Here is a 57671-nt window from a genome sequence, read left to right as displayed (position 1 = left end):
GCCAGCACCACGCCGACGATCACCATCACGCTGATCAAGCCCAGGCTCAAGCGGCGCTGGATTGACCTCACGAAGCTTGCCCGCCGAACAGGTAACCCTGGCCGCGACGGGTTTCGATCACGCTTTTGCCGAGCTTGCGGCGCAGGTGATTGACATGCACTTCGAGAACGTTGGAGTCACGTTCGGTTTCACCGTCATAGAGGTGTTCGGCGAGATGGCTTTTGGAAAGGATCTGCTCAGGGTGCAGCATGAAATAGCGCAGCAGGCGGAATTCGGCAGCGGTCAGCTGGATGTCGGCACCATCGCGAATGACGCACTGGCGGCCCTCGTCCAGATGCAACCCGGCAGACTTCAGCGTCGGTTGATTGGCCTGGCCCTTGGAACGGCGCAACAGCGACTGAATGCGCAAGTACAACTCTTCAGGATGGAACGGTTTGGTCAGGTAATCATCGGCACCGGCCTTCAGCCCTTCGATGCGCTCGGCCCAGGAGTCGCGTGCGGTGAGGATCAGCACCGGGATCGCCAAACCGTTGGCACGCCATTGGGCCAGCACTTCAAGCCCCGGCACGCCGGGCAGGCCGAGGTCGAGAATGATCAGGTCATACGGCTCGCTGCTGCCCTGATACAACGCATCACGACCGTCCGCCAGCCAATCCACCGCATAGCCTTGGCGTTGCAGGCCGGCGAGCAGTTCGTCAGCCAGCGGTACGTGGTCTTCCACCAATAGCAAACGCATCGATCAATCTTCCTTGTCTTTCACAAGTTCGCCGGTAGCGGCCTTCAGGTGCAGCTCGCGGGCCACGCCTTCGGCAGTCAGCAATTCAACTTCATAAATATAGATATCGTGTTTTTCTTCCAGCTCGACTTCCAGCAGCTTCGCGCCGGGATAGCGATCCATCGCCTGCTGCAGCACCTGCTCCAGCGGCAGGATCACGCCCTGCTTGCGCAGATTGAGGGCTTCGTCCGGACCGAGGTCGCGGGCCATCGCCGTCGAGCAAAACAACACCAGCACCCACGCCGTGCGGCGGGTGGCGCGAACATTAACCTTCATTACGTATCCTGATGATCCTTGAGAACCTGCCCGGTCACCGCGTCTAATTCCAGATCCCATTCCAGCCCCTGCGGGTCACGTACCTCGATCTGGTAGATGTACTTGCCGTACTGTTCTTCCAGCTCGGTATCGGTGATCGTCGAGCCCGGATGTTTGCTCAGCGCGGTGGCATTGAGCTTCTCGAAGGAGACGATAGTACCAGCGTCGCGCAGACGCAGGGCCTCATCAGGGCCGAGATCGCGGGCGTGAACGGTGCTGGCAGTGAAGCCGATGATCGCGGCAATGGACAGGGCAGTCAGGGTTTTCATGGTGTCTCCGTATTTTTTATGTGCAGCTTTACGGTGGGCACCTTAGCGATTTGAACTTAACTGAAACTGAATTGCCATCATTGCTCCAGCTCAACATATATCCCCATGTAGGAGTGAGCCTGCTCGCGATAGCGGTGTGTCAGTTAGCACTTATTTGACTGATAAACCGCTATCGCGAGCAGGCTCACTCCTACAAGGTTTTGTAACATGTGCTTATAATTGTTCGCTTGCTAACGATTGAGACCGGTATGACCGCCATCCACATCAAATTCCCCGCCCTCACCCTCAAGGCCGGCCCGCGTGCCATGGCGCGGATTCGGGCGCAGGGCCTGAACGCTGCCGATGTCGGCACCCTGCCCGGCGCCGCTGGTGGGCCGAAGGCTTTGGGCATTCAGGGACTGGATCTGGCATTGTTCGGTGAATGGCTGCCGGGCGCGCCGCGCGAGCGTTCGCTGATCGGTGCCTCGGTCGGCTCCTGGCGTTTTGCGAGTGCCTGCCTGCCGAATGCCGCAGAGGGTATCCGCCGTCTCGGCCAGCTGTACGCCGAGCAGAATTTCAATAAAGGCGTGACCATGGCCGAGATCAGCCAGAGCTCACAGCGCATGCTCAATGACCTGCTCGATGGCCGCGACGAGAGCATCCTCAGCAACGCCGATTACCGTCTGAACATCATGGTGGTGAAAAGTCAGGGTCGCTTGGCCGATGACCATCGCGGTCGCCTCGGGTTGGCGCTAGGCTCGGTGATTGCCGACAACCTGCGCGGTCGCGCACGGCTGTCGCGGCACTTCGAACGGCTGATCATCCACGACCCGCGCTTGGCGCCGCCGGTCAACGCACTCAACGATTTCCCGTCGCGTTTCGTCACGCTCAATGCCGGTAACTTGCGCCAGGCCCTGCTGGCCTCGGGTTCGATTCCGATGGTCATGGAAGGCGTGCGTGATCTGCCGGGCGCCGGTGTGGGAACCTTCCGCGACGGTGGCTTGCTCGACTACCACCTCGACTTGCCCTACAGCGGCGACGGCATCGTGCTCTATCCGCACTTCACCGACCGGGTGATTCCCGGCTGGTTCGACAAGACCCTGCCGTGGCGCAAGGCCTCGGTGGAGCGCCTGCAGGACGTGCTGTTGCTCGCGCCATCAAAGGAATATCTGGCGCGCCTGCCCTACGGCAAACTGCCTGACCGCAACGACTTCAAACGCTTTATGGGGGATGCGCCGAGCCGGCAGAAATACTGGCACGCGGCGATGGACGAGAGCCGGCGCCTGGGCGATGAGTTCCTCGAACTGACTGCCAATGGTCGCCTCGCCGAGCGCTTGCTGACCCTTTAGTCAGCACGGCCAAAGACAAGCTGGTAAACTCGCCGCCTGCCCGAATCGCTGCGGCGAACGCCATCTGAACAGAGCCGAAATTACCGTGGAAATCTTCAAAGAGTTTACCTTCGAATCCGCCCACCGCCTGCCGCACGTCCCGGACGGCCACAAGTGCGGACGTCTGCACGGTCACTCGTTCAAAGTGGCGATTCACCTCAGCGGCGACCTCGATCCGCACACTGGCTGGATCCGTGACTTCTCGGAAATCAAGGCGATCTTCAAGCCGCTGTACGAGCGTCTGGATCACAACTACCTGAACGACATTCCTGGTCTGGAAAACCCGACCAGTGAAGTGCTGGCCAAATTCATCTGGAATGAAATGAAGCCATTACTGCCGGAACTAAGCGCGATCCGTATTCACGAAACGTGCACCAGCGGTTGCATCTATCGCGGTGAATAACCTGACGTAGATCTCCCTCGTAGGAGCTGCCGAAGGCTGCGATCTTTTGATCCTGTTTCTTAAAAGCAAAATCAAAAGATCGCAGCCTTCGGAAGCTCCTACAGGGGGATTGGTGTTTTGTCTGGGAAATAGAGAACAGCCTTCACGGCTGTTTTTTTACGCCTATGCTTTTTGGCTCCCACCCGCCAAGAGGACAGGCCCATGACAGACTGGCTGCTGGATCAGGTCTTTGACTTCAACGGCCAACAGATACGCTACGCCATACGCGGCGACGGCCCGCCGCTGGTGTTCGTGCATGGCACGCCGTTTTCGTCATACGTGTGGCATCGGATCGCGCCGCACTTTTTCGCCACGCATCGCGTGCATTACTTCGACCTGCTGGGCTATGGACGCTCCGAGCAACCCGACGCCGATGTCTCCCTCGGCGTGCAAAACCAACTGTTGGCGCAGTTGCTCGACCACTGGAATATTCAAAACCCCGACGTCGTCGCCCACGACTTCGGCGGTGCCACCGTGCTGCGTGCGCATCTGCTCAACAACAAGGATTACCGCAGCCTGACGCTGATCGATCCGGTGGCATTGTCGCCGTGGGGTTCACCGTTCGTGCAGCATGTGCGTCAGCATGAAGCGGCGTTCAGCGGCCTGCCCGATTACATCCAGCGCGCCATCGTGCCGACTTATATTCGCGGGGCGATCCACCGGGATATTCCTGATGACGAACTCGCGCCCTACGTGCGGCCGTGGCTCGGTGATCCGGGGCAAGCGGCGTTCTATCGGCAGATTGCGCAAATGGACGAGCGCTATACCCGTGAGGCCGAAAGTTTGTACCCGACGATTCGCTGCCCGGTGCAGATTCTCTGGGGCGAAGAAGACCAGTGGATTCCCATCGAGCGTGGCCGCGCATTGCACCAAATGATCCCCGGCTCGCAATTCCACGCCATCGCCAACGCCGGCCATCTCGTTCAGGAAGATGCCCCCGAAGCCATCGTTGCCGCCCTGATGCGCTTCCTCTGACAGGCCCCAAATGCCCCTGACACCGATCGTTCCCACGCTCTGCGTGGGAATGCCTCAACGGACGCTCCGCGTTCGGCTTTGGAGTGGGACGCGGAGCGTCCCGGGCTGCATTCCCACGCAGAGCGTGGGAACGATCTAAAAGATCGCAGCCTTCGGCAGCTCCTACATTGGGCTTTAGTGTGTTCAGGTGCACTGTTTTCGCGCCGACTGGCGTGTCTCGTCTATACATAACCCGCGCCATCCGGCATTTGGCACGACCACTGCAACCCTCCCCCGCGTCTCCTCTATTCCAGCAAGGACCGCCCCATGACGCAGCACGCTCCCGGCAACGATTACCCCCTCAGCGAAGTCCCCATGCATGCGCGCAAAGGCCTGGCCTCCACGGCGATGGTGTTACTGGGCTTCACGTTTTTCACCGCGACCATGTTTGCCGGCGGCAAGCTCGGCGTGGCGTTTGGTTTCGCCGAGATGATGGCGGTGATCATCGTCGGCAACCTGCTGCTGGGTCTTTACGCGGCAGGCCTCGGCTACATCGCCTTCAAGAGCGGCCTCAACTCGGTACTGATGGGGCGCTTCTGCTTCGGCGAAGTCGGCAGCAAACTCAGCGACCTGATTCTCGGATTCACCCAGATCGGTTGGTACGCCTGGGGCACCGCGACCGCCGCAGTGGTGCTTGGCAAATATTTCGATCTTAACGAAGGCACGGTACTCGGCTTGATGGTGCTGTTCGGTCTGGTGTTCTGTGCCACCGCGTACGTCGGTTATCGCGGGCTGGAGATTCTTTCGTACATCGCGGTGCCGGCGATGATGTTGCTGCTGATGCTGTCGATGTGGGTGGCGACGGTGAAAGTCGGTGGTTTCGAGGGTTTGCTCAGCGTCGTGCCAAGCGGTTCGCTGGACTGGTCAACCGCGATCACCCTGGTGTTCGGCACCTTCGTCAGCGGCGCCACGCAAGCAACCAACTGGACACGTTTTTCGCGCTCGGCAAAAGTCGCGGTGCTGGCCAGCCTGATCGGTTTTTTCATCGGCAATGGCCTGATGGTGCTGATCGGCGCCTACGGCGCCATCGTCTATCAACAACCGGACGTGGTTGAAGTGCTGCTGTTGCAAGGTTTCGCCATGGCCGCGATGGCCATGTTGCTGCTGAACATCTGGAGCACCCAGGACAACACCATCTACAACTTCGCCGTCGCCGGTTGCAACCTGCTGCGCACTGGCCGGCGCAAGACCGTGACCCTCGCCGGCGCAGTGATCGGCACCCTGCTCGCCTTGCTGGGCATGTACGACATGCTGGTGCCGTATCTGATTCTGCTCGGCACGGTGATTCCGCCGATTGGCGGGGTGATCATGGCGGACTTTTTCTACCGCTGGCGCGGGCGCTATCCGCGCTTGGCCGACGCACGGTTGCCGGCGTTCAACTGGCCGGGGCTCGGGGCCTACGGGGTCGGTACCGTTGCCGCATTCAACTCGCCGTGGGTCGCGCCGCTGGTAGGGATCGCTGCTGCCGCGCTAACGTATGTCATCGTCACCGGCGTGCTCGGCGCTCGTAGCGCGGCCGCGCCACTACAAGACTTATAAAAAAGGATTCGCCTGATGCATATCATCAACGCCCGACTGCGCAACCAGGAAGGTTTGCACCAATTGCACCTTGAAGACGGCCTGATCCGCAGCATCGCCCGGCAGACCGAAGCGCCGACGCTGGGCCCGGAAGACCTCGACGCCGGCGGCAATCTGGTGGTGCCGCCCTTCGTCGAGCCGCACATTCACCTCGACGCCACCCTCACCGCTGGCGAGCCGCGCTGGAACATGAGCGGCACGCTGTTCGAAGGCATCGAATGCTGGGGCGAGCGCAAGGTCACCATCACCGAAGAAGACACCAAGACCCGCGCCAAGAAAACCATTCAGACCTTGGCAGCGCACGGCATTCAGCACGTGCGCACCCACGTCGACGTCACTGATCCGCAACTCACCGCACTGAAAGCCATGCTCGAAGTACGCGAGGAAAGCCGTCACCTGATCGACCTGCAAATCGTCGCGTTCCCGCAGGAAGGCATCGAGTCGTTCCGCAATGGCCGCGAGCTGATGGAAGAATCGATTCGTATGGGCGCGGACGTGGTTGGCGGCATTCCGCATTTTGAGTACACCCGCGATCAGGGCGTCAGTTCGGTGAAGTTTTTGATGGATCTGGCCGAGCGCACCGGTTGCCTGGTCGACGTGCATTGCGACGAGACCGACGATCCGCATTCACGCTTTCTCGAAGTGCTCGCCGAAGAAGCGCGCAGCCGCGACATGGGCGCGCTGGTCACCGCCAGCCACACCACGGCGATGGGTTCTTACGACAACGCCTATTGCGCCAAACTGTTCCGCTTGCTCGGGCATTCCGGGATCAGTTTTGTCTCCTGCCCGACCGAAAGCATTCACCTGCAAGGGCGCTTCGACAACTTCCCGAAACGCCGTGGCGTCACCCGTGTGAACGAGTTGCTCGAAGCCGGGATGAACGTGTGTTTCGGCCAGGATTCCATCGTCGATCCGTGGTATCCGCTGGGCAACGGCAACATCCTGCGCGTGCTCGAGGCCGGGCTGCACATCTGTCACATGCTCGGCTATCGCAATCTGCAAAGTGCGCTGGATCTGGTCACCGACAACAGCGCCAAAGCCATGCATCTGGGCGAACGTTACGGGCTGGAACAGGGGCGCCCGGCGAACTTGCTGATTCTGTCGGCGGACAGCGATTACGAGGTGATCCGTAGTCAGGGCTTGCCGCTGTATTCGATTCGCGCAGGCAAAGTGCTGATGAAACGGCAGATGCCGGTGGTGGAGTTCGTCTAAGGTGAAGAAACCGGCGTCGCAATGACGCCGGCACCCCCCTGCGATGGATGCTCCTTCATGCTGAAGTTCGTGCGTAGTTGATCAGCCGCCATCCTCATTTTCTTGAGGATTACCCCATGAACAACCAACCCTCGCCCATGGCCTCGCTGTACCACGAAGGCCGACAGACCTTTACCGAACTTGTACCCGATGGCGGCGCTCGCCTCGATGCACTGTTTCACACCGTGCCCGCGCTGGGTGAATTGGCGGTTGGCGTGGTCTACGGGCATTTGCACGCCCGTCCGGGCCTCGACCCGCGCTTGAGGGAAGCGGTTTCGTTTGCCGCAATCGTTGCGTCAGGCATGGTCGGCCCGCCATTGAGTGTGCACCTCAAGACAGGACTGGCTTCGGGGTTGGCGCCCGGTGAAATGACCGAAGTGCTGTTGCAAGCCTCGGCATTCGCGGGGTTTCCTCGGGCGGTGAGTGCGGCGGAACAACTCAATCGGCTGTTCGACGAGGCCGGGCTGGCATCACCGCCTGCACCGACGCCACGAGCTTTGCTGCGGTTGACGGTGCAGGGTGATCAGGTGGGGTCGGTGACGTTGTTCAAGGCTCACTGACGAGGTGAATTTGCGGGCCCCATCGCTGGCAAGCCAGGCTTCCACAGGGTTTTGGGGTGAACACATGATTCGTGTCCACCTATGAACCCTTGCAGGAGTGAGCCTGCTCGCGATTGCGGTGAGTCAGGCAGCATATGATTTGAAGGGTAGCCCGCTTTCGCGAGCAGGCTCACTCCTACAGTGGATTATTGGCATACCGAGTTTTTGTGTTCAGCACAAAACCCTGTGGGAGCCTGGCTTGCCAGCGATGGCGGTTTCGAATTCAGCCGATCAACCGCGCCGTACCAAACAACCTGACACGCACCCGCTCGCCATCAATTTCTTCCAGCAGAATCGGTGCCGTGCCACCGGGCATGACCACCTGCACTTCTCCTGCTTCGACCCAACCCAGCCGCCATGCCGCAGACGCTCCCGCACTGGCGCTGGGGCCTGATGATGCGGTCGGCCCCTCGCCACGTTCGAAGACGCGCGCGATGATTCGCTGCGCAGACTCACGAACAGCCCATTGCAGATTGACGCCCGCCGGACATGGTTCGCCAGCGCCGGTCGGCATGGCGTAGGCGATTTGCGTCAGACCTTCGTTCAGCGGTGATTCACGCATCTGATCATTGCTCGGCAACGCCGCACCGTCACCAAGCAGTGTCACGCAATGCGGATTGCCGATGCGCACAAACTGGCTGTGTTCCCAGCCGGGATCAAGTGCCGCCAACGGCTGAACCCTGCTGACTTCTCGTCCACTGAAATCGACACTTTCAACGTTCTGCGCACCCACCGCACGCGGCCCGAAATCCGCTTGCCCGAGATCGAGCCAGAAACCTTGCACACCTTCAACTTCGGCAGGTTTCACCGAGGTTGCCACCGCCTCACCTTTGTCGTGATGAACGCGCAACAACGCGCCCGCCTCCGGCAGCAATCCTTGTTCGCTCAGTGCCTGAGAGAAAATCGTCAGACCGTTGCCACTGCGCTCGGCAAGGGTGCCGTCGGTGTTGACGATCAGTACATCGAACGGCGGTGAGGTCTGGAACGGGCCGATCAGCAGGCCGTCGCTGCGGTGGGATTTGCTGTTGGCTGGGCGCTGGCCCTCGGGCCAGTCGCAGCAGAGCTTGATGGCCGCTGCGCTCCAGGACCGACCGGAAGACGCACATTCGGCAACTTTTGCAGGCAGATCAATGCCCGCCTGACGCAGTGCTGCGGCCGAAACCACGCCGTAGATATTGCCCCGTGCATCGTAGAACTGTGTCATCACCCTTTATCCCTGTTGCAGAAGAAACTCACTGTAAACCGCCATCTAATGTAGGAGTGAGCCTGCTCGCGATAGCGGTGTGTCAGACAAAAAATATCGACTGACACTACGCTATCGCGAGCAGGCTCACTCCTACAGGGTACGATGTTGTCTGTGCTTCCTCGAATGACGAGCGATCGAACCTCGTCGCCGAATCACTGTCCTTCGGGGACGCGAAGTTTTTTGCCAAGGATCGATATGACCAGCCTCAACGCCCAAGCCACCTTCGTCCCCGGACGCCTGCAACAGATGTCCACGCGCATCGCCTTTTTCATCGCCGGGCTCGGCATTGCCGCGTGGGCGCCGCTGGTGCCGTATGCCAAGGCCCGCGCCGGGCTTGATGAGGGCACGTTGGGCTTGTTGCTGTTATGCCTCGGTGTCGGTTCGATTCTGGCCATGCCCTTGGCGGGGATTCTGGCTACGCGCTTCGGCTGTCGACGCGTTGCAACTGGCGGCACCCTGCTCATCTGCGCAGCGCTGCCGTTACTGGCCACGGTGTCGTCGATACCGGCATTGATCGCCACGCTGTTCATGTTCGGCGCAGGCCTGGGCACGGTGGACTCGACGGTGAACCTGCAAGCGGTGATCGTCGAGCGCGCCAGCGGCAAGAACATGATGTCGGGCTTTCACGGCTTGTTCAGCCTCGGCGGGATCGTCGGCGCGGCGGGCGTCAGCGCCCTGCTCGGCCTGGGTTTGACGCCGCTTGCGGCGATGCTGGTGGTGGTCGTGGTGCTGATCGCCGCGCTGTTCAAGTGCGTGCCGCACATGCTGCCTTACGGCAGTGAAAGCTCCGGACCGGCATTCGCCATTCCCCACGGCATCGTGCTGTTTATCGGCGGGATGTGCTTTATCGTCTTTCTGACCGAAGGCGCGGCGCTGGACTGGAGCGCGGTGTTTCTGGCGCAGGAACGCGGGATCGACACGGCGTACGCGGGATTGGGTTATGCGGCGTTTGCATTGACCATGACGGCCGGACGTTTGATGGGTGACCGGATTGTGCGGATTGTCGGGGCAACGCGGATCATCTTGTTTGGTGGTCTGTTGGCGGCGGCCGGTTTGTTTCTGGCGACGTTTGCACCGAGCTGGGAAGCGGCGTTGGTCGGTTACGCGCTGGTCGGCGCTGGCTGCTCGAACATCGTGCCGGTGCTGTACACGGCGGTGGGCAAGCAGACGGTAATGCCAGAGAGCATCGCGGTGCCGGCCATTACTACGCTGGGCTATGCGGGGATTCTGGCGGGGCCGGCGGTGATCGGCTTTGTCGCCCATGCCAGCAGTTTGAGTTTTGCCTTTGGTTTGATGGCGGTGCTGCTAGTTGCAGTAGCCATCGGCGGTAAAGTCCTTAAAGTCTAAAAGCTTCGCGAGCAGGCTCGCTCCCACAGGTTTCAGTGATCCATGTGGGAGCGAGCCTGCTCGCGAAGAAGACGCCGCGCTTTATCAAAACCCAACGCTGGCCTGCACAAAAAACGTCCTTGGCGCGCCGACATACATCCCCGAGTTGTTATCGCTGGAGCGGGTGAAGTACTGCTTGTCGAAGATATTCTTCACCCCGGCGCCGAGCTTCAGATTCGACACCTGCGGCCCGAAGTCATAACCCCCGCGTACGTTCCAGGTCACGTAACCCGGAATGTCGCCGTACTGCCCATCCGCCGTACCCTCGGTGATGTAGTTGCCATTGAAGCTGCCATCGGCATTCACTCCCGTGCCGGGCGAACGCTGTTTCGACTGGGCGAAACCGTCGAGGTTGTAGGTCCAGCGGTCAATGTCGTAACGCAAACCGACGGTTGCCACCTGGCGCGAATAGAACGGCAGATCACGGCCCTTGAAGCCCGCAATCTCGCCTTCATAAGTCGCACGGGTGTAAGTCAGACCGGCATTGGCGGTCAGACCGTCAAGACGCGGATCGAGCGCAGCCATGTCGTAATGCACCGAGGCTTCGATGCCCTGGTGTTTGGTCGCGCCGAGGTTGGTCCAGCCGACGTCGTTGCTGATGTATTGCAGTTCGTCATCGAAGTCGATGTAGAACAGCGTCACTTCACCGCCCCACACGTCATCGTTGTAGCGCGTGCCGATTTCGTAGGTCTTGGCCTTTTCCGGCTCCAGGCCGTTGGCAGTGTTGTCCCCCGATCCGCCCTGACCCAGCTGGAAATACTGCAGGCTGCCAAACGAGGTTTCATAGTTGGCAAACAGTTTCCATGCGTCCGACAGGTGATACATCACGCTCAGCGCCGGCAGCGGTTCGTTGCTTTCGATACTGCGATTTTTCTCCGGCACGCGTTTGCCGGCGGTATCGAGCACGGCGCGATCGTGCCAGTCGGTGCTGATGTGTTCGAAGCGAATGCCCGGCGTGATCGTCCAGTTGCCGACATCGATTTTGTTGTCGACGTAGACCGAGTTGGCCTCGGTGCCGCCGGTGCGATCCTGGAATACGTGACCGTCGGACGTCGGCGTCACCACCGGCTGGTTGTTGACCAGCGCCAGACGACTCGACTGCTCGTGCATCGCCTCTTTCAGGTAGCGATAACCGACGCTGACTTCCTGCGTGGTCGGGCCGACATCGAAGACGCGCGATACCCGTGGCTCGATGCCCAGCGTGTAGTACGAACGCGGATAGGAACTGAGGGTTTTCTGATCGCGTGCAGCGATGGTGCTGCCGCGAAAACTGTCGGTGTAGTACGTCAGAATCTCCGCCTGAGTGCGCTCATCGATCTGCCGGATCCATTTGAACGACACGTCCTTGCGTCGACCGCTGAACTGGTCGTAGTCACGCACCGAATCGTAGGGTTTATCGTCGTACTGCTTTTGCGTCAGGCCGCCGGGCATGTCGGCGCTGGCGTCGTAGTAGTGGAAGTTGAGGCTGAAATCGTCCTGATCGGTTGGCGCCCAGTGGGTCTTGAGCAGCACGTCGTCGATGTCGTTGCCGTTGTTGCGCTCGCGGTAACCGTTGCCGTTGACGCCCGAGTACAACAACGCCACGCCCATGCCGTTGTCCGCAGTGCCGCCGAGGAACGCGCTGTCGATGTGTTTCCAGCCACCGTACTGCGTGGTCTCCAGGGTGGTGCCGATTTCACCGGTGGCTTTTTCCGGAATCGCACGGGTCACGAAGTTGATCACGCCACCGACGTTTTGCGGCCCATAACGCACGGAACCGGCGCCGCGCACGACGTCGATGCTGTCGAGGTTGCCCGAGGAGATCGGCGCCATCGACAATTGCGGTTGGCCATACGGTGCGAACGCGGCAGGTACACCGTCGATCAGCACGGTGGAGCGTGGCGACAGACGCGACGTCAGACCGCGCACGCCGACGTTGAGGGAAATATCACTGCCGCCAGTGCCGTTGGAGTCCTGCACCTGCACGCCCGGCACACGCTTGAGCACGTCGCTGACGTTCATTGCGCCTTGCTCGACCATCGCTTCGCGGCGAATCACCGTACGCGCGCCAGGGTGATTCTGCACCACAGCGGCGTTGGCATCACCGAGCCAGTCACCAACCACCTTGATGTCGGTCACACCCAGCTCCAGCGGGCCATTGCTGGCGGCGGAAGTTGCCGCGGGCGACAAGGTCACCGAACCTTCGTTGATCTGATAATCCAGCCCACTGCCTTGCAGCAACTGGCGCAGCGCCTGCTCCGGCGAGATGTCGCCCTCGACCGCCGGGGCCTGTTTGCCGGCAACCAGATCAGGACTGAAAAACACTTGCAGCGAGGTTTGCTGGCCCAGCTCACTCAAGGCCTGGCCCAGCGGCTGGGCGCGGATATGAATCGCTTCACCGGCAAACGCCAGCGGCATCGCAGCATTGACCGCCAGCGCGAGGGCCAGCGGTAACCAAGGGGATTTTTTGTTGTTGGCAGTGGTGTTTTTCACGTCGAACGTAGTCCTGTGGATCGCAAGAGTGTGCGGCTGTTAATGCAAACCAGTTGCAGTTGAACAGGAAGACGATGAACTCGAAAAAAACCTGAATTTTATTTTGAAATTATTTCCTGACTGCCATCGGCATGCGTGCGAACAGCCACTGGCAAGATGTTCGGCAGGGCTTTGAGCAAGGCGTCGGTGTTGTCGGATTTGAACACGCTGGTCAGGCGCAGGCTGGCGACCGCAGGGTTGCTGACGGTCAACGGTTGCTCGCGATAACGCGACACTTCTGCCGCGACTTCGCTGAGGCTGGCGTCGTTGAACACCAGTTTGCCGCTGCGCCACGCGGTCAGTTCGGCCGGGTTGACCGCATAGGCTGCCGCGACGTTGCCTTGCGCATCGATAAAGCTGCCGAGGCCGGCGGTCAGGCTGATGAATTGGTTGTCCGGAGCATTGCGCCCCTGCACTTTCACCGTGCCCTGCTCCACCGTCACGCGGGTTTGCGTGACGTCGCGACGAACATCGAAACGTGTGCCGGTAACGGTGACTTTGCCGCTGCCAGCCTCAACCACAAACGGTCGCGACGTGTCATGCTCGACGCTGAACATCGCCTCGCCTTCGCTCAGTTCGATCACCCGGCGATCCTTTTCATAGCGCACCTGCAAGCGGCTGCGACTGTTCATATCGATCAGCGAACCGTCCGGCAGCGCCACATGCTTGCGCTCGCCCAACGCCGTGGTGAACTCGGCGCTGTACCCCTGCGGGTGATTCAATCCGCTGAACAAGCCGAGCCCGAGCGCTACCGCCAGCACACTGGCGGCCACGGCATAACGCATCAATGGGTGGCGTTCGCGGCGACTCGGCGGCGCCTCGACCAGCGCTTTCAGGCGTGGCGCCGGCAGCAAATCAGCGGCCGTCCACAGCCCCTGCAACAACTGAAACTCGTCACGGTGTTGCGGATGTTCATTGAGCCAGGCGTCAAAGCGCTGCTGCTCGTCGACATCAACGGTCGGCTCCTGCAAACGCACAAACCAGCGCGCCGCGTCATCACGCACCGTTGTTTGCCCGCACGCGCAATCACCAGTCTCCATCATGGAATGTCCTGTCCGGCCGAGAATATAAAGACACACAGCCCCCTGCAGGAGCTGCCGAAGGCTGCGATCTTTTCAACGGCACACCCCATCACGACTGCAACCCGTCCAGTCGATCACGCAGATGCCGCAGGGTGCGGATCATATACTTTTCGACCATGTTCTTGGACAGGCCCAGGCGTTCGGCAATTTCCGCCTGGGTCAGGCCTTCGATCTTCTGCCAGACAAAAATCTTCCGGCAATTGACCGGCAACTCGCAAAGCGCGCGCTCGATGGAATCGGCCAGCTGGATCGCATGCATGTAATGCTCCGGGTCGCCGGACGACGACGCACTGTGATCGAGCGCCTCCGACTCCATGGCGCCGCGCCGATCCTCACGCCGATAACCATCGACGGCGATATTGCGCGCGGTCTGATGCAAATACGCCCGTGGTTGCTGCACCGCCGCCGAATCCGACTCAAGCACCCGCACAAAGGTGTCGTGCGCCAGATCCTCGGCCTGCGCGCGATTGCGCAGGCGACGAGTCCAGGTGCCGATCAACTCTTCGTAATGCTCGAAAAAGCCGGGTCTGCGGGGACGCATGGGGGTATGGGTGGTGTGCTGAGGAAAGGGGCGTGAATAGTAATGCTTCCTATTAAGGCGAAGCAATGGATTCCTCTGCCCACTGATCTAGCAATGGCCGCCGGTTACCCTTCAGCTGAAAATAACGATTACGTTACCGCGTCAACTGCCTCCCGGATTACGGTCCGCAGATGCCACCTGCATCTGTTCATCAAGAGCGATCATCACTAATCCGTTATGGGTCGCTACAACCATGCAGGCCATTGCGGTGAAGCGGATTCCCCGAATCGGTGAGTTGATACTGATTTGAAACAGGGCATTCAATTCGCCATCCCAGAATCGGACTACACCGTCCTCCCCCCCTGATGCTAAAAGTGGCGATGGGCTGGCATCGCAGAATGCCAAGGCCTGAATGCGCCCATTGAGGTGAGTGCCTGATTGGCACGCCAGACGTTCGCCGCTTGGGTAATGCCACAAGGCAATTCGACCTGAATCAGTACCGGCAGCGATCAACTCACCATCCATGCTTTGCGCCAGAGAAAGCACTGCGGCTATGCCGCTACCTGGTATGCGCCAAGTATCAAACAGTGAAAGCCTGGGCATTTCAGCGGGTGGAACCGGATGCTGCGCGACCATGATCTGCGAATACTTGCTGGCGAAAACAATTCGCGCGGCATCATCGCCAGCAAGACAAACCAGTCCCATGATGGGCTTGTCTTCTTCGCCGTAACTGAGCTGATAGTTCCACTTGGCTCCAAACTCATTGCGAAGAGTATTGATCTCCAGTTTTGAACGCAGACTCCAGATGCGAACGGCGTTCACGTTGGCTTCACATACCGAAGCCACAACCATCGGTTCGTCGTCGATCCAGACGACTTGCACCTGAGTTACATCATCGCCTGCCTGAATGACCGCCGAGAATTCTAGTTGACCTCCTGCCGGAACCAGACAGATAGCCCCCCGAATGGCGACGACCAGCAGCAGTTTTCCTTCATCCACATAACCGGTAATTGCGTGGATTCGTTGATTCGGAATGATTCCACACGTCCAGGTCAGGTTGCCGCTCGTCTCATCGATCGCCACGACCTCTCCGGCGTCGGTACCGCAGTAAATCGAGTTGGACACGATAGGGTCCATGAACATGCATTTGACGTGGCCTGGAAAAAATTGTCCTTCCTGCAGAGCGCGCGCCGGCGATTGCACGTCCCCAAAGCTCCACATATTGACTGAGCCCGCGTTACTACTCAGATAAAAATGACTTGTGCCCAAGTTGAAGCTGTCGGTACGGAACTGCTCCGTCCAGTAGCCATCGATGCGCGTGACCGATGTCAACGTTGAGGAGATTTCGACAGGATTGGCTACTTCAATGATCTGGCTTTCAATTGTTCCGTCCTCAGCCAGCAGATAAAGAATTTTTGAAGCTTGTGACTCACACAGCCAAGCCCCTCGTTTATCATCCGGAGCGCAATAGACAAGAATGATTTCTTCAGACCGGACTTGCCAAATTCGAGGTGGTCGGAAAAAATCGTTGGTTATCGCATACGTAGCACCATCCACCATGCGCAGGCGGATAGATGAAATACATTCGCTTTCGATCGTGGCAGGTATTTGCCACAGAAACTCCAGATCAAGCTTCCACATTTTCAGGGTTCTGGCACATCGCACGCCATCGAAGAAACTATCGCCTGCTGACAGAATTCGAAGACCGTCGGACGTAAAAACAATCGCCACAGCCAGAATCCGGGCGCGTGAAGCAGCGACTCTGTGATGAATCAGGCCGAGGTCAGTCAAATCCCAGACTCGTAGATCACCTTCTAGCTCAACTCTGTCATCTAAGCTGGTACGTGCAAGCTTTCGCTCATGAGCACTTACACACAGAAAGCGATCGCCTTGCTGGCATACCGTCAACGCAGTGATGCGACCGTTCTGCTCAGAGAAAGGGACATAAATATCGCGCTTGGTTCGAAGATTCGTTGTCGCCAGCCAACCCTCCCCCCCACTCGCAACCAATACTTCACCGCTTGGCGTTGCGATGATTGCCAAGTGTGAAATCCAGCTGCCCACAATGGGCTGCCAAGCCGCCAACTGCCTGCCATTGTCGAGCTGAAAGACTTCAATCAATCCATCCTCGCGCCCGACCAGTGCCACCTGAGTACGGCCATCCCACTGACCAAGACTCAATGCGGTCACTCGTGAATCTCGCGAAACCAGCACGCTGTTGCCTTCAGGCGAATTCCAGGTCGCCCAGAGTGGCATCCACCGAGAACGCTCCTCGCCCGGCAAGGGGACTGACTCTTCAATCCCGTTCTGCAGGGATGTCAGTGCGAGGTAGGATCGACGCTCTGCTTCGGGCAACTCCCGCAAAGCTCCAAAGGCTCGCAAATAGGCCTGAACCATTGGCTGAGCGAGAGACGACTGAGGGTTGAGATAACGGCGCAAGATAGCCGGATCGCTGGCCACCAGAAATGCCGGTTCGTCGAGGAGCGCCTGTAACATGCCCGCCTTGACTGCAAAGCTTGCGGCATGACGTTTCAGATAAGGGTGAGCACGCAGCCAGTCATGACGCCCCTCGGAATTTGCAGGTACACAGGCCAGCAATGCTTGCCACAAGTGGCGTGACAGGGCCGGGGCCTGGCCATCACTTTCGAGCAGATGCTCTGCCAACTGCTCATGGTAAAGCCGATAAACCGACCGATCGCTCTCCATGGACTCCACAATAAAGGGCGCCGCAAATTTGCGCACGGCAATGATATCCGCATCGGTGATCGCCTGACCGCTCAAGGCACTGGCCGCTGAACGCCATAAATCAGCCCACGGTAAGCCTTCACCTTCGGCAAACGCCAAAGCCAGCAAAACCGCGCGGGCGGTGGCGATATTCAGCCCGTCCTTACCCTCTTCCAAGGGGGCCAGGTACTGATTGAATGCGTCAGCCAACTCGGTTGATAGATGATCCATCCAGTCAGGGCGACTCGTGTCGACCATTTTGCCCATCTTGAACAGCCTGAGTGCGACGGTATGTGCCACCAGAAATACGTTCTTCGCTCGCTGGGCCACAGCCTCGGCAACCTTTCGAGCGATTTCGGGATGCTTGCGATAGGGCGTAAAGCGCCGTGGTTCTTCGCTGGCTAACAGCCGTCGCTCGACGTACAACACCACCTCGCCGGGCTCCGTATGCAGCGAATGTTCGAGATTGACTTCCACAGTATCTGGCCCAAACCCCTCAAAACGCTGTTGCAATGAAGTAGCGTCGGGACGAGTTCCCACTAACAGAAAGACATGCTTGAATGCCGCCAATGGCAACAACAGCTGCTGCAAAATAGTCTGGCTGTCGGCTGCTTCATCCAGAGCATCAATGACAATCACCGTTTTTCTGCCGCATTTTTCCAGTGATTCAAGCACCGATGGCAAGTCACGATCCGACAGATCCAGCTTGTCCGCGATCTCGCTCAATACCTCGCTCAACAGTTTGTGCCGGGCATGTATGGCGATATCGACGATGCCTTCAGGTATTACGTCAGCAGCGTCCAATGAAGATCCATCAACTGCAATCACCTGATCGCGAAAACGCGGCTCGGACTGCGAAACGATGCGCCCCAACAATGCTGATTTGCCTGTTCCCGGGCCACCGGTCACTACCAGAGCGCGCCCATGAGTATCGACCTGTGCGAGCCATTCTCCTATTTGTCGCAGCGCGCGATGACGACCGGTGAAATAGCTCCCGACCCACCCACCTTCGACCCCTCCGGCTTTGGGTAACCAATGTTCATCAAACACTCGCTGGCTGGCCAGATCCAGGCCTGGGCCGATATGAGGGCGGTACTGGGGATTAGGGAACAACAGGCAACGACCTTTCAGGCTTGCACCCGCCAATTGAGCTTCCTGCTTGGGAAAGCGTTCGGCGAGATATTCTCTGATCGCCTCCATCACTTCATCCATGGCCAGGTAGCGCTGCGTAGCACCGCCGAACTGACCATCGGGATTAGCCAACGCTTTAGCCAACGCCTCGCTCAAGGCACCCTCATCCGCCTCATCTCGCGATCGCGTGGCCGCGATTACATAGGCCGGACTCAAGGAGGGCTGCTGCCTGATCAGATCGGCCGCTATTCTGAGAAAATCACCAGCTCCCGTGCCGGCATAACAGACATCAAGGATCAAGAGAACCTGCGCTGCTCTGGTCTTGATCAGAATCTGTGCCAGATCGACAACTTTTACCGCCAGCCCTGGGTGATCCTCTGCCGCCTGCTGTGACTCACGGGACAATAAATAGAGTTGGTTGTCACTTTCACCGTGGCCCGTGTAGTAGAGCACCAGCAAATCGTTTTCAGTGCAGTCTGCACAAGCTTGGAAAATAAGATCCTGCAGTTCTCGGGGATCCATATCAAGTTCTGCCGGAACGACCTCATAGTGCAATGCACCGAAGGCCGACTTGATTGTTTCAACCTCGTCCGGAACCCGAGACAGCGTTGCATGGTTATCGAATTGACTAGTGCCAGTGGCAAGCAAACGACGTCGATAACTGTCAGATAGCGGCTGCGATGGCATCTCCCACCTCCCGGGTCGTGAGGTAGCGGCTCGCATCGTGGACTTTCATACCATTGGCGACGCTTACATCGACAATTCGCGGCATGAACAAGGGCTCAAGTTTTTTCGTCAAGGCCACTACATCACCGCTGTCTGAAATATTGGTCCAGTGCTGTACGTTGCCTGGCCATGCACCAAGCTCACGTTGCGGTGCGGGTTGCAGGGCATCGAAAATCAGATTACGGATGCCCAGTGGCGAACCCAATGTAATCAAGTGCTGGACGGGCCACTGAGGGTTTGCGCATAAAGCCTCGTAGGCAACCACTGAGCCCAAAGAATGGGCAACAATCACCCGCGTATCGTCATTCATCCACTTTTCAATGCTGTCACGAGCGGCCTGACGGATTGAATCTTCATGGAAGTATCGATAGACCTGCTTCAAATCACTGATCATCATTTTCTCCAACTGACCGGAAAAAAATTTTGATCGTGTCAACGCATTGAGACCGCGCTGGACGAACGTCACCAGACCCGCTTTGGTAGTCTCGTCAGGTGCGCGAACAGCGGGATCAATTCTAGCCGCCTCCTCCCACCATGCCTTGAGCAGTTGCGCCTCCCAGGCATCGACATCCTTGGCGCCGTAGGGCGGTATCGCACCTTTACCCTTTGGCCGAAACAAGTCCCCGTAGAAGGCACATTTGAAGGTCACCTCGTCAGGCAACTCTCGTCCGGCACGCGCGAGACCATCCTTGATCGCCGGAAGCCACTGCTCACCCAATGAATGTTCACCACTGAACTGATGCCCGATGCCGTGCACACCAATGATCGTTGCCATTGTTCACCCATTACCTTTTGACACTTGGCACTCAGAGTCCTGAAGCCATCCATGGAAACCCGAAGCGCGACTAGTGGCCATTGGGCATTAACAACATCTTACCGACTTTACTCGCGCCCGGTCATTTACGCAGGCCTTCGCGGCTTTGATATTTTCCTCGTCCTACCGGCCGCAGTTCATCAACCCCATCACTGCCCCCTCGCCCTGGTTTAGATCCCACACGTGAAGAACGTACCGGCTTTGGCAGTTTGTGGTCACTGATCTGTTCGACCAATGCATGGTCGTTGCGCACAACCGCTAGTGCCAGATCCACGGTTTCACAACGTCTGCCGGCATCGCGGCAATCGGTTGATTGAAGAGCGGTAAGGTACCAGCGGTGGCGTGGAGCTGTCCGCCTATCACTCGTGCATTTACGAGGAGCCAGACGCGAAACGACGGCCCCCGCCGTTGTACTTCGAGCAAAAAAACAGGAACGAGCCTGCTCGCAAAAGCGCCATATCAGTCAGGCATTTCGCTGACTGAACTGACGCCTTCGCGAGCAGGCTCGCTCCTACAGGGTTTTGCGCTGGGGATCAGCCTTTTTCGTCGATGCCCGCTTGCAGGGTCTGGCTGTCCAGATGACCGCTGAGGGTAACCGGCCCGATTTTCAGATTGCCGTTTTCAAGGGAGACCTTCGGTGCGTTTTCCTCGGTTTTATGCGGCAGGTCGAGACCGGCTTTGACGCCGTAGTCACGGTTGCTCAAGTCGCTGCTGCTGACCTTCGAAGCGCCGAGATCGACTTTGGCTTCTGACGAGGTGATCCGCGCGCCGGTCAATTGCGTGGCGCCGCCGACGGCAAGGTTGACCCCTTGGCTGGCGCTGATGCCGGAAGCCTGCGCAACACTGTCCTTGTGCGCATATTCGCCCTGCGCTTTCAGCGTTGGCTTGTAGTCGGTGCCGGCAAGTTTCCCTTTGTCATCGGCTGGGGTTTTCTTCGCGGTCAGGCCCAGATCGACATCGACCTTGGCCTGGGTTTGCGAGTCCTGACGGCTCTCGACGGTCAGATCACCGGCGACCTTGCCGCTGACATGGTTCGCGTCGATGCGCGCGCCCGCCAGTTGTGCGTCACCCGCACTGTTCAACAGCACTGTGTCAGCCTTGATCTGGCTGTTCTGCTGCGTGGTGCCTTGCTGATAATCGACAGCGACCTTGGCCCCGGCATTAAAACCGTGATCGCTGCTGGCCTTTTCGTCGGCAGCGGTGGGCGTGCTTTTGCTCAGATTGCCGCCGGCGTTCAGCGCGACGTTCCAGTTGTTGCGGTTATCGGTGGACTGCGCCGACTCCTGCACGTAACCGCCCTTCTGCGCGTCGATGCTGACGTTTGGCGCGCTGACTTGCGTGCCTTGCAGGTGCACCGAATCGCCGCTCAAGGCGATTGCGCGCTGACTGTTGAGCTGACCACCGGTCAGGGTCTGCGCGTTCTCATTGACTCGACCGATGTTGAAGTTGGCGCTCAGATTTGCGCCCTGATCACTGCTCTTCTCGCTGCTGCTCTTGCTGCCGCCGCCCTTCAGTCCACCGCCGAGATTGCTGCCGGAAGCGATGTGGGTATCGCTGGCTGCTTGCAGATCGAGTTTGCCTTCGGCGTGCAAATCGATGGCGCCGCTGCTGTCGATTTTCGTGCCTTGCTGGACCTGATTGCCAGCGCTGCTCAACTGCACGCCGTTGCCGCTGATGCTTGCCACGTGCGCCTGAGTGTCAGTAGTTTGCTTGCCGCTGTGATCGAGTTGGAAGCCGGCGCCGAGATCGACGTTGGTACCGTCAGTGCCCGGCAAGGTGCCGACCGTCAACGAGCCATTGCCGCGCAGGTTGCTGTCGCTGCTGTGCTGGCGATCATTGGCCAGGTTCAGCGCCAGATCACCACCGCTGTGGATGTTCACGCCCCCCTCTCCGCCATCGAAACGGCTGCCGGCGAATTGTGCATCGCCAGCGGTTTTGATGTTCACGCCCTGACTGCCGGCATAACCGCCGACCACCGCAGTGGAACTGTCTTTGCTCGAAGTGCGACTGCCACCCGCGCCACTGCCGGCGACGTTCACGTCTTCACCGGTCTTGGTGTAGACGCGTACATCGACCTTGGCATCCACGGCGTTATCAGTGCTGCTGTGGGTGTTGCTGACAGCATCGGCGACCAGTGTGTCGGCGCTGATGTTCACTGTGCCGGCACTGGCGTTGTACTGGCTGCCTTGGTCATGCAATGTGCCGGCGACTTTCACTTCGACGTTGCCGCCATCAAAACGGCTGACCACGGCGTTGTTGGTCTGCTCGGTTTTAGTCGCGCTGCCATGACCGATCGCGACGTCGATACCGACATTCGGCTGACCGAGATTGGCCAAAGCATCCTTGTCCGGCACCTTGCCGTTCAAGACCTCTTTGACCACACCGGCAATCGGTCGGGCGATGTCTTTGTACTCGACATTGGCGCCGATGTCCGCCGACCAGTTGCTCTCGGCGTGGGTGCTGCTGTCGCTGTTGCTGGCCGCGCGGTTGTCGACTGCATTGGCGACAACCTGCAGACCGTTGCCTGCCTGCAGTTGTGCACCTTCGGTGGCGAGTTTTTCGGCATTGATGCTCAGGCCACCGCTGCTCTGCAGGTCAGTGGTTTGCGCCGTGCTTTTGCCGGTCGAGTCTTGCACGCTGCTGTGGGCGAAATCGACGCCACTGCCCGCGCGATCAAGACCGCCGGTGTAGTAGAAACCGCCGCCGGTGCTGGATGTGTCAGAGCTGGTTTTGTGGCTGTCCTGTTCGGCCAGCAACGAGACGTTCTTGCCACTCAGCGTGGTATCACCCGCCGTGGATTTCACCTGTGCGCCTTTGAGCGTGACGTCACCGCCCGCCTTCACCTGCACGCTGCCACCGCTGAGGCTGGAGGCTTGCTGAGTGACGTCGGTGCTGGTCACTGTCTGCTGTTTGGCTTCGTAGTGAACGCCGGCACGATATTGCTCTGGCGTCTGCTCTTTGGCGTAGGCATCAAAGCCACGCGTTTCAGTGATCGCACTGCTGTCGTGAGTGTTTTGTGCGGAATGCACATTGACATTCCCCGCCGCGTCGGCCGTTAACGCACCGCCTGCCTTGACCGTCGAGCCTGCCACTGCAAGGTCTTTGGCGCTCTTGAGTTTGAGGTTGCTGTCGGACACCAGTTCGCTGCGCACCGTGGTGCTGTCATTGCTGTTCTGCCGCGACTCGTCTTTGCTGATACCGAAGAACTTGCTGTCTTTGTCGTGATTGTTGCTGTGGCGGGTGTCCTGTACGCCATCGATCACCAGCGAACCCTTGTCGCTGATCACACTGGCGTCGCTGCCGCCGCGCACTTGACTGCCGCTGATGCGCACGTCGTCAGCCTTGACGATCAGCTTGCCGGCGGCGTTGATTTTGCTGCCCTGATGCTGGTTCTGTCCCTTGTCGGCATCGCCGGTCTTGCCGAAGAAACCGCCACCGACCAGGTCACCGGAATAGCCAGTGTCGCTGCTGCGATCAGTCCGCGTGGCAGTGGTGATTTCGACTTGTTTGCCGGCCAGTTGCAGGTCGCCGCTACTGGTCAGTTCAGCGCCTTCGGAGCGCAACAATGCGGCAGTTTGCAGGGCGATATTGCCGGCCTTCAACTGGCTGGTGATATTGCGCTGTTCTTCGCTGCTGTTGTTCCAGTCGGCTTTCCACAGATGCTTGCGATGGTTGCCCTGATCGGTCTGGGTATGGCTTTCGGTGGCGGCGCTCAGGCGCAGATCGCCGCCACTTTGCACACTGAGATTTTTCGCCGCTTCGACCTTGGCGGCTTTCAGTTCGGTGTCTTTGCCGGACGACAGTCTGGCGTCGCGGCTGGCAGCGATCTGACTGCCATGCTGGCGGGTTTCGCTATCGGTCTGGGTGCGGTCGTAGGTTTCCCAGGTGATGCCGATGGTGCTGTTGTTCCAGCTTTCACGCTTTTCCTGAAGCTTGCGGCTTTCGACCGTGGTCAGGGTGAGGTTGCGTCTGGCCTCGGCAATCACGTCACGGCCGCTGACGTCGGTGGCGGCCAGGGTCAGGTCTTTGCCGCTGTGCAGGCCGACATCGCCGTGACTGCTACGGATACCGGCGCGGGTGACATCGAGGCTGTTGGCCAGCGCTTCACCGCTGACCGTGAGGTCGCCGGCAGAACGAATCTGCACGCCATCGCGTCCGGCGACCTGCACCGCACCTACGCGCACGCCGGCACCTTCGGCGGTGCTGACGATATTGATCCGTCCGGCCTGCATGGCGCCGAACAGGCTGGCGTCGATGCGTCCGTCGGCAGTGTTGCCCGCCGGGTCTACGGTTTTCACTTGGCCACTGGCGTAATCGACCTGATTGCGTCCGACCGTGAGGTTGAGGCTATCGCGAGCACTAATCGCGCCCTGGCTGTCGATACGCGGGGCAATCAGGTTGATCGAGCCCTCAGCGTTACGCAGGCCGCCGCCCTGAATCTGCAACTGACCGCTGGCGTCGCGGGTGTTCAGGCTTTGCAGTTTGCCGTCGATCAGCTCCGGACGACCGACCACCAGGTTGGCGTTCGGCGTGTTGATGAAACTGCCGCCATTGACCGAGATGCCGTTAGGGTTGGCCAGCACGTAATCGGCGGCACGGCCGAAGATCTCCTGCGCGCCGTTGATCGCGGACGGATTACGGCTGATCACTTCGTTGAGGATCACGCTCGCCGCTTGCCCCTGCAGTTGCGGGTTGGCCGCCAGTTGCCCGGCCAGCTGCGATTGCCCGGCCTGCAAGGCGTTGTTCAGCACAAGGCCCTGACGGTCGACGTTGTAGTCGAGGAACTGGTTATGCGACAGGCCCGAACCGTTGGGCGCGACGATGTTGACGATGGGCACACCGCCCTGGGTTTGCAATTGCGCGGTGCCGCCCGGTCCCGGCGCGACCACGACGCCGCCGGCGATCGCGTTCGGCAGGTGCACGGCGAAGAACAGGCTGGCGATTGCCCAGCGCAATTTGCCCCGAGGCGAAAGATGAAATGCAAAGGTGTGTGCTGGCATAAAAACGTCTCCATGTGAGTACGGCATCACGTCGCGCGTTTTAATCTTGGCCGTGGCTGACGCGCTCAGTTCCGACGGCTGTTGGTTCACTGCGTTATCGATTCAGGTCGCGGTCATATCTGCACCCCGACACGCATCAGCCAGGTTTGCGGCTCGTGCTGCAGACCGTCGGGGGTGTTGAGGGCACGTTGGTAATCGACGTCCACTTGCAGGTTTTTCCAGCCCAGATTCAGACCGAGGCTGGCGCCACTGAGGCGTTGCCCGTGGGCGCCGTGATCGGCTTTGATCCAGCCGTTGTCGAGGCCCATTCGCGGGGTGATCTGTATTGGCCATTCGCTGCGCAGCGGCAGGCGCAGGGTGTTGCGCCAGATCGTACCGCTGGCACCCGAGGCACTGCTGACGCGATAACCGCGCACTGCCGAATCGTCGGTGCCGAGCAACTGTTCGATGGCCGGTAGCGGGTCCGGGCTGTACTGCACGTTAAGCTGGCTCTGCCACTGCCACGCCTGCGCGCCGCACTGACCATTGCGCCATTGACTGAGGCTGGCGCGGTACTTGCGAAACTGTGCCTTGGGCAGGTTATTGACCGATTGCCGGGAGTCGTCATCGGCACCGAACCAGCGCAAACCCTGGGCGTAGTTGATGTCGAGGTTCCACACCGCGCGGTCGAGCCAGAACAGATTGAGTCCGGCTTCGGCCACGGTCAGGGTCGGACTCTGAATGCCCAACCGGATGTTTTCCAGATAGCTGTCGACATCCTTGTGTGCCAATTGCAGGTTGGCGCTGAGCTGGCGACTCTGGTCGCGCCACAACACGCGGTCCGCACGCAGGCTGACCTGATCGGTGATGCCGCGGCTGTGAAAGGTCACGCTGGGCAACTTGAACGGCGCGCGATATTCGGCGTGGCTGGCGAACGCGCTGTAGGTCCAGTAACCGTAAGGAATCGCGTAATACAGGCTGGCATTGCGACTGTAGCGGTCGCCCCGATTGAGTGTGTCGCTGGCGCTGAGGCTCAATAAATCGTTGAGCTCCAGCGGGCTGTCGAGGCTCAGGCTGACGGCGTCGCGGTCACGTCCGGTGCTGGCGCTGCCGAGGTTGTCGATACCGGCATTCAAGGCCCAGCGTGACGGCGCAGCGCTGCGCGAGCGCAGGATGATCCGCGAGGCGCCGGGCTCACTGCCAGGGGCGATGTCGGCGGTGAGGTCTACCGAGCGCAGCCGATTCAATTGATCGAGGCCCTGCTCCAGATCGCGAAGGTTCAGCGGTTCGCCGAGCATGTTCGGGAACGCACCGCCAAGGGACACAGGCAAACTCTGATCGGCCAGCTCGATGGACTCGATGTAGCCTTCGTCAACACGAATATCCAGTGATTGCCCCGCCACCGGTGCGCTGAGCAGATACGGGCGGCTGGCGATGTAGCCCTTTTCCACGTAGATCGCAGTGATCGTCGCGAGCAGATGATTGATCTGCCTGACGCCCATGCACGGCGCCAGCAACGGTTGGATGCGTGCATTGAGTTTGTCGCTGTCGATCAGCGTGACGCCACCGATGCGCGTGCCGCTCAACGGCCAGCAACGTTCATCAGGGGTAACGGTTGGTGCGAGCGCAGGGGTCGCTGGCGCCGACCCGAAAGCTCCGCGCTCCAGTTGACGTTTGCGTTGTTCCAGTTGCAGTTGTTGCAGATCGCGCTGTTGCTGTTGTTGCTGGCGCAACACTTCCTGGCCCGGCGCGACAGGTTCGGCAGCTTCAAGCGAGGAGGCACAGACACTCAACACAAAGGCCGACAACAGCGGGCAACGCGTGGAACAACGACGAAAAACAGCGCGAAACGAAAACGGCACGCAACTTCCTTGCGATCATCAAATGGCGTAATGCCACCCTATCAATAATCGTGATAGTCGGAGCCCTCCTACACAAATGCAAGACGCTTCCTACAGCGCTTACACTTCTTAAACAATTGCTTTGCCTGGCTTTATCGTCAGCAGCAACACCACGGCGCTACCCGCTATCAGGGTTTCCCCGAGGGTTTGAGCGACGCCTGCGAGCAGCAATCCGACGCCGATCAGCAGGTAATTGTGTCTGCTGCCGCCGTCGCGGGCGGCGTGGATTGCGCCGGGTGTCAGCCATCGCGCGGTGATGCAGCAGTGTGTCGATTACCGCTCCATCTACTGATCCCCGAACTGAGCGCCACGCTGCCGCAACAAATCTGCGTTCAAAGCCATGACTGGCAGTACACCGGGCCACTGGCTCAAGTGAGCAACTGACGATCGGCGTCAGAAATCATTTGCGACTAAATATTACCTGCGTCATATTACAACCGTAATAACGACCCGATGATCAGGTAATCCGCCATGACCAGCATGCCCACCCTCGAACCTGTTGTGGTTAAGACCAGACCGCCCCTGCTTAAACGCTTGCTGCTGCCGGGCGGCGGATTGCTCGCGCTGATCTTCGCCGGGGTCTACGTCGTGCATTGGTGGGGCGCCGGGCGTTTTCTCGAAGAAACCGACGATGCCTACATTGGTGGCGATGTCACGGTGATCGGGCCGAAAGTCGCCGGTTACATCGACGAAGTGCTGGTCAGCGACAACCAGCACGTCAAGGCTGGCGACGTGCTGATTCGTCTCGACGCCCGCGACTATCGCGCCAACCTCGCCAAAGCCGAAGGTGCCGTCGCCGCCGAAGAAGCGCTGCTGGCCAACCTCGACGCCACCGAACAACTGCAACAAGCGGTGATCGGCCAGGCCCGCGCCGGCATCGACGCCGCCGGCGCGGAAACCGCGCGCTCGCGGGATGACAACGCGCGCTACAAGCGCTTGGTGACCACCAATGCTGTGTCCGTGGAAAGCGCACAACGTGCCGACGCCACCTTCAAAACCGCGCAAGCCCTGAGCGCCCGCGCCCAGGCCGAACTGCTCGCCGCGCAACGCCAACTCGCGGTGATCGACACCCAGAAACAACAGGCCCGCGCCGCCCTTCAACAAGCCCGCGCCGAACGTGATCTGGCGCAACTGAATCTCGGCTACACCGAACTGCGCGCGCCGGTCGATGGGGTGATCGGCAACCGCCGCGCGCGGGTTGGCGCCTACGCGCAGGCCGGTTCGCAGCAACTGTCGGTGGTCCCGTCCAGCGGGTTGTGGGTCGATGCCAATTTCAAGGAAGACCAACTGGCGCGGATGAGGCCAGGGCAACGCGTGAGCATCCGCGCCGACGTGCTGTCGGGTCAGGAATTCCACGGTCGTCTCGACAGCCTCGCCCCTGCCACCGGTTCGCAATTCAGTGTGCTGCCGCCGGAAAACGCTACCGGTAACTTCACCAAAATCGTCCAGCGTGTACCGGTGCGAATCCTCCTTGATCCGGCTGATGGCGTCCTCGGGCACTTGCGTCCAGGCCTGTCCGTCACCGCTGAAGTCGACACCCGCGCGCAACCGGAAACCAGCGCCGTGGCCGTTGCGCGATGAGCACCGCCCTCACCGCCTCTGCGCAACCGTTCAACGCGGCGGACATGGCGACCGCGACCAAAGTGTTCGCCTTCGCGACCATGTGCATCGGCATGTTTATCGCGCTGCTGGATATCCAGATCGTCTCGGCGTCGCTGCGCGATATCGGCGGTGGGCTGTCCGCCGGCACCGACGAAACTGCGTGGGTGCAGACCAGCTACCTGATTGCCGAAATCATCGTGATTCCCTTATCGGGCTGGCTGTCGCGGGTGTTCTCGACGCGCTGGCTGTTCTGCGCTTCGGCGGTCGGTTTCACTCTTGCCAGCCTGCTCTGCGGCATCGCCTGGAACATCCAGAGCATGATCGCCTTCCGTGCCCTGCAAGGTTTTCTCGGCGGTTCGATGATTCCGCTGGTGTTCACCACGGCGTTCTTTTTCTTCACCGGCAAACAACGGGTGATTGCTGCGGCGACCATTGGCGCAGTCGCTTCGCTGGCGCCAACCTTGGGACCGGTGATCGGCGGCTGGATCACTGATATTTCCTCGTGGCACTGGCTGTTCTATATCAACCTGGTACCGGGGATTTTCGTTGCTGTGGCAGTGCCGATGCTGGTGAAAATCGACCAGCCGGAACTGTCGCTGCTCAAGGGCGCGGATTATTTGAGCATGGTGTTTCTCGCGCTGTTTCTCGGCTGTCTGGAATACACCCTCGAAGAAGGCCCGCGCTGGAACTGGTTCAGCGACCAGACCATTCTCACCACGGCGTGGATCAGCGGCCTCGCGGGATTGGCCTTCATCGGCCGCACCTTGCACGTGGCCAATCCGATCGTCGATCTGCGCGCCTTGAAGGATCGCAATTTCGCCCTCGGCTGCTTCTTTTCATTCGTTACCGGCATCGGCCTGTTCGCGACGATTTACCTGACGCCGCTGTTTCTCGGCCGGGTGCGCGGCTACAGCGCACTGGACATTGGTCTGGCGGTTTTCTCCACTGGCGTGTTCCAGATCATGGCGATTCCGCTGTATGCCTTTCTGGCCAATCGCATGGACCTGCGCTGGATCATGATGATCGGTCTGGGTTTGTTCGCAGTGTCGATGTGGGAGTTCAGCCCGATCACCCACGACTGGGGTGCCGGCGAGTTGATGCTGCCGCAAGCGTTGCGCGGGATTGCCCAGCAACTGGCAGTGCCGCCGGCGGTGGCGCTGACCTTGGGGGGATTGGCACCGGCACGGTTGAAGCATGCGTCGGGGTTGTTCAACCTGATGCGCAATCTGGGCGGGGCGATTGGTATTGCGGCGTGCGCGACCATTCTCAATGACCGCACCAACCTGCACTTCACCCGCTTGGCCGAACATTTGAACAGCAGCAATGAGGCGCTGAATCAATGGCTGGCGCAGGTCGGTGGCAACCTCGCGACACTGGGCCAGAGCGGTGACGTCGGCGTCACCGCCAGCCTGCACCAGTTATGGCTGTTGACCTACCGCGAGGCGCAAACGCAGACCTACGGTGACACTTTCCTGATGATCATGGTGTGCTTCGTCATCGCCACGGCGATGGTGCCCTTGATGCGCAAGGTGCAGCCACCGACCGCGCCAAGTGCGGATGCCCACTGACCCACCTTCCCCCTGTAGGAGCTGCCGCAGGCTGCGATCTTTTGATCTGTTTTTTCAGAAGCAAGATCAAAAGATCGCAGCCTTCGGCAGCTCTTACGGGGTTATGCGTTGAGGCTTAAGCCTGTGGGGTTTTGCGAAAGCCTACGGCCAGGCGGTTCCAGCTGTTGATGGTGCTGATCGCGACGGTCAGGTCGACCATTTCTTTCGGCGAGAATTGCGCGGCGACCACTTCGTAATCTTCATCCGGGGCGTGGGTCAGGCTCAGTTGCGTCAGCGACTCGGTCCACAGCAGCGCGGCACGTTCGCGCTCGCTGAAAAACGGCGCTTCACGCCATGCGGTGACCGCAAACAGACGACGCGGCGTTTCACCGCCCTTGATCGCATCGGCCGTGTGCATGTCGATGCAGAACGCGCAGCCATTGATCTGCGAAGCGCGCAACTTGACCAGTTCGACCAGGGTCTTTTCCAGCGGCAGCTTCGCGACCGCGGTTTCCAGGGCAATCATCGCTTTCAGGGCGTCTGGGGAGGCGGTGTAGAAATCGGTACGAGCTTTCATGGCGGTATTCCGGGGAATGTGAATGTGTGGCCTAAAGTAGTCCCGCAACGCCGCCGGACAAATAGCCAATCTCCCGGAAGACGAGTAGACCACCCACTTGCCCGGTTCCCGCAAGGCGCTCAGACCTTATTGCGCAGCCATTGCAAAAAACCCTTCCTGGCGACCACCGCCGGTGCGTCCGCCGTCAAGGCCTGGGCCTTGTGCAAACGGTAATCGAGCAAGGCTTTCATCGCATCGTTGATGTCGTGACGAGCATCCAGACACGGTTTCAGGTAAGTCTTTTCGATACGGTACAACGCACAGAAGGTTTTTGCGGCAAACGTCGCCGGCACGGAAGTGTCGGAGAGAATGCCCGCCTCCCCGATGACCTCGCCGGGCCCCATGCGCCCGGACTCGAACGGCGCACCGTGACGAATCAAGGTCACCGTGACCACGCCGGATTCGATGATGAACAAATGATCGCTGACCTCGCCCGCCTCAAGAATCGTCTCGCCGGCGCGAAAGGTTTTCAGCGTCATGTTCTGGCTGAAGGTGTCTTTCTCTTCCTGACGCAACGTCGAGAAAATCGGCGAACTGTCGAGCAGCGCGCGCGGCCGCGACAGGTTGCTGGGCGCATTGCTTTCATCGCTCGACAGCAGATTGAACCCGGACGCCTGCAAGTGCCGGTAAGCCAGGTCGAACAGCTGATTGCGCACCACGCGTTTCTCGCCCATCGAGGCGACAAACCCGCTGATCTCGTATTCCGCACCGCTATTGCTGGAGTTTTTCAGCGCCACGCTCGGCGCAGGTGTGTCGAGCAATTGCCGACAACCCTGCATCGCCCGCTCCAGCGCATCGATCACCGAATTGGGCCGGGCATGCGGACTGACCTGCACACTGACCGAGACGCCAAACATATTGCTCGGCCGACTGAAGTTGATGATCTTGGCCTTGGCCGCAAGCGAGTTGGGAATCACCGCCATGCTGCCCTGGCTGGTTTGCAGACGCGTAGCGCGCCAGTCGATGTCGGTGACCCGACCTTCGGTACCGTCGATGGAAATCCAGTCATCGAGTTGATAAGGCTTGGTGGTGTTGAGGACGATGCCGGAGAACACATCGCTCAACGTACTCTGCAAAGCCAGACCGACAATGATCGCCAACGCGCCAGACGTCGCCAGCACGCCTTTGACCGGCAGATCCAGCACATAGGCCAGCGCGGCAATGATCGCGATGAGGAAAATCACCGCGCCGAGCAAGTCCTGCAACAGCCGCCCGGTATGACCGACTCGCTGCATCATCACCGCGCCGATCAACACCGTCAGGGTGCGCGCGCCGAACAGCCACCAGCCAATCTGCAACCCCGTCGCCGCCAAGTGCAACGGCACGTTGTCGGCCCACGGCGCCGGCTCCATCGGGTTGAGGCCTTCGTTGAACAACAGCACGCTGAACAGCGTGAAAATCAGCACCCGCACCAGCAGTTTCCACTCGCTGCCATGGGAGGAGATCAGGCGCCACAGGCCCAGATCGAGGAGGATCAGGATCAACGCGCAGAACAACGGATGTTCGGTCAGCAGAGACAGCATCAAACAACTCCGACGGGGGCCAATCGCGAGAAGATCGCACAGATTGAGCAAGTGTAGGAGCAATTGATTTCAGAGCATGAATGCCCGCGCCAAAACACCACAAAACGAAATGTGGGAGCGAGCCTGCTCGCGAATGCGGTCGATCAGTCAAAGGTGCATCGACTGACATGACGCCTTCGCGAGCAGGCTCGCTCCCACAGGGGACTGCGGTGTGGCCCGGGGTTATTTACCGTTAGTCAGGGTGCTGTAACTGGTCATCAGGTTGCGGTAGTCGGGGATGTGGTTGGAGAACAGCGTGCCCAGCCCTTCGATGTCGTTGCGCCAGTCGCGGTGCAGCTCGCAGGCCAGACCGAACCAGGTCATCAATTGCGCACCGGCCGTGGACATGCGGCTCCACGCCGATTCACGGGTCAGTTCGTTGAACGTACCGGATGCGTCAGTCACCACGAATACATCGAAGCCTTCTTCCAGCGCCGACAACGCAGGGAATGCCACGCAGACTTCGGTGACCACGCCGGCAATGATCAGCTGCTTCTTGCCGGTCGCCTTGATCGCCTTGACGAAATCTTCGTTATCCCAAGCGTTGATCTGCCCTGGGCGAGCGATATACGGCGCATCCGGGAACAGCGCTTTCAGCTCAGGCACCAGCGGGCCATTGGGGCCGGTTTCAAAACTGGTGGTGAGGATCGTCGGCAGCTTGAAGTACTTGGCCAGATCGGCCAGCGCCAGCACGTTGTTCTTGAACTTGTCCGGGTCGATATCGCGCACCAGCGACAGTAGCCCGGCCTGATGGTCGACCAGCAGCACCGCAGCGTTGTTCTTGTCCAGACGTTTGTATTGAGTGGTCATTGCAGTAATCCTCGCGGGTTGAAGAGGCCGGCCGGTGGTCGGCCTCAGGAGACTCGATCAGCGCTGGGAATCCAGCACTTCGTGTTCGTTCGCGACTTGCTGAGCCTTGAGGTAGCTCTCGATCAGCAATTGATAATGCGGCATGGCCTGGGCGTAGACGGCCGCCCACTGCTCGGCATCGGGACGGTTCCACGAGCCTTGCAGCTCGGAAAGCGTAGCCATGATGTCGATCGGCACCACCCCGGCCTGGGCCAAACGGGCGACGGTCAGATCAGTGGCCAGTTTCGAGTGATTACCGGACGCATCGACAACGGCGAACACCTTGTAGCCTTCATGCACGGCAGCGATGGACGGGAATGCCAGGCAAACGCTGGTCAACGTGCCGGCGATCACCAGGGTTTTCTTGCCGGTAGCTTTGACCGCCGCATGAAACTCAGGATTGTCCCAGGCATTGATTTCGCCTTTGCGCGCCACGTATTGCGCATGCGGCGCCGCTTCGTGAATCTCCGGAATCAGCGGCCCGTTCGGCCCTTGCGGCACGGAGGCCGTGGTGATGACCGGCATTTTCAGCAGGGTCGCGGCCTTGGCCAGCGCGATGGCATTGGCGCGCAGTTGCGGCACGTCCATGTCCTTGACGATCTGGAACAGACCGCTCTGGTGATCGATCAGCAGCATCGCTGCGTCGCTGGCATCAATGGTCGGTTTCTGGCCGTCGAAGTTCGCGGCATTGACTGTATTCATGTGCGTGTCCTCTTTTCTTTAGGCAACAGCCATCCCTGGCCTTCGAGCCGGCCTACGCGTCCTGTGTAGAGCGGAGTGGTTGTGCGTTAAGCGTGCATCTGGCCGAAGCGGCCGGACTGGAAGTCGGCGAAGGCCTGGTGAATTTCCTGCTCGGTGTTCATCACGAACGGGCCGTGGCCGACGATCGGTTCGTCGATCGGCTCGCCGCTGAGCAGCAACACCACCGCGTCCTGGCTGGCCTCGAGGGTCAGTTGATGACCGTCACGCTCGAACAGCGCCAACTGCCCTTCGCGCACCGCTTCCACACCGTTGACCTGCACCGAGCCTTTCAATACCACCAGCGCGGTGTTGCGGCCTTCGTGCAACTCCAGCGTCAGCAACTTGCCGGCGTTCAGGCGCAGATCCCATACGTCGATTGGCGTAAAGGTGCGCGACGGGCCGGTGTGGCCGTCGAACTCACCGGCGATCAGACGCAGGCGGCCGGCGTTGTCCTTGAGCGCGATGCTCGGGATGTCGCTGTCGAGAATTGTCTGGTAGCCCGGCGCAGCCATTTTGTCCTTGGCCGGCAGGTTGACCCACAACTGCACCATTTCCAGTTTGCCGCCGGTTTTGGCGAAATTTTCCGAATGAAACTCCTCGTGGAGGATCCCGGAAGCGGCGGTCATCCATTGCACATCGCCCGGGCCGATGACGCCGCCACTGCCGGTCGAATCGCGGTGCTGCACTTCGCCTTCATACACGATAGTCACGGTTTCGAAACCACGGTGCGGATGCTGACCAACGCCACGCCGTTCGGTGGTCGCGGTGAAATCGGCGGGACCTGCGTGATCGAGCAGCAGGAACGGGCTGATGTGTTTGCCCAGGTTGTCGTAGGAAAACAGCGTGCGAACCGGGAAACCATCGCCGACCCAATGGCCGCGCGGGCTGGTGTAGATACCGATGATGTTTTTCATGGTTGTCTCCAATGGGGGTGAGTGATGCGATGGATTAAGCTTAAATCCATGACCATTAATGCACTAGACTGCAAAAATCGGCCTTAGCGTTCTATCTGGAGAACGATGGTGGAAGACCTCAACACTCTCTATTACTTCACTCAAGTGGTCGAACACCACGGTTTCGCCGCTGCCGGGCGCGCGCTGGACATGCCCAAATCAAAACTCAGCCGGCGCATTGCCGAGTTGGAAGAACGCCTCGGCGTGCGCCTGCTGCACCGCACCAGCCGTCATTGCTCATTGACCGAGATCGGCCAGGCCTATTACCAGCGTTGCCTGGCCATGCGCATCGAAGCCGAGAGCGCCGCCGAGCTGATCGAACGCAACCGCTCCGAGCCGCAAGGGCTGGTGCGCCTGAGTTGCCCGACGGCGCTGCTCAACTCGTGGGTCGGGCCGATGCTCACGCGCTACATGCTCAAGTACCCGCTGGTGGAGTTGTTCATCGAAAGCACCAATCGCCGGGTCGACTTGCTTCATGAAGGGTTCGACATCGCGCTGCGCGTGCGTTTTCCGCCGCTGGAAAACACCGACATGGTCATGAAGGTGCTGGGCAACAGCACGCAATCGGTGGTCGGTAGCCCACAGTTTGTCGAACGCCTGTCGTCACCGCCCTCGCCCGCTGACCTCAATGGTTTGCCGAGCCTGCACTGGGGCGCAGCGCAGCGTGAATATCAGTGGGAGTTGCTGGGGCCGAATGACAACACGGCGCTGATTCGCCATACGCCACGGCTGGTCACCGATGATTTGATCGCGTTGCGTCAGGCGGTAATTGCCGGGGTTGGCGTGGCGCATTTGCCGAGCGTAGTCGTGCGAGAGGACATTGCCGCCGGGCGCGTCGTGGAGTTGGTTCCGGGCTGGGCACCGAAATGCGGGGTGGTGCATGCGATCTTTCCGTCGCGGCGCGGGTTGTTGCCGTCGGTGCGTACGCTGATTGATTTTCTCGGCGAGGAATTTGCGCACAGTGACATTGCCTGAATCGGTGGTGCGCCCTTCGCTGGCAAGCCAGCTCCCACAGGTTTCGGGGGTGTACACATCATTCATTCACATGCACAAATCTCTGTGGGAGCTGGCTTGCCAGCGATGGGGCCAGCCCAGACAACCCAAACGTCCCTTATGATTCATGACTTGCGGTCAACAGTGCTTTGCCCCACCAGCGGTTTTTCTCAACGATGCAGACGCGGATACTCCTGCCCATTCCCACTGCAACCCTTGGAGTCCTGCATGTCTGTTCCCGCTTTCGGCCTTGGTACGTTTCGTCTGCAAGGCCAGGTCGTCATTGACTCAGTGAGCACTGCCCTCGAACTCGGCTACCGGGTCATCGACACCGCGCAAATCTACGAAAACGAAGCCGATGTCGGCGAGGCCATCGCCGCCAGCGGCATCCCGCGTGAAGAGCTGTTCCTCACCAGCAAGATCTGGGTCGCCAACTTCGCCAAGGATCGCTTGATCGACAGCCTCAAGGACAGCCTGCAGAAATTGCAGACCGACTACCTCGACCTGACCTTGATTCACTGGCCGTCGCCGGAAAATCAGGTGCCGGTGGAAGAATTCATGGGCGCGCTGCTGGAGGCCAAGCGCCTGGGCCTGACCCGGCAGATCGGTGTGTCCAACTTCACCATCGATTTGATGAAGCAGGCGATTGCTGCGGTCGGTGCAGAAAACATCGCGACCAACCAGATCGAACTGCATCCGTACCTGCAGAACCGCAAAGTAGTTGAGTTCGCTCAGCGCCAGGGCATCCAAACCACGTCGTACATGACCCTCGCCTACGGTGAAGTGCTGAAAGACCCGCTGATCCAGCAGATCGCCGAACGTCTGCACGCCACCCCGGCGCAAGTGACCCTGGCGTGGGCGATGCAATCGGGTTACGCGGTGATTCCGTCGTCGACCAAACGCGCCAACCTGCAAAGCAACCTTGCCGCCACGGCGCTGACCTTGAGCGATACCGACATGGCGCTGATTGCCACGCTGGATCGCGGCCATCGCCTGACCAGCCCGAAAGGCATTGCGCCTACCTGGGATTGACTCGGCACCCGTCAGCTTTGCAGGCGTTGCGCGAGGCCGGCCATGGCCTCGCGCAACGCATCGCTCGACGTATCCAAAGGCGCCGCGTGCGCTTCGCGGCACGCCTGTTCAAGCTCGATACACGCCGCCACCACCCGCGCGGCCCCGACCATCTGCGCCCCACCCTTGATGTGATGAGCCAGTTCGCGAAGCCCTGCGCGATTCTGCTCTTGCTGCAACAGATCCAGACGTTGCAGATCGAGGTGCAAGCTGTTCAGCACCTCCTTGCGTAAATGCTCGATCAAGCCACGATCATTCCCGGCCATTTGCTCCAGGGTGCTCAGATCGATCTCCGCCAATGCTGGCGCCGCGCTGGAGGCCGCCGCGATGTCGCAATGACTGGCCGCCATCAATGCCTGCGCCAGATCGTGCAAGCGGATCGGTTTGAACAGGCACTCGTCCATGCCGGCCTTCAGGCAGCGCGTCCTTTCCTCGGCCTGCGCGTTGGCGGTAAAACCAAGAATCAGGCAAGGCTTGCGCCCGGCAATCGCTTCTTCTTCACGAATGGCCTGCGCCAGTTGATAACCGTTACGCCTCGGCATATTGCAATCGGTGATCACCACATCGAACGCTCGCGTACGCCAGCGCTCAAGACCTTCATCACCGTTTTCGGTGTCGACCGTGCGATGGCCGAGTTCACTCAACTGCCAGCACAGCAGCAGACGGTTCACCGGGTGATCGTCCACCACCAGCACACTCAGAGAACACGCAGCAGAAACGACGGCTTGCGGGGGTGCCGGGGTCTGAGCGAGGGCGGCCAACAGCGGCAGTTCAAGACTGACTTCGACTTGCGTTCCCTCGCCCGGCGCACTGTCGAGCCGCAGCGTGCCGCCCATCATTTCGCAGAGGCTGCGACTGATGACCAGGCCCAGCCCGGAACCGCTGCGTGCCGACTGCGAGTGATTGCTCGCCTGCACGAACGGGCTGAACAAGCGCCGCCGATCGTCGTGGCTGATCCCGACCCCGCTGTCCTCGATCCGCACTTTCACGGCCAGTGTTTCTGTTACCGCTGCGCTCACCACCAGCCGCAGACTGACCTCGCCTTCTTCAGTGAACTTGATCGCATTGCTCAGCAGATTCGACAGCACTTGCTTGAACCGCGTCGGATCAATCAGCACATCAACGTTGCTGCGGGGATCCAGTTCGATGTGCCACAGCAAGCGCTTCTGCCGCGCCAGCCCTTCAAACACCCGACACACTGACCCCACCAGTTCGCGCAGGTTGGCGCGTTCGGGCGCGAGGGACAAGTGCCCGGACTCGATCCGTGCGATGTCGAGAATGTCGCCGATCAAGGCCAGCAATTGTTGCCCGGCATTGGACGCTACCTGAATCGCCAAGCGATCGGTCACGCCTTCTTCTGCGCGCTTGAGGGCCAGTTCGAGCATGCCGATCAAGGCATTCATCGGTGTGCGGATTTCGTGGCTCATGGTCGCCAGAAAGGTAGTTTTCGCCCGATTCGCATCGTCTGCTGCGTCCTTGGCTTCCTGCAATTGCTGCAACCATTGCTGGCGTCGGCGGATCTGCTGGCGCTGAAAAACGATCCAGGCCAGCGCGAGTGCCAGCAAGACCGCCGCACCGGCGAACCCCAGGAGAATCTCGCGGCGATGTTGTAACCAGTAACTGCCATCCACCACCACATCGTGGCTCCAGCGTTCAACCAGTTCGTCCATCTGTTGCGGGGCGATGCTCAACAGCGCCTTGTTCAGGATCGAATGCAGTGCCGGCATTTGCGGGGATGTCGCCAGCGCAATGCGCGCCGGTTGGTCACCGACCGTGCCGGTGATGCGCAGACGTTCGCGGTAATGGCGCGCGATCAGAAAGCGCGCCACCAACAGCGAGCTCACCGTGGCGTCGACTTGACCTTTGGCAATCAATGCCATGCCCTCCGCGGGACTTTTGACCTCGACCAGACGCAGATGCGGCACGCGGCCCAATAGATAACTGCGCAAAGGATGGCCGCGATAAATGGCCAGCCGTTTGCCGGCCAGGTCATCAAGATTGAGTGGCCCCTGAACAGTGATCGCACTGACCAGCACAAACGGATTGTTCAGGTAGGCGCGGGTAAATTGCAGTTCGATTTCACGCTCGCTGCTCGGCGTCACCACCGGCAACACATCCAGCTCCCCGGCCTTGAGCTGTTCGATCTGACGATCCAGCGATGCCCCGCGCACGATCTCGAAGTTCAACCCGCTGCGCTGGCTGATCAAACTCAGCAACTGCGCGGACAACCCGCTGAAGCGGCCGTCGGCATCAAAAAACGTCAGCGGCGCAAAATCGTCGATGGCACCGACCCTCACCCGTGGATGCTGGTCCAGCCAGGCCTGCTCACTGGCACTGAGTTGCACCCGTGATTGTTCAGCCATCTCGGCAAGGCCAACGCTCCAGCGCTGCTCGATGCGTTGGCGATGCTCCATGGGAATGGCGGCCAGCACCTTGTCGACGATGCGCTTGAGGCGTACATCGCTGCGCAACAAGGCAAAAGCGAACGAATTGGCGTCCAGCCCCGACGGGCCGGCTAATTGCAGGTCGTTGCGATAATTGGTGTTGATCAGATAGTTGGCACTGATGAAGTCGCCCAGATACACATCATCCGCGCCGAAGGCCACCGCACCGAGCGCATCCATTGCCGAAGGGTAACGCTGCACACTGGCATAGGGATAAAACCCCTGCACATTCGCCAGCGGCAAATAGTCCTCGACCATGGCCACGCGCTTGCCGGCAAGATCTGCCGGCAGCTTTTCATCGAGGCGAGTCACCAGCATCGGTTGATCTTCGGCGTAAGCGCGGGACAGGATGAAATCCGGGTCGGCGGCTTCAAAATTGTTCGAGGTTCCCAGCAGATCGAGGTCACCACGCTTGAGTGCCGCCATCACCGCATCGCGGTTGGCAAAGCGCCGGACTTCAATGCGTATGCCGAGCAACTGCGCCAACAGATCAGCGTAATCGGCGGTGAGCCCTTCGAGTTCCTGTTGATTGCGGGTGATCTCGAACGGTGGGTAATCCGGACCGGAAATACCCATGCGCAGCACCGGGTGCTGACGCAGCCACTGGCGGTCCTGCTTGTCCAGTCGCAGCTGGACGTTTGCCAGGCCGGTACGGGTCAATACCTGCAGCACCTGCGGCGCGTCACCCGCCCAACTACTGGCGATCAGGCTCAACCACAGGCAGACAATCCAGCATCCGTGCCTCATGTGCGCTTGCTCAGATCACATGATTGCGCTTGGCGAACTCGCGCAAGAGCACCAATGAGTACACCCCTAGTTTTTTCATCAGACGGGTTTTATAGGTGCTGACGGTTTTGTGGCTCAGGTGCATGTCCGCGGCAATCGCCTTGTTCGATTTGCCCCGCGCCAGTTGCTCGAAAATGCTCAGTTCACGATCGGAAAGCTGATCGACCATCTGCTTTTCCGTAGTCTGCACCGCGTTCAACACACTGAGGTTTTCCGGCATCGAGGAAAAATAGGTGTAGCCCGACATCAGCGCCTGAATGGCTTTGTGCAGATGGTGCAACTGATTGGTTTTGGTCACATAGCCCATGGCCCCGGCACGCAGACAGCGCTCCTGATAAAACAGAGGGTCGTGAGAACTGAAGATCAGAACCCGGCAACGAGGATCATTGGCCTTGATGCGTGCCAGCACCTCCAGCCCGTCGAGTGCCGGTAAACGCAGGTCGAGTATCACCAGTTGCGGCTTGTGTTCACGAAAGAGCGACAGCACCTCGTTGCCGCTGGACGCCTCGTATATCTGCTTGAATCCTTCGGCTTGCAATACGATCCGGATGGCGGCGCACACCACTGGATGATCGTCGACGATCAGCGCTGACTTCATGGCCACTCCCAGTACAAAGTCTGACGAACAGGCCACCGATTGGGGCTGCTCCGGACTCAGTGGCTGCGCAGGGACTGTTACACGTAACGGCGCGCAAATCACCTGTCAGATCTGACAGGTGCAGGAAGTGCTTTTCTATGCATGCGCAGCGCTCTGCACCAACGGATTTACCCTGGGGGCTGATAACGTCTGTGCCCGTGCCGGAGCGTCGACCAGCGCCATCAACTGCTCGATCAACTGTTTTGATGGCAGTGACAAATGGCTGATCTGTACATTTTCCTGAGCGAAGCCGGAAGCCAGCTGCAACGGCGCCGTTTGCTCGTTGTAGATCAACGCCTGACGAACCTGCGGGTTATCGAGGAAAAAACCCAGCAGATCCAGTGAGCCTGCAGCGAGTTCGGCGTTGATGACCACCACATCGAAGGGCTCGCAACCGTAGTCCACCAGAGTCAGCAGCTCGGTAAGGTTCTGCACCGGAGCAATGCGGTAATAATTGAGGCCATTGAACAGTCGCTCGATTTTCATCCGGTGAAAATGCTGAGGGTCTGCGATCAGAATGCGCAGGGCTTTATTGATCATGATCGATCTCCCGGGGTCACGGTTTCTGGGTGCGGCAAGACTACGCAAGCTGCGTGGCGGGTTCTGTAGGAATAATCCGAAAAAAAAGGTTACTCATCCGAGTCATGCCCATCACTGTGCTGTCGCCAGGTCAGCGATCAAAGGGCCGAGTGTCTGCCGATCCGGTATACGGATCAGGGTCAAATAGCGTCGATCAGCGCTGTATATCGCCTGCGCGCCTGCCTCGCCGCGACGTTTGTCGTAAATAACGGCATGACGAATCTGCAGGTTGCATTGAAAAAAACGCAAAGGATCGTCTCCACCTACCGCTATCAGCTCAGCGTTGATGATCAGCAGGTCATAGTGCTCAAACGGATCGGACGAGTAATGCGTCGTACCCAGCAGCTCACGAAACGAATACACCGACGCGTACCCGCGATAGCCGAGTTCGTCGAGGCATTTGCCGATTCGCACATGCAGCGACCGTTGCTCGTCGGCAATAAGGATTCGCCAGCGTTTGTAGGACATTGTCTTTCACAGCCCAGGAAAATCACGCTCATCACGTGAATGACAAGGCTAAGCAAAAGGAGCCGTGACGCCTGTAGGACGAATCTTAAAAATGAATGGAGAACAGCCGAGAGCAAGCAAAAAAGCCAAACCCGGTATGACCGGATGTGGCGGTGCTACTGAAAGGACGAGCGCGGGTCATTCGGTGGGACTCGGACTCCAGAACGCCTGCACCACCCGCGCCGACGTGGAAATTCGCGCAACCAGTGCGTCGAGTTCATCACCATCGACCGACGTCGTCGCCAGCGTCGCTTCAATCTCGATTTCATCGGCGCCAAACGCATGCACATCAACATCACTGGCCGGGTAGTTGCTGCGCTCCAGTTCGGCTTCGAGCAAGGCGAACACGGCGGTTTGCTGTGAGCGTCGGGCGATGACATAGACGATGTTGGTGACTTCCGCCGAGACCACGTCCAGTGGCTGACGGTTGATGTTGTTGACGATCGGCCGCAGCAAAGTGTTGGCGGCGAGGATGAACAGCGTGCCGAGCACGGCTTCGGCAAGCAGATCGGCACCGGCACAGGCGCCCACCGCCGCCGAAGTCCACAGGGTCGCGGCGGTATTGAGACCGCGCACGTTGCCCTCTTCGCGCATGATCACCCCGGCGCCGAGAAAACCGATGCCGGAGACCACGTAGGCAACCACGCGCCCCGCGCCCTCCGCGCCGGCGCGACGGGTGGCCATGTCGACGAAAATCGCCGCGCCGACGGCGACCAGCACATTGGTGCGCAGACCGGCGGTGCGTTGCCGGTACTGGCGCTCGAAGCCGATCAGACCACCGAGGATGAACGCGGCGCTGAGGCTGACGAGGGTGTCGAGCAGCGAATCGAGGTTGAGGTTGTTGATGGCTTGCATGATGAAATCCTTGAGAACACAAATTCCCCCTGTGGGAGCGAGCCTGCTCGCGAAAGCGGAGTGTCAGCCACTACAGCTGTGGCTGAAAAAACGCCTTCGCGAGCAGGCTCGCTCCCACAGGGGAACGGTGTTGGCCGTGCGGTTATTGCCAGCCGAACCGGCGGATGTAGAAGCCTTTCACCGCCTGGGTCAGCGCCATGTACGCCAGCAGGATCACCGGCAGGAACACGAAGTACAGCGACGGCAGCGCCTGCAATTTGAAGTAGTGCGCCAGCGGCCCCATCGGCAGGAAGATGCCGACCGCCATGATGATCCCGGTCATCACCAGCAGCGGCATCGCTGCACGGCTTTGCAGGAACGGAATCTTCGGCGTGCGGATCATGTGCACGATCAGCGTCTGGGTCAGCAACCCGACCACGAACCAGCCGGACTGAAACAGGGTCTGGTGATCCGGGGTATTGGCATCGAATACGTACCACATCAAGGCGAACGTGGTGATGTCAAAGATCGAACTGATCGGGCCGAAGAACAGCATGAAGCGCCCGACGTCGCCCGGCTGCCAGCGTTGTGGTTTTTTCAGCATCTCCTCATCGACGTTATCGAACGGAATGGCGATCTGCGAAATGTCGTAGAGCAGGTTCTGCACCAGCAGGTGCATCGGCAGCATCGGCAGGAACGGAATGAACGCACTGGCGACCAGCACCGAGAACACGTTGCCGAAGTTGGAGCTGGCGGTCATCTTGATGTACTTGAGCATGTTGGCGAAGGTGCGCCGCCCTTCGAGCACGCCCTCCTCCAGCACCATCAGGCTCTTTTCGAGGAGGATGATGTCCGCCGCTTCCTTGGCGATGTCCACCGCGCTGTCCACGGAAATGCCGATGTCGGCGGTGCGCAGTGCGGGTGCGTCGTTGATGCCGTCACCCATGAACCCGACTACGTGACCGTTGCCTTTGAGGATGCGCACGATGCGTTCCTTGTGCGACGGCGTCAGTTTGGCGAAGACGTTGGTGGTCTCTACGGCCACGGCCAGTTCGGCATCGCTCATGCGTTCAACGTCGTTACCCAGGAGCAAGCCCTGCTGAGCGAGACCGACTTCGCGGCAGATCTTTGCGGTTACCAGCTCGTTGTCGCCGGTCAGCACTTTCACTGCCACGCCATGTTCGGCCAGGGCCTTGAGCGCTGGCGCGGTGCTTTCCTTCGGTGGATCGAGGAACGCCACGTAACCGATCAGCGTCAGTTCCTGTTCATCCGCCAGGCTGTAAATTTCGCGACCTGCGGGCATCGAGCGGGCGGCCACCGCCACCACGCGCAAGCCTTCAGCGTTGAATGCTGCGGTGACCTGACGAATCCGGGTCAGCAATTCATCGCTCAAGGCTTCATCGACCTCGCCATGACGTACGCGGCTGCACACCGCCAAGACTTCTTCCACGGCACCTTTGCAGATCAGTTGATGTGGCTGGCCACGCCCTTCGACCACCACCGACATGCGCCGACGATTGAAGTCGAACGGGATCTCGTCGACCTTGCGAAATGCCGTGCCGACTTTCAGTTCACGGTGGACTTCCACGTGTTCCAGTACAGCGACATCGAGCAGGTTTTTCAGGCCGGTCTGGTAGTAGCTGTTGAGGTAAGCCATTTCCAGCACGTCGTCGGAATCGGCGCCCCAGACATCGACATTGCGCGCCAGGAAGATCTTGTCCTGGGTCAGCGTGCCGGTCTTGTCGGTGCACAGCACGTCCATGGCGCCGAAGTTCTGGATTGCGTCGAGACGTTTGACGATGACTTTTTTGCGCGACAGAAACACCGCGCCTTTGGCCAGCGTCGAGGTGACGATCATCGGCAGCATTTCCGGGGTCAGGCCGACGGCAACCGACAACGCGAACAGCAGCGCTTCGGTCCAGTCACCCTTGGTGAAACCATTGATGAACAGCACCAGCGGCGCCATGACGAACATGAAACGGATCAACAGCCAGCTGACTTTGTTGACACCTTGCTGGAACGAAGTCACTGCGCGATCGGTTGCGCCAACCCGCTGCGCCAACGCGCCAAAATAGGTGCTGTTGCCGGTGGTGAGAATCACCGCCACCGCCGTACCCGACACGACGTTGGTGCCCATGAACAGGATGTTGTCCAGCTCCAGCGGATTGCGTGTATCGCGATCAGCCTGACGCGAAAACTTCTCTACCGGCATCGATTCTCCGGTCATCGCCGCTTGGCTGACGAACAGATCCTTGGCGCTGAGCACCCGGCAATCGGCAGGAATCATGTCACCGGCCGAGAGCACGATCAGATCGCCCGGCACCAATTGCTTGATCGGCAATTCGCTGCGCGGCGCGTCACGGCGCATCACCGTGGCGGTGTTGCTGACCATGGCTTTCAGCGCATCGGCGGCCTGGTTGGATTTGCTTTCCTGCCAGAAGCGCAGCAGCGTCGACAGCACCACCATGGAGAAAATCACCACGGCGGCCTTGAGGTCTTCGGTCAGCCACGAGACCACTGCCAACAGGGTCAGCAGCAGGTTGAACGGGTTCTTGTAGCAGTGCCACAGGTGAATCCACCAAGGCAGCGGCTGCTCGTGCTCGACTTCGTTGAGGCCGTATTGCGCACGCAGCGCATCGACTTCGAAATCGGTAAGCCCATCGGAGTGGGTGCCGAGTGACGACAGTAAACCAGCGGTGTCGCAATGCGCGGCATCGACCAGGGTGTTGGCCAGAGTGGGTGGGACTTCACGGCTGACCGTGGTGTCGTTGATCGATTCCAGCAGCGCCAGACGACGGAAATGCCGGGCGATGTGGCGGGTCCGCAGAAAACCTGCGAAGAATTCCTTGAGCGTAAGTTTCATGGCTGTTGCCCCTATGGTCAGCCGGGAAACCGTCAAGCAGGTACGGCCGCGCCTCGTGCGCCGGAAAAACCGGCACGGCAAGGCCTGGCGCGCCGGTCAGAAAAGACAGGCGTGTCGATAGGGCTGCGATCACGACAATAAAGTCGCAATCACGCTCTGTTCAGCGTCGATGAGAAGGAACGTCCAGACATGGCCCAGGACGGGTCATGCACGGGATGCCGCTGCTCGCTTTACGGCGAGACAACGGCAGAGAAAGGCTGCGCGTTATCTTGCCGAGAATCTGCCGGTTACCGAGACCGGCCGACAACTGTCACTCGAACAAGTACCCACTGTGGGTCTCCGCTATTGATGAAAACGCGCGAAGCTTACGCCCCGATGATTGGAGAGTAAACCCGCAAAAGGCCGTGTGTCGGGGAATGTGGGGGATGTTCAGGAAGGGTTCAGGATGATCGTTCCCACGCTCTGCGTGGGAATGCAGCCCAGGACGCTCCGCGTCCCTATCGAAGGCCGAACGCGGAGCGTCCGTAGAGGCATTCCCACGCAGAGCGTGGGAACGATCTGGTTCAGGCGCAGCAGATTCAGCTGGCCGTCGCCAACAGCAGATCCGCCATCGAACGATGCCCACGATGCTTGCCATGCTCATACAAAGAACCGGCAATCTCGTCCGCGCGGATCGGCAACACCGACAGCAACGTGTCGCTCAGACCATGGCTGGCCTGGCAGAAGCCCTGCATGTAGATGCCGGCCTTGCAGCGCTCGTCGGTGATCAGTTTGTAGTTGCGATCAACCTCGAAGTCGCCCAGGTACTCTTCCAGCGGTGCCAGCAGTTTGCGGTGCATCTGCCGCTCGTAGCCGGTGGCCAGAACCACAGCGTCGTAATTGCGCACGGTGACTTCGCCGGTGGCGTTGTTGCGCACGGCCAACGCGATACCGTTTTCGGTAGCGGTAGCGCTCTCGACGGTGGTCAGCGTGCGGAACGCGTGACGGGCAATCCCGGAAACCTTCTGACGATAGAAGATGCCGTAGATGCGCTCGATCAGGTCGATGTCGACCACCGAATAGTTGGTGTTGTGGTACTCGTTGACCAAGCGCTCACGCTCGGCGCTGTTCTGCTGGAACACCAGGTCGGTGAATTCCGGCGAGAACACTTCGTTGACGAACGGGCTGTCGTCCGCAGGCTTCAACGCCGAGCCGCGCAGGATCATGTCGACCTGCACCGACGGGAACGAATCGTTCAGATCGATAAAGGCTTCGGCCGCGCTCTGCCCACCACCGATGATCGCAATGCTCATCGGCTGGTTGTTCACGCACGGCTGCTTGGCCATCTGCGACAGATACTGCGAGTGGTGGAACACGCGAGTGTCGCCCTTCAGCGCCTTGAACGCCTCGGGAATACGCGGCGTGCCGCCGGCGCTGACCACCACCGAGCGGGTCGTGCGCACATGTTGCAGGCCGTCGCTGCCACGGGAAATAACCCGCAATGCTTCAACCTGATGGTTGTGCAGCACCGGCTCGATGGTCAGCACTTCTTCGCCGTAACGGCTCTGCTCGGTGAACTGCCCGGCGACCCAGCGCAGGTAATCGTTGTACTCCATGCGGCATGGGTAAAAGGTGCCGAGGTTGATGAAGTCGACCAGACGCCCGTGGTACTTGAGGTAATTGACGAACGAATACGGGCTGGTCGGATTACGCAGGGTCACCAGATCCTTGAGGAAGGAAATCTGCAACTCGCTTTGCGTCGACAGGGTATTGCCGTGCCAGCTGTAGTTGGCCTGCTTGTCGAGGAACAGCACATCCAGCTCACCCTGGATCGGGCCGCGCTCTTGCAGAGCGATGGCCAGCGCCAGGTTCGAAGGGCCGAAACCGACGCCGATCAGGTCGTGAACGATGGGCGATGCAATTGCCTGTGTCATTTCCAGTGTCCTCTGGATGAACCCCTCAACCGTGGGGATAAAGCCTGGGTGACCTGACCGGCCCGGAGCAGGACAGCAGATCGTCTGTTGAGTAGGAACGAGGACGGTGAAAAGAAATTTACTGAGGAGGGATCAATGGGCGTCCCATTGTTTGATGCGCACCCGGCAATGTTTCATGGCATTGACGATGTGCTTTTCCACCAGCGCTTTGGAAATGCCCAGGCTTGCGGCGATTTCGTTGTGGGACAGGCCTTCGATCTTGCGCAGCAGAAAGCTTTCGCGGCACAGCGGCGATAATTCGGCCAGCGCGCGCTGGAGCATCTCCAGGCGTTGACCGTGATCGAGGGTGCCATGGGGCGACGGGCTGAAATAGCGCTCTTCGTTGTCGAGCACTTCCAGCGATTCGACCTGGCGCGAGGCATTGCGACGATGGTCGTCGATGACCAGATTCAATGCCGTTCGATAAAGAAACGCCCGGGGCTGCTCGATCGGCGTGTCGCTGGAGCGCTCGAGTACGCGTAAATAGGCGTCATGCACCACATCCTCGGCAACCTGGCGGTTGCCCAGCTTGGCGTTCAGGAAACACACCAGCTCGCGATAGTAGTTTTCCAACATGACTCCCGGCCGCAGCAGTGCGGTTTCGATCCTTGAGCCACACCCGCCACCGTCAAAACGACAGTGGCACGATGCTGGCAATTTCAGATGCGTAATTTATAGTAATTCTCATATAGATTTAAAGCGCTGTTTCGATTTGCCCGACAAATTGTTAGCTTCTATACCTGTTACCGCGTTTTTCAGCACTTAAATTACCCAACGCGTCCCTCGTTTAAAAAACAGTTCCCCGTATCTGTCGCCTCCTGCGCCAGCGTTCGGTCTTGGCCCGTGTGTGGTGCCGGCTGGATGACGGGTCGATTTCCACTGGCCGGAACCCTGCATGAAACGTCCCCGCCCCGCCCGACGCGCCCTGCTCGTAGCCCTTTGTCTGATTCCCGTTGTCGCCGTAGCCGCCTGGCAGATATTGCCCCCTGGCCGGGACAAGTTCGCCACCGTGCAAGTCAGTCGCGGCGACATTGAAAGCAGCGTCACCGCGCTGGGCACGTTGCAGCCACGGCGCTACGTGGATGTCGGTGCGCAGGCTTCCGGGCAGATCCGCAAAATCCACGTGGAAGTCGGCGACGTGGTCAAGCAAGGACAATTGCTGGTCGAGATCGATCCATCGACGCAAAAGGCCAAACTCGACGCCAGCCAGTTCTCCATCGAGAACCTCAAGGCGCAGTTGCAAGAACAACAGTCGCAGCACGAATTGGCGCGACAGAAGTACCAACGCCAGCAGAACCTCGCGGCCGGTGGCGCCACCCGCGAAGAAGACGTGCAGACCGCGCGCGCCGAACTCAAGGCCACCCAGGCGCGGATCGATATGTTCCGTGCGCAGATCCGTCAGGCCGAGGCCAGTCTGCGCAGTGACCAGGCCGAACTCGGTTACACGCGCATCTATGCGCCGATGGAAGGCACGGTGGTTGCACTCGATGCCCGCGAAGGCCAGACCCTCAATGCCCAGCAACAGACGCCGCTGATTCTGCGTATCGCCAAACTGTCGCCAATGACGGTCTGGGCTGAGGTCTCCGAGGCGGACATCGGCCATGTCAAACCGGGCATGACCGCGTACTTCACCACGCTCAGCGGTGGTAATCGGCGCTGGAGCAGCACCGTACGACAAATTCTGCCGGTGCCCCCCAAACCGCTGGATCAAACCAGTCAGGGCGGCGGCAGCCCGGCCAGTTCGAGTAAAAGCGGCAGCGCGCGCGTGGTGCTGTACACCGTGCTGCTGGACGTCGATAACGCCGACAACGCCTTGATGGCAGAGATGACCACGCAAGTGTTCTTCGTTGCCGACCAGGCAAAAAACGTTCTCACGGCACCGGTCGCTGCCCTGCAAGGCAGCGCGGTGGCCAATCGGCAGACCGCGCAGGTCATCGCCGCCAATGGCCAGATTCAGTCCCGCGAAGTACGCACCGGCATCAGCGACCGTCTCAAAGTGCAGATTATCGAGGGCTTGAACGAAGGCGATCACTTGCTGATCGGCCCGGCCGACGGCAGCGGAGGTTGAATGCAAACGCCTCTGATCGACCTGCAGGACATCCGCAAATCCTACGGCGGCGGTGACGCTCCCGAAGTTCACGTGTTGCGCGGCATCGACCTGTCGATTCACGCCGGCGAGTTCGTGGCGATTGTCGGCGCGTCCGGTTCCGGTAAATCGACACTGATGAACATTCTCGGCTGCCTCGACCGGCCGACGTCCGGCGAATACCGCTTCGCCGGGGAAAACGTCGCCGGCCTCGACAGCGATGAACTGGCCTGGCTGCGGCGCGAAGCCTTCGGTTTCGTGTTCCAGGGCTATCACCTGATTCCGTCCGGCTCGGCCCAGGAGAACGTCGAGATGCCGGCCATCTACGCCGGCACACCCGCCGCCGAACGCCATGCGCGCGCCGCCGCCCTGCTCGACCGTCTCGGCCTGGCCGCGCGCACCGGCAACCGCCCCCATCAGCTGTCCGGCGGCCAGCAACAACGCGTGTCGATTGCTCGCGCACTGATGAATGGCGGTCACATCATTCTGGCCGACGAACCGACCGGCGCCCTCGACAGCCACAGCGGCAAAGAAGTCATGGCGCTGCTCGATGAACTGGCGAGCCAGGGCCACGTGGTCATTCTCATCACCCACGACCGCGAAGTGGCGGCGCGGGCCAAGCGCATTATCGAAATCAGCGATGGCTTGATCATCAGCGATAGCGCCAGAAACAACCCCGACGCCCAGCACAGTGCCAATCCCGGCGCCCTGCAAGCGGTGGATCTGCGCAAGCGCTTGAGCGAAGGCGCCGAAGCTACCGGCGCCTGGAAAGGTGAACTGGTCGATGCCCTGCACGCCGCTTGGCGAGTGATGTGGATCAACCGCTTCCGCACCGCGCTGACCCTGCTCGGCATCATCATCGGCGTCGCCTCGGTGGTGGTGATGCTCGCCGTCGGCGAGGGCAGCAAGCGTCAGGTCATGGCGCAAATGGGCGCGTTCGGCTCGAACATCATTTATCTCAGCGGCTCGGCGCCCAACCCGCGAACGCCACCGGGCATCATCACCCTCGACGATGTGCACGCTCTGGCGAGCCTGCCGCAAGTGCAGCGGATCATGCCGGTCAATGGCGCCGAAGCCGGCGTGCGCTTCGGCAATGCCGATCACCTCAGTTACGTCGGCGGCAATGACACCAATTTCCCGGCGATCTTCAACTGGCCGGTGGTACAGGGCAGTTACTTCACTGAGGCCGACGAACAGAACGCAGCCGCCGTTGCGGTGATCGGGCACAAGGTGCGGACCAAACTCCTCAAGGACATACCCAATCCGATCGGCCAGTACATCCTGATCGAGAACGTACCGTTTCAGGTGGTCGGGGTGCTCGCGGAAAAAGGTGCCAGCTCCGGCGACTCCGACAGCGACAACCGCATCGCCGTGCCCTACTCCGCTGCCAGCGTCAGGCTGTTCGGCACGCGCAATCCCGAGTACGTGGCCATCGCTGCCGCCGACGCACGCAAGGTCAAGGACACCGAACATGCCATCGAACAATTGATGTTGAACCTGCACAACGGCAAAAAGGATTTCGAACTGACCAACAACGCCGCGATGATCCAGGCCGAAGCGCGCACACAAAACACCCTGTCGCTGATGCTCGGCTCGATTGCGGCGATCTCGTTGCTGGTCGGCGGCATCGGCGTGATGAACATCATGCTCATGACCGTCCGCGAACGCACCCGCGAGATCGGTATCCGCATGGCCACCGGCGCCCGTCAGCGCGACATCCTGCGCCAGTTTCTCACTGAAGCGGTGATGCTCTCGGTGGTCGGCGGCATCGCCGGCATCGCCCTGGCGCTGATCATTGGCGGCGTGCTGATTCTCAGTGAGGTCGCGGTAGCGTTCTCGTTGATGGCGGTACTCGGCGCTTTTGGTTGCGCCCTGGTCACCGGTGTTGTCTTCGGCTTCATGCCGGCCCGCAAAGCTGCCCGACTCGACCCGGTCACGGCCCTTACCAGTGAATGATCGCTCTATGAAACCGCGCCTCAGCCTGTTGACCGCCTGCCTGATACTCAGCGCTTGCGGCAGTTCCGCACAACGTCCGGACAGCGGCATTGTCCCGCCTGTTGCGTGGCAATCGCCACACGACACCCGCGCCGAACGCGACACCCTGCGCTGGTGGACGCGCTTCGCCAGCCCGCAGCTCAATCAACTGATCGAACAGGCTCAGGTCGGCAGTTATGATCTGGCCGCAGCCATCGCTCGCGTGCGTCAGGCGCGCGCTGCCACCGTCATTGCCAGTGGCTCGCAATTGCCGGAAATACAAGGCACCGGCAACGCCAATCGGCAGAAGCTGTTGCGTGGCGAAGGTTACCGTCAACTGGATGCCGACAGCAGCAACAAGGCTGTGGACTACTTCGATGTCGGCCTCAACGCCAGTTACGAAATCGACTTCTGGGGCGGCAAGCGCGCATCGCGCGACAGTGCACAGTTCAGCCTGCAAGCCAGCGAGTTCGATCGCGCCACCGTCGAATTGACCTTGCTCAGCGGCGTCGCCAACAGTTACACCCAGGTGCTGTCGCTGCAGGAGCAGAGTCGCATTGCCGAGCTGAACCTGGCCAATGCGCAAAGCGTTCTGCAACTGGTGCAGACGCGCTACAACGCCGGCTCGGCCACCGCGCTGGAGCTGGCCCAGCAGAAAAGCCTGGTGGCCGCACAACAACGCCAACTGCCGACCGTCCGGCAACAAGCCCAAGATGCGCGAATCGCGCTGGCGGCGCTGCTCGGGCGTCCAGTGCAAGACCTGCCGACCGGTCATGAGTCCTTCGATCAATTGCAATGGCCGCAGATTGCTGCCGGCCTGCCCAGCGAACTGCTGACCCGCCGCCCGGACATTGCCCGCGCCGAGGCGCAACTGGCGGCAGCCCAGGCGGACGTCACCGTGGCTCGCGCGGCGATGCTGCCAAAAATCACCCTGAGCGCGAGCATCGGCTCCGGCGCCAATCAGGCGGGTGACCTGTGGCGCAGTCCGTTCTATAACCTCACCGGCGGGCTGATCGCACCGATCTTCAACAATGGCCGTTTGGGCGCCGAACGCGACAAAGCCACGGCTCGTCAGCAGGAGCTGCTGGAAACCTATCGAGGCGCGATCATCAACGGTTTCGCCGACGTCGAAAAAGCCCTCAACAGCATCCGCGGCCTCGATGAACAACGGCAGTGGCAGAGCGAAGAGCTGAACCAGGCGCAAACCGCCTTCAACATCGCCCAGAGCCGCTATCAGGCCGGCGCCGAGGACTTGCTGACCGTATTGGAAACCCAGCGCACGCTGTATGCGGCGCAGGACCAGAACGTGCAACTGCGGCTGTCGCGAATGCAGGCGAGCATTGCCTTGTACAAGGCCTTGGGCGGCGGGTGGCAGGCACTGTAATCGCGCAGCCCGGCCAAGCGCTTTCGCGAGCAGGCTCGCTCCCACAAGAGAGCGCATTTCAACTGGTGGGATGCGGCCAACCTGTGGGAGCGAGCCTGCTCGCGAAGAAGTTGACGCGGTAATCAGGCCTGAGTCTGTTTGGCCTTCAGATTGCGCGCATACCACGGTCGTTGCGGCACGCGGCGGAACAGCCCGGCGAGTTTTTCCTCGTCGTTGAGGAAGGTGATGCGCAGCGCCAGCTTCATGGTTTCCGGGTCCATCTCCACGGTCTTGCCCGCCTGCAACCCCGGCGTGGTGCTGCAACCATGGGTGACCGGACCCAGCCAGGGGTCATCGACTTCGTTCCAGCGTCCCGGTGCAAACCACTGCACACCATTGACCACCTTGCGCGTGACCTCCCCCGGATGGAAACGCTCGTGAGCGCGAAACCAGTCTTCAATACGATCATCGATCCAGCCATGGAAGTGCCAGAACGACGGGTTGACGTGGGATGAAAACGGGTCGCCAAGGAAGTCATTTTCCGGGCCATACCAACGTGCAGCGAAGTCGGCAGGATCACGCGCAAAAGGCACGGGCTGACCGTTGGACGGATCGCGCGGCACAGACGCCCAGCGCATGTGCAGCCAGTCGTGCAGGCCCAATTCAACCTCGGAACCGAACTGACCGAGGGTGAGTCTAGCCAGGTACACCGGATCACGGTATTGCGACTCCCAGACCTGGAAGTTGCTTTCGTAGGTCTCGGCCGTCTTGAGATCGCTGACCCACTTGCTGTATTCATCATCACCGTCGGCCAGCCACGGAGGCGGCAGCGCCGTGCCGTCATGATTGTCGAAGTAACGGGCGAAACCCGGGCGATCACGGATCAATTCCGGCTGTGGCAGCGGAAAGTATTGCCACGATGGCAGGTCCTGCATCGAGCGCGCCGTGCCGAGCATGTGCCGGTGCATAAAGAAGAAATCGACGCCGGAACCATTGCGGTCCTTGCGCGGCCCACGAGCATCGCGCTCCTTGTCGCGCGGCCCCGGTTGCCAGCCGATGCCGCGCAAGGCTTCGCGCTTGTCCTCTGGCAAGGTGTGCCACTTGTCCCGCGTCGCATGCCACAACTGGTGGAACAGCCGGTGCTCGGGGGAAATCAGCCAGGCCAGCAGCGTCGGATTCAGTGGCGTACGTTCACGCGCTTCGGGAAACAGTCGCTTGACCGCTACGAAGCCGTTGTCCTGTGCGGGCAAGGCCAGAGGGCGATCCAGGCGCAAGGCTTTACCGCTGAGGGTGCCTTTGCCGGCGTTGCCGAAATCGGCCCAGACCTCGTCGAGGATCATCTCCAGCTCATAGTTGATCTGGCCTTGCGCACCGATCAGCCGCCAGGTCAACTTCGCGGCGTCGGCACCGGCGAGATCGCCAAGAATTCGGTAACGAGGTGTTTCACCGGAGCGCAAACGCTCCGGGGTATCAAGAAAACCACAGACGCCACGGCCTTTCTGGCCGATGTCGAGGAACACTTGCAGGCCCTTGGCCGGAAGCCCTTCAAGGCCTGCGTCACGGCCTTCGAAGCGAATATCCCAGACGCCCCGCAAGGCACTGGCCAAGCGTTGTCCGGCGAGGTCGGCGACGTCGAAAGACGCTTCACCCGGAGTGATCGTCGGATCCGGCTTCGTCCATTCACGATGCCCAAACCAAGCCGCAGGCACCGCAGCGCCAGTCAGCGCCAGACCTGCCATGAACCATCGTCGAGAAATCTTCATTGCCCTACCTGTGTCAGCCATGAAGCAGGCTTTATCCAAGCTAGAACGTTTGTTGCGCGGGTAAATTTATGTGGGTTTGAAAAGATCGCAGCCTTCGGCAGTTCCTACATCGAATGTATATCCCTGCAGGAGCTGCCGAAGGCTGCGATCTTTTAACCTGGCAAGCTAAATTCCACGGCCATCCACTCGTTCTTCCCAGATAGCAAAGGCTTTGCGCCTGCACCTCGATGGCGAACCCGACTGAGATGGCAATGACAAAACCACGTTCGAAAAAGGCTCTATTCATCGGCCTGCCCTTAGCCCTGGCGATCAGTGCCGGTGCAGGCTTTGCCGCCTGGCATCACTGGTTCAAGGACGACCTTGGCTATGACGCCAAGGTTGTGAAACAGGCAGATGAACTGCACGAACGCATGCTCTCCTTCGACAGCCATGTCAGCCTGATGCAGAACTTCGGCACCGACGGTCACGAGGCCGACAAGGATGGCTCCGGCCAGTTCGACCTGGCCAAGGCCAGTCGCGGTCGTTTATCTGGCGCGGCGCTGACCATTTTCGGCTGGCCGGAAATGTGGAACGGCCCCGATGCCCCGCACAAACCTACCGCGGGCTTCATTGATGAAGCACGCAACCAGCAAGAGATCCGCTACAAGATCATTTCCGGCATGGTGCGCGACTTCCCCAATCAGGTCGCAATCGCCTACACCCCGGACGATATGCGCCGCCTGCACGGAGAAGGCAAGTTCGCGATTTTCATCAGCATGCTTAACGCCTATCCACTGGGCCATGACTTGAATCTGCTGGACCTGTGGACGGCGCGTGGCATGCGCATGTTCGGTTTCAGCTATATCGGCAACAACGACTGGGCGGACTCATCGCGCCCGTTGCCATTTCTCAATGATTCTCCGGACGCCCTCGATGGCCTCTCCGATCTGGGCAAGCAGGCGGTCAAGCGCCTCAATGATCTGGGCGTAATCATCGACGTATCACAAATGTCGACCAAAGCCCTCGAACAAGTCGCACAGCTGAGCCGTACGCCACTGATTGCCTCGCACTCGGCGCCGCGCGCGATGGTCGACATCCCACGCAACCTCAGCGACAAAGAGATGCAGTTGATCAAGAACAGCGGCGGTGTAGTGCAAATCGTCGCGTTCTCCCAGTACCTGCGGCCGCTGACCCAGAAGACCCAGGATCGCCTCAACGAACTGCGCAAGGAATTCGACCTGCCGCCCCTGCCAAACCTGGCGATGGCGCTGATGCCGGGCGACCCGATCATTGCGGCCTGGTCCGAAACGAAATTCGGCCTGTACGCCAGCCGTCTGTATGCGATCCTCGAAGACGAACCGAAGGCCAGCCTCAAGGATTTCGGCGACGCCATCGAATACGCCGTGCGCAAGATCGGCATCGACCATGTCGGCATCAGCTCCGACTTCAATGAGGGCGGCGGCGTCAAAGGTTTCGAGAACGTCGGCGAGATCCGCAATGTCACCGCTGAACTGCTGTCGCGCGGTTACTCCGAAGCCGACATCGGCAAACTCTGGGGCGGCAACTTCCTGCGCGTCTGGGATCAGGTCGAAAAAGCCGAGAAACCGGCGCTGGCCAACGCGCAGGGAACGACGCAGCCATGAGCAATCGTCGTGATTTTCTGAAACAGGCCGGACTGCTCGCCGCTGCGCTGCCACTGGGTGCCAGCCTGCCGAACATCGCCAGCGCTGCCGCCCCGGCTGCGCCCGCTGCGCCAATGCCGCGCAGCAAGTGGACGCAGTTGCAGCAACTGTTCAATCAGGATCCGGACTACCTGCACTTTTCCAACTTCCTGATCACCTCGCACCCGAAACCGGTGCGCGAAGCGATCGAACGGCATCGCGCCGCCCTCGACAAAAATCCCGGCCTGGCCATGGATTGGGACCTCGGCGTGATCGAGCAGCGCGAGGAAAACGTCCGCGTCTGGGCCGGCCAATACCTGCAGGTAAACGCTAAACAGATCGCCCTGACCGGCAGCACCACTGAAGGTCTGACGATGATTTACGGCGGTGTGCATGTGCGCCCCGATCAGGAAATCCTCACCACCGCCCACGAACACTACGCCACCCACACCATCCTCGCCTTGCGCAAGGAACGTGAAGGCACGCAGGTGCGCAAGATCCGTCTGTTCAAGGATCCGCAGACCGCGACCAAAGCCGAAATCCTCGCCGCCATCGACACGGCCATCCGCCCGGAAACCCGTGTGCTGGGCATGTGCTGGGTGCATTCGGGCAGCGGTGTGAAGCTGCCGATCGGTGACATCGGCGCCATCGTCGACAAACACAACCGTGGCCGCAGCGATGCCGACCGGATCATTTATGTGGTCGACGGCGTGCACGGCTTCGGCGTCGACAACCTGAGCTTCGCGCAGATGAACTGCGATTTCTTCATTGCCGGCACCCACAAGTGGATGTTTGGCCCGCGCGGCACCGGCATCGTCTGCAGCCGTTTCGAGGAGGTCAAATACGTGACGCCGATCACCCCGACCTTCTCCGAGGCCACCGCGTTTTCCACCACCATGACGCCCGGTGGCTACCACTCTTTCGAGTATCGCTGGGCGCTGGACGAAGCCTTCAAGCTGCATCTGCAATTGGGCAAGGCCGAGGTCGAAGCGCGCATCCACGCGCTCAACAGCTACCTGAAGAAACGCCTGCTGGAACACCCGCAAATCGAACTCGTCACGCCGCTGAGCACGCAACTGTCGGCCGGTTTTACCTTCTTTCGGGTCAAGGGCCAGGACTGCGACAAAGTCGCCGCGTACCTGATGCAAAACCGGGTGGTCGCCGACGCCGTGAACCGCGACGTGGGCCCGGTGATTCGTACTGCACCGGGCCTGCTCAACGACGAAGCGCAAATCGATCGCTTGATGGCGCTATTGGCCAAACAGCTGTAGGCGCCCCGCTCCCACGTTTCCTTTCAACCTGTTATCGAGAGTCATGATGAACAGTAGTGAACCGCGTAATTTTTCCTTGAAGGCCTTACCCGCACTGGGCCTCGCCGCGTTGCTCGGTTGTGCCTTGCCGGGGCTGGCGCAAGCGGCCGAACCGCTCAAACCGGGCAAAGTCTTCAAGGACTGCAAGGACTGCCCGGAAATGGTCGTGCTGCCCACCGGCACCTTCACCATGGGCACCCCGGAGGACGAAGTCGGCCGCGAGCCGGACGAAGGTCCGATGCACCCGGTGACCTTTGCCCAACCCTTGGCCATCAGTCGTTTCCAGGTGCTCAAAGGGCAATGGGACGCCTACCTCGCCGACACCGGCTATCAGATGCCCGACGGCGACAAACGCCCGGGCCGCGCGTG

43 protein-coding genes and 1 pseudogene (2 of these 44 cut by a window edge) are annotated in these 57671 nt (G+C 60.1%); 18 read left to right on the top strand and 26 right to left on the bottom strand.

The window, feature by feature from the left end; translation table 11 throughout:
* The 4 genes in view from AK821_RS12075 to AK821_RS12060 are tightly spaced (at most 3 nt apart) and all read right to left on the bottom strand, a layout consistent with a single transcriptional unit that may run on beyond the window.
* Positions 1-71 carry the 5' portion of a sensor histidine kinase gene (locus tag AK821_RS12075; protein WP_064389849.1) on the bottom strand. 1243 nt of this gene lie to the left of the window's left edge, so only the first 71 of its 1314 coding nucleotides appear in the window; it begins with the start codon at positions 69-71; the stop codon falls past the left edge of the window.
* Positions 68-736 (bottom strand): response regulator transcription factor, encoded by a 669-nt coding sequence (locus AK821_RS12070; RefSeq protein WP_064389848.1) that lies wholly within the window; start codon positions 734-736, stop codon positions 68-70. Before AK821_RS12070 ends, AK821_RS12075 begins: the two co-directional genes overlap by 4 nt.
* Positions 737-739: 3 nt before the next feature.
* On the bottom strand, positions 740-1051 hold the full coding sequence (locus AK821_RS12065; protein WP_064389847.1) for a PepSY domain-containing protein: 312 nt from the start codon (positions 1049-1051) through the stop codon (positions 740-742).
* Positions 1051-1359 carry a PepSY domain-containing protein gene (locus AK821_RS12060; protein ID WP_064389846.1) on the bottom strand — a complete coding sequence of 103 codons (309 nt, stop codon included), beginning with the start codon at positions 1357-1359 and terminating at the stop codon, positions 1051-1053. Before AK821_RS12060 ends, AK821_RS12065 begins: the two co-directional genes overlap by 1 nt.
* A gap of 248 nt (positions 1360-1607) precedes the next feature.
* Here AK821_RS12060 and AK821_RS12055 point away from each other — a divergent pair, with 248 nt between their 5' ends.
* The 6 genes from AK821_RS12055 to AK821_RS12030 all read left to right on the top strand — a co-directional run bounded on the left by AK821_RS12055 (position 1608) and on the right by AK821_RS12030 (position 7571).
* A complete protein-coding gene (locus tag AK821_RS12055) occupies positions 1608-2687 on the top strand; it encodes a patatin-like phospholipase family protein (protein ID WP_064389845.1) in 1080 nt (359 codons plus the stop codon).
* A gap of 85 nt (positions 2688-2772) precedes the next feature.
* Complete coding sequence (gene queD, locus AK821_RS12050) at positions 2773-3129, top strand: 6-carboxytetrahydropterin synthase QueD (RefSeq protein ID WP_003223505.1); 357 nt, start codon at positions 2773-2775, stop codon at positions 3127-3129.
* A 201-nt stretch (positions 3130-3330) separates the two neighbouring features.
* Positions 3331-4143: an alpha/beta fold hydrolase gene (locus AK821_RS12045; protein ID WP_064389843.1), complete on the top strand. Its 813-nt coding sequence runs from the start codon at positions 3331-3333 to the stop codon at positions 4141-4143.
* Between the two features lie 306 nt (positions 4144-4449).
* Positions 4450-5721: a cytosine permease gene (codB, locus tag AK821_RS12040; protein WP_064389842.1), complete on the top strand. Its 1272-nt coding sequence runs from the start codon at positions 4450-4452 to the stop codon at positions 5719-5721.
* Between the two features lie 15 nt (positions 5722-5736).
* Positions 5737-6972 (top strand): cytosine deaminase, encoded by a 1236-nt coding sequence (codA, locus tag AK821_RS12035; RefSeq protein ID WP_064389841.1) that lies wholly within the window; start codon positions 5737-5739, stop codon positions 6970-6972.
* A gap of 116 nt (positions 6973-7088) precedes the next feature.
* A complete protein-coding gene (locus tag AK821_RS12030; RefSeq protein ID WP_064389840.1) occupies positions 7089-7571 on the top strand; it encodes a carboxymuconolactone decarboxylase family protein in 483 nt (160 codons plus the stop codon).
* 262 nt (positions 7572-7833) lie between these two features.
* Here AK821_RS12030 and AK821_RS12025 read toward each other — a convergent pair whose 3' ends face one another.
* The gene (locus AK821_RS12025; protein ID WP_064389839.1) at positions 7834-8814 is read right to left on the bottom strand and encodes a hypothetical protein; all 981 of its coding nucleotides are present in this window, start codon (positions 8812-8814) and stop codon (positions 7834-7836) included.
* 237 nt (positions 8815-9051) lie between these two features.
* Here AK821_RS12025 and AK821_RS12020 point away from each other — a divergent pair, with 237 nt between their 5' ends.
* Positions 9052-10203, top strand: coding sequence for an MFS transporter (locus tag AK821_RS12020; protein WP_064389838.1), 1152 nt, complete (start codon positions 9052-9054; stop codon positions 10201-10203).
* Between the two features lie 84 nt (positions 10204-10287).
* On the opposite strand, the gene AK821_RS12015 is transcribed toward AK821_RS12020, so the two are convergent.
* The 7 genes from AK821_RS12015 to AK821_RS11985 form a co-directional block, all read right to left on the bottom strand.
* A complete protein-coding gene (locus tag AK821_RS12015) occupies positions 10288-12714 on the bottom strand; it encodes a TonB-dependent siderophore receptor (RefSeq protein ID WP_064389837.1) in 2427 nt (808 codons plus the stop codon).
* Positions 12715-12812: 98 nt separating this feature from the next.
* Entirely contained in the window at positions 12813-13796 is a 984-nt protein-coding gene (locus tag AK821_RS12010) for a FecR family protein (RefSeq protein WP_064389836.1), read from the bottom strand.
* 88 nt (positions 13797-13884) lie between these two features.
* Positions 13885-14376: a sigma-70 family RNA polymerase sigma factor gene (locus AK821_RS12005; RefSeq protein ID WP_064389835.1), complete on the bottom strand. Its 492-nt coding sequence runs from the start codon at positions 14374-14376 to the stop codon at positions 13885-13887.
* 141 nt (positions 14377-14517) lie between these two features.
* Positions 14518-18897 carry an AAA family ATPase gene (locus AK821_RS12000; RefSeq protein WP_064389834.1) on the bottom strand — a complete coding sequence of 1460 codons (4380 nt, stop codon included), beginning with the start codon at positions 18895-18897 and terminating at the stop codon, positions 14518-14520.
* Positions 18875-19711, bottom strand: coding sequence for a hypothetical protein (locus AK821_RS11995; RefSeq protein WP_177330948.1), 837 nt, complete (start codon positions 19709-19711; stop codon positions 18875-18877). The genes AK821_RS12000 and AK821_RS11995 overlap by 23 nt, the downstream gene beginning before the upstream one ends.
* A 572-nt stretch (positions 19712-20283) precedes the next feature.
* Positions 20284-24750, bottom strand: a complete 4467-nt coding sequence (locus AK821_RS11990; RefSeq protein WP_064389833.1) for a hemagglutinin repeat-containing protein — start codon at positions 24748-24750, stop codon at positions 20284-20286.
* Positions 24751-24863: 113 nt separating this feature from the next.
* The gene (locus AK821_RS11985) at positions 24864-26591 is read right to left on the bottom strand and encodes a ShlB/FhaC/HecB family hemolysin secretion/activation protein (protein ID WP_064389832.1); all 1728 of its coding nucleotides are present in this window, start codon (positions 26589-26591) and stop codon (positions 24864-24866) included.
* A gap of 232 nt (positions 26592-26823) precedes the next feature.
* Between AK821_RS11985 and AK821_RS30915 the strand changes: the two are divergent.
* The 3 genes and pseudogenes from AK821_RS30915 to AK821_RS11975 all read left to right on the top strand — a co-directional run.
* Positions 26824-26963, top strand: a pseudogene (locus AK821_RS30915) (AraC family transcriptional regulator); the annotation flags it as partial.
* 138 nt (positions 26964-27101) lie between these two features.
* On the top strand, positions 27102-28211 hold the full coding sequence (locus AK821_RS11980; protein WP_064389831.1) for an HlyD family secretion protein: 1110 nt from the start codon (positions 27102-27104) through the stop codon (positions 28209-28211).
* On the top strand, positions 28208-29800 hold the full coding sequence (locus AK821_RS11975) for a DHA2 family efflux MFS transporter permease subunit (RefSeq protein ID WP_064389830.1): 1593 nt from the start codon (positions 28208-28210) through the stop codon (positions 29798-29800). Before AK821_RS11980 ends, AK821_RS11975 begins: the two co-directional genes overlap by 4 nt.
* 115 nt (positions 29801-29915) lie before the next feature.
* Here the strand turns inward: AK821_RS11975 and AK821_RS11970 are convergent, their stop codons facing one another.
* The 5 genes from AK821_RS11970 to AK821_RS11950 form a co-directional block, all read right to left on the bottom strand.
* A complete protein-coding gene (locus AK821_RS11970; RefSeq protein WP_064389829.1) occupies positions 29916-30356 on the bottom strand; it encodes a carboxymuconolactone decarboxylase family protein in 441 nt (146 codons plus the stop codon).
* A gap of 119 nt (positions 30357-30475) precedes the next feature.
* On the bottom strand, positions 30476-31918 hold the full coding sequence (locus tag AK821_RS11965) for a mechanosensitive ion channel family protein (protein ID WP_064389828.1): 1443 nt from the start codon (positions 31916-31918) through the stop codon (positions 30476-30478).
* Between the two features lie 222 nt (positions 31919-32140).
* Positions 32141-32767, bottom strand: a complete 627-nt coding sequence (gene ycaC / locus AK821_RS11960; protein ID WP_064389827.1) for an isochorismate family cysteine hydrolase YcaC — start codon at positions 32765-32767, stop codon at positions 32141-32143.
* 57 nt (positions 32768-32824) lie between these two features.
* Positions 32825-33508, bottom strand: a complete 684-nt coding sequence (locus tag AK821_RS11955) for an isochorismatase family protein (protein ID WP_064116839.1) — start codon at positions 33506-33508, stop codon at positions 32825-32827.
* Positions 33509-33594: 86 nt separating this feature from the next.
* Positions 33595-34461, bottom strand: coding sequence for a pirin family protein (locus AK821_RS11950; RefSeq protein WP_064389826.1), 867 nt, complete (start codon positions 34459-34461; stop codon positions 33595-33597).
* A gap of 105 nt (positions 34462-34566) precedes the next feature.
* On the opposite strand from AK821_RS11950, the gene AK821_RS11945 reads away from it, so the two are divergent.
* Together AK821_RS11945 and dkgB are read left to right on the top strand one after the other, a co-directional pair.
* Positions 34567-35475 (top strand): LysR substrate-binding domain-containing protein, encoded by a 909-nt coding sequence (locus AK821_RS11945; RefSeq protein ID WP_064389825.1) that lies wholly within the window; start codon positions 34567-34569, stop codon positions 35473-35475.
* A 246-nt stretch (positions 35476-35721) separates the two neighbouring features.
* Entirely contained in the window at positions 35722-36525 is an 804-nt protein-coding gene (gene dkgB, locus AK821_RS11940; RefSeq protein WP_064389824.1) for a 2,5-didehydrogluconate reductase DkgB, read from the top strand.
* Positions 36526-36536: 11 nt separating this feature from the next.
* Here the strand turns inward: dkgB and AK821_RS11935 are convergent, their stop codons facing one another.
* The 8 genes from AK821_RS11935 to AK821_RS11900 form a co-directional block, all read right to left on the bottom strand.
* On the bottom strand, positions 36537-39755 hold the full coding sequence (locus AK821_RS11935) for a transporter substrate-binding domain-containing protein (RefSeq protein WP_064389823.1): 3219 nt from the start codon (positions 39753-39755) through the stop codon (positions 36537-36539).
* Between the two features lie 10 nt (positions 39756-39765).
* Positions 39766-40392 carry a response regulator transcription factor gene (locus AK821_RS11930; protein WP_064389822.1) on the bottom strand — a complete coding sequence of 209 codons (627 nt, stop codon included), beginning with the start codon at positions 40390-40392 and terminating at the stop codon, positions 39766-39768.
* 135 nt (positions 40393-40527) lie between these two features.
* Positions 40528-40971, bottom strand: coding sequence for a chemotaxis protein CheY (locus AK821_RS11925; protein WP_064389821.1), 444 nt, complete (start codon positions 40969-40971; stop codon positions 40528-40530).
* Between the two features lie 111 nt (positions 40972-41082).
* Positions 41083-41478, bottom strand: a complete 396-nt coding sequence (locus AK821_RS11920) for a hypothetical protein (protein ID WP_064389820.1) — start codon at positions 41476-41478, stop codon at positions 41083-41085.
* Positions 41479-41655: 177 nt separating this feature from the next.
* The gene (locus tag AK821_RS11915) at positions 41656-42372 is read right to left on the bottom strand and encodes an MgtC/SapB family protein (protein WP_064389819.1); all 717 of its coding nucleotides are present in this window, start codon (positions 42370-42372) and stop codon (positions 41656-41658) included.
* 142 nt (positions 42373-42514) lie between these two features.
* Positions 42515-45214: a magnesium-translocating P-type ATPase gene (mgtA, locus tag AK821_RS11910; RefSeq protein ID WP_064389818.1), complete on the bottom strand. Its 2700-nt coding sequence runs from the start codon at positions 45212-45214 to the stop codon at positions 42515-42517.
* A 578-nt stretch (positions 45215-45792) separates the two neighbouring features.
* Positions 45793-47127 carry a lysine N(6)-hydroxylase/L-ornithine N(5)-oxygenase family protein gene (locus tag AK821_RS11905; protein ID WP_064389817.1) on the bottom strand — a complete coding sequence of 445 codons (1335 nt, stop codon included), beginning with the start codon at positions 47125-47127 and terminating at the stop codon, positions 45793-45795.
* Positions 47128-47259: 132 nt separating this feature from the next.
* A complete protein-coding gene (locus tag AK821_RS11900; protein ID WP_064389816.1) occupies positions 47260-47742 on the bottom strand; it encodes a sigma-70 family RNA polymerase sigma factor in 483 nt (160 codons plus the stop codon).
* Between the two features lie 319 nt (positions 47743-48061).
* Between AK821_RS11900 and AK821_RS11895 the strand changes: the two genes are divergently transcribed.
* The 3 genes from AK821_RS11895 to AK821_RS11885 are packed head-to-tail and all read left to right on the top strand — an operon-like array spanning position 48062 to position 52610.
* The gene (locus AK821_RS11895; protein ID WP_064389815.1) at positions 48062-49234 is read left to right on the top strand and encodes an efflux RND transporter periplasmic adaptor subunit; all 1173 of its coding nucleotides are present in this window, start codon (positions 48062-48064) and stop codon (positions 49232-49234) included.
* Positions 49235-51208, top strand: coding sequence for a MacB family efflux pump subunit (locus tag AK821_RS11890; RefSeq protein WP_064389814.1), 1974 nt, complete (start codon positions 49235-49237; stop codon positions 51206-51208).
* Positions 51209-51215: 7 nt separating this feature from the next.
* On the top strand, positions 51216-52610 hold the full coding sequence (locus AK821_RS11885) for an efflux transporter outer membrane subunit (RefSeq protein WP_064389813.1): 1395 nt from the start codon (positions 51216-51218) through the stop codon (positions 52608-52610).
* Between the two features lie 122 nt (positions 52611-52732).
* Here AK821_RS11885 and pvdP read toward each other — a convergent pair whose 3' ends face one another.
* On the bottom strand, positions 52733-54352 hold the full coding sequence (gene pvdP, locus AK821_RS11880) for a pyoverdine maturation tyrosinase PvdP (protein ID WP_064389812.1): 1620 nt from the start codon (positions 54350-54352) through the stop codon (positions 52733-52735).
* 251 nt (positions 54353-54603) lie between these two features.
* Between pvdP and pvdM the strand changes: the two genes are divergently transcribed.
* The 3 genes in view from pvdM to pvdO are tightly spaced (at most 46 nt apart) and all read left to right on the top strand, a layout consistent with a single transcriptional unit that may run on beyond the window.
* Entirely contained in the window at positions 54604-55974 is a 1371-nt protein-coding gene (gene pvdM, locus AK821_RS11875) for a pyoverdine-tailoring dipeptidase-like protein PvdM (protein WP_064389811.1), read from the top strand.
* The gene (gene pvdN, locus AK821_RS11870) at positions 55971-57263 is read left to right on the top strand and encodes a pyoverdine-tailoring periplasmic protein PvdN (protein WP_064389810.1); all 1293 of its coding nucleotides are present in this window, start codon (positions 55971-55973) and stop codon (positions 57261-57263) included. Before pvdM ends, pvdN begins: the two co-directional genes overlap by 4 nt.
* Positions 57264-57309: 46 nt before the next feature.
* Positions 57310-57671, top strand: partial view of a dihydropyoverdine dehydrogenase gene (pvdO, locus tag AK821_RS11865; protein ID WP_064389809.1) — the beginning only. It continues 550 nt past the right edge of the window; only the first 362 of its 912 coding nucleotides appear in the window; it begins with the start codon at positions 57310-57312; its stop codon lies off the right edge, out of view.

The sequence above is a fragment of the Pseudomonas sp. RIT-PI-r genome (genome assembly GCF_001297015.1).
Lineage (GTDB): Bacteria > Pseudomonadota > Gammaproteobacteria > Pseudomonadales > Pseudomonadaceae > Aquipseudomonas.
This window is presented reverse-complemented; position numbering and strand designations above follow the sequence as displayed.

Bases quoted from the DNA above. Each gene is read 5' to 3' on its own strand.
- AK821_RS12025 (WP_064389839.1), bottom strand. From the start codon at position 8,814: ATGACACAGTTCTACGATGCACGGGGCAATATCTACGGCGTGGTTTCG.
- AK821_RS11905 (WP_064389817.1), bottom strand. From the start codon at position 47,127: ATGACACAGGCAATTGCATCGCCCATCGTTCACGACCTGATCGGCGTC.
- AK821_RS11980 (WP_064389831.1), top strand. From the start codon at position 27,102: ATGACCAGCATGCCCACCCTCGAACCTGTTGTGGTTAAGACCAGACCG.
- AK821_RS12030 (WP_064389840.1), top strand. From the start codon at position 7,089: ATGAACAACCAACCCTCGCCCATGGCCTCGCTGTACCACGAAGGCCGA.
- AK821_RS11990 (WP_064389833.1), bottom strand. From the start codon at position 24,750: ATGCCAGCACACACCTTTGCATTTCATCTTTCGCCTCGGGGCAAATTG.
- AK821_RS11970 (WP_064389829.1), bottom strand. From the start codon at position 30,356: ATGAAAGCTCGTACCGATTTCTACACCGCCTCCCCAGACGCCCTGAAA.
- AK821_RS11995 (WP_177330948.1), bottom strand. From the start codon at position 19,711: ATGGCAACGATCATTGGTGTGCACGGCATCGGGCATCAGTTCAGTGGT.
- ycaC (WP_064389827.1), bottom strand. From the start codon at position 32,767: ATGACCACTCAATACAAACGTCTGGACAAGAACAACGCTGCGGTGCTG.
- AK821_RS12065 (WP_064389847.1), bottom strand. From the start codon at position 1,051: ATGAAGGTTAATGTTCGCGCCACCCGCCGCACGGCGTGGGTGCTGGTG.
- AK821_RS11935 (WP_064389823.1), bottom strand. From the start codon at position 39,755: ATGAGGCACGGATGCTGGATTGTCTGCCTGTGGTTGAGCCTGATCGCC.
- codB (WP_064389842.1), top strand. From the start codon at position 4,450: ATGACGCAGCACGCTCCCGGCAACGATTACCCCCTCAGCGAAGTCCCC.
- AK821_RS11885 (WP_064389813.1), top strand. From the start codon at position 51,216: ATGAAACCGCGCCTCAGCCTGTTGACCGCCTGCCTGATACTCAGCGCT.
- AK821_RS11975 (WP_064389830.1), top strand. From the start codon at position 28,208: ATGAGCACCGCCCTCACCGCCTCTGCGCAACCGTTCAACGCGGCGGAC.
- dkgB (WP_064389824.1), top strand. From the start codon at position 35,722: ATGTCTGTTCCCGCTTTCGGCCTTGGTACGTTTCGTCTGCAAGGCCAG.
- AK821_RS11900 (WP_064389816.1), bottom strand. From the start codon at position 47,742: ATGTTGGAAAACTACTATCGCGAGCTGGTGTGTTTCCTGAACGCCAAG.
- AK821_RS12070 (WP_064389848.1), bottom strand. From the start codon at position 736: ATGCGTTTGCTATTGGTGGAAGACCACGTACCGCTGGCTGACGAACTG.
- AK821_RS12005 (WP_064389835.1), bottom strand. From the start codon at position 14,376: ATGCGTCCCCGCAGACCCGGCTTTTTCGAGCATTACGAAGAGTTGATC.
- AK821_RS11920 (WP_064389820.1), bottom strand. From the start codon at position 41,478: ATGTCCTACAAACGCTGGCGAATCCTTATTGCCGACGAGCAACGGTCG.
- AK821_RS11890 (WP_064389814.1), top strand. From the start codon at position 49,235: ATGCAAACGCCTCTGATCGACCTGCAGGACATCCGCAAATCCTACGGC.
- AK821_RS11950 (WP_064389826.1), bottom strand. From the start codon at position 34,461: ATGAAAAACATCATCGGTATCTACACCAGCCCGCGCGGCCATTGGGTC.
- AK821_RS12055 (WP_064389845.1), top strand. From the start codon at position 1,608: ATGACCGCCATCCACATCAAATTCCCCGCCCTCACCCTCAAGGCCGGC.
- AK821_RS11945 (WP_064389825.1), top strand. From the start codon at position 34,567: ATGGTGGAAGACCTCAACACTCTCTATTACTTCACTCAAGTGGTCGAA.
- AK821_RS12000 (WP_064389834.1), bottom strand. From the start codon at position 18,897: ATGCCATCGCAGCCGCTATCTGACAGTTATCGACGTCGTTTGCTTGCC.
- mgtA (WP_064389818.1), bottom strand. From the start codon at position 45,214: ATGAAACTTACGCTCAAGGAATTCTTCGCAGGTTTTCTGCGGACCCGC.
- AK821_RS11925 (WP_064389821.1), bottom strand. From the start codon at position 40,971: ATGATCAATAAAGCCCTGCGCATTCTGATCGCAGACCCTCAGCATTTT.
- AK821_RS12060 (WP_064389846.1), bottom strand. From the start codon at position 1,359: ATGAAAACCCTGACTGCCCTGTCCATTGCCGCGATCATCGGCTTCACT.
- pvdN (WP_064389810.1), top strand. From the start codon at position 55,971: ATGAGCAATCGTCGTGATTTTCTGAAACAGGCCGGACTGCTCGCCGCT.
- AK821_RS11955 (WP_064116839.1), bottom strand. From the start codon at position 33,508: ATGAATACAGTCAATGCCGCGAACTTCGACGGCCAGAAACCGACCATT.
- pvdP (WP_064389812.1), bottom strand. From the start codon at position 54,352: ATGAAGATTTCTCGACGATGGTTCATGGCAGGTCTGGCGCTGACTGGC.
- AK821_RS12020 (WP_064389838.1), top strand. From the start codon at position 9,052: ATGACCAGCCTCAACGCCCAAGCCACCTTCGTCCCCGGACGCCTGCAA.
- AK821_RS11930 (WP_064389822.1), bottom strand. From the start codon at position 40,392: ATGAAGTCAGCGCTGATCGTCGACGATCATCCAGTGGTGTGCGCCGCC.
- AK821_RS11895 (WP_064389815.1), top strand. From the start codon at position 48,062: ATGAAACGTCCCCGCCCCGCCCGACGCGCCCTGCTCGTAGCCCTTTGT.
- AK821_RS12045 (WP_064389843.1), top strand. From the start codon at position 3,331: ATGACAGACTGGCTGCTGGATCAGGTCTTTGACTTCAACGGCCAACAG.
- codA (WP_064389841.1), top strand. From the start codon at position 5,737: ATGCATATCATCAACGCCCGACTGCGCAACCAGGAAGGTTTGCACCAA.
- AK821_RS11965 (WP_064389828.1), bottom strand. From the start codon at position 31,918: ATGCTGTCTCTGCTGACCGAACATCCGTTGTTCTGCGCGTTGATCCTG.
- pvdM (WP_064389811.1), top strand. From the start codon at position 54,604: ATGACAAAACCACGTTCGAAAAAGGCTCTATTCATCGGCCTGCCCTTA.
- AK821_RS12010 (WP_064389836.1), bottom strand. From the start codon at position 13,796: ATGATGGAGACTGGTGATTGCGCGTGCGGGCAAACAACGGTGCGTGAT.
- AK821_RS11915 (WP_064389819.1), bottom strand. From the start codon at position 42,372: ATGCAAGCCATCAACAACCTCAACCTCGATTCGCTGCTCGACACCCTC.